At 60.1% G+C, this 56,393-nt stretch carries 54 protein-coding genes (2 of these 54 only partly in view); 35 read left to right on the forward strand and 19 right to left on the reverse strand.

Features of this window, described 5'->3' with window-relative positions; all coding sequences use genetic code 11:
- The 7 genes from lysS to BFW87_RS17820 all read left to right on the forward strand — a co-directional run.
- Positions 1-1,185, forward strand: partial view of a lysine--tRNA ligase gene (lysS, locus tag BFW87_RS17790; RefSeq protein WP_078741057.1) — the 3' portion only. Its footprint begins 318 nt before the window's first position; only the last 1,185 of its 1,503 coding nucleotides appear in the window; its start codon lies beyond the left edge, outside the window; its stop codon occupies positions 1,183-1,185.
- Between the two features lie 151 nt (positions 1,186-1,336).
- Positions 1,337-2,053 carry a TetR/AcrR family transcriptional regulator gene (locus BFW87_RS17795; RefSeq protein ID WP_078741058.1) on the forward strand — a complete coding sequence of 239 codons (717 nt, stop codon included), beginning with the start codon at positions 1,337-1,339 and terminating at the stop codon, positions 2,051-2,053.
- A gap of 65 nt (positions 2,054-2,118) precedes the next feature.
- A complete protein-coding gene (locus BFW87_RS17800; protein ID WP_078741177.1) occupies positions 2,119-2,667 on the forward strand; it encodes a hypothetical protein in 549 nt (182 codons plus the stop codon).
- Between the two features lie 21 nt (positions 2,668-2,688).
- Positions 2,689-3,966 carry a flavohemoglobin expression-modulating QEGLA motif protein gene (locus BFW87_RS17805; RefSeq protein WP_078741059.1) on the forward strand — a complete coding sequence of 426 codons (1,278 nt, stop codon included), beginning with the start codon at positions 2,689-2,691 and terminating at the stop codon, positions 3,964-3,966.
- A gap of 148 nt (positions 3,967-4,114) precedes the next feature.
- Entirely contained in the window at positions 4,115-5,020 is a 906-nt protein-coding gene (locus BFW87_RS17810) for an alpha/beta hydrolase (RefSeq protein WP_078741060.1), read from the forward strand.
- Positions 5,017-5,343, forward strand: a complete 327-nt coding sequence (locus tag BFW87_RS17815; RefSeq protein WP_078741061.1) for a hypothetical protein — start codon at positions 5,017-5,019, stop codon at positions 5,341-5,343. Before BFW87_RS17810 ends, BFW87_RS17815 begins: the two co-directional genes overlap by 4 nt.
- A 106-nt stretch (positions 5,344-5,449) precedes the next feature.
- The gene (locus BFW87_RS17820) at positions 5,450-5,764 is read left to right on the forward strand and encodes a hypothetical protein (protein ID WP_254865905.1); all 315 of its coding nucleotides are present in this window, start codon (positions 5,450-5,452) and stop codon (positions 5,762-5,764) included.
- 60 nt (positions 5,765-5,824) lie between these two features.
- Here the strand turns inward: BFW87_RS17820 and BFW87_RS17825 are convergent, their stop codons facing one another.
- The 3 genes from BFW87_RS17825 to BFW87_RS17835 all read right to left on the reverse strand — a co-directional run bounded on the left by BFW87_RS17825 (position 5,825) and on the right by BFW87_RS17835 (position 7,721).
- On the reverse strand, positions 5,825-6,610 hold the full coding sequence (locus BFW87_RS17825) for an OmpA family protein (RefSeq protein WP_078741062.1): 786 nt from the start codon (positions 6,608-6,610) through the stop codon (positions 5,825-5,827).
- Between the two features lie 55 nt (positions 6,611-6,665).
- Positions 6,666-7,094 (reverse strand): DUF4398 domain-containing protein, encoded by a 429-nt coding sequence (locus BFW87_RS17830; RefSeq protein ID WP_078741063.1) that lies wholly within the window; start codon positions 7,092-7,094, stop codon positions 6,666-6,668.
- Positions 7,095-7,376: 282 nt separating this feature from the next.
- Positions 7,377-7,721: a pilin assembly protein gene (locus tag BFW87_RS17835; protein WP_078741064.1), complete on the reverse strand. Its 345-nt coding sequence runs from the start codon at positions 7,719-7,721 to the stop codon at positions 7,377-7,379.
- Between the two features lie 186 nt (positions 7,722-7,907).
- Between BFW87_RS17835 and ppc the strand changes: the two genes are divergently transcribed.
- The 7 genes from ppc to BFW87_RS17870 all read left to right on the forward strand — a co-directional run bounded on the left by ppc (position 7,908) and on the right by BFW87_RS17870 (position 15,126).
- Positions 7,908-10,553: a phosphoenolpyruvate carboxylase gene (gene ppc / locus BFW87_RS17840; protein WP_078741065.1), complete on the forward strand. Its 2,646-nt coding sequence runs from the start codon at positions 7,908-7,910 to the stop codon at positions 10,551-10,553.
- 280 nt (positions 10,554-10,833) lie between these two features.
- Positions 10,834-11,481 (forward strand): adenylate kinase, encoded by a 648-nt coding sequence (gene adk / locus BFW87_RS17845; RefSeq protein ID WP_078741066.1) that lies wholly within the window; start codon positions 10,834-10,836, stop codon positions 11,479-11,481.
- 90 nt (positions 11,482-11,571) lie between these two features.
- Positions 11,572-12,258, forward strand: a complete 687-nt coding sequence (gene tsaB, locus BFW87_RS17850; protein WP_078741067.1) for a tRNA (adenosine(37)-N6)-threonylcarbamoyltransferase complex dimerization subunit type 1 TsaB — start codon at positions 11,572-11,574, stop codon at positions 12,256-12,258.
- Between the two features lie 160 nt (positions 12,259-12,418).
- Entirely contained in the window at positions 12,419-12,709 is a 291-nt protein-coding gene (locus tag BFW87_RS17855; RefSeq protein WP_078741068.1) for a hypothetical protein, read from the forward strand.
- Positions 12,709-13,569 (forward strand): DUF72 domain-containing protein, encoded by an 861-nt coding sequence (locus BFW87_RS17860; RefSeq protein WP_078741069.1) that lies wholly within the window; start codon positions 12,709-12,711, stop codon positions 13,567-13,569. Before BFW87_RS17855 ends, BFW87_RS17860 begins: the two co-directional genes overlap by 1 nt.
- A 27-nt stretch (positions 13,570-13,596) precedes the next feature.
- Positions 13,597-14,424 carry an isocitrate lyase/PEP mutase family protein gene (locus BFW87_RS17865; protein ID WP_078741070.1) on the forward strand — a complete coding sequence of 276 codons (828 nt, stop codon included), beginning with the start codon at positions 13,597-13,599 and terminating at the stop codon, positions 14,422-14,424.
- 27 nt (positions 14,425-14,451) lie between these two features.
- Complete coding sequence (locus BFW87_RS17870; RefSeq protein ID WP_439848392.1) at positions 14,452-15,126, forward strand: extensin-like domain-containing protein; 675 nt, start codon at positions 14,452-14,454, stop codon at positions 15,124-15,126.
- A 3-nt stretch (positions 15,127-15,129) separates the two neighbouring features.
- Here the strand turns inward: BFW87_RS17870 and BFW87_RS17875 are convergent, their stop codons facing one another.
- Positions 15,130-15,750, reverse strand: a complete 621-nt coding sequence (locus BFW87_RS17875; RefSeq protein WP_078741072.1) for an energy transducer TonB — start codon at positions 15,748-15,750, stop codon at positions 15,130-15,132.
- Between the two features lie 96 nt (positions 15,751-15,846).
- Here BFW87_RS17875 and BFW87_RS17880 point away from each other — a divergent pair, with 96 nt between their 5' ends.
- On the forward strand, positions 15,847-16,629 hold the full coding sequence (locus BFW87_RS17880) for a class I SAM-dependent methyltransferase (RefSeq protein ID WP_078741073.1): 783 nt from the start codon (positions 15,847-15,849) through the stop codon (positions 16,627-16,629).
- 116 nt (positions 16,630-16,745) lie between these two features.
- Here the strand turns inward: BFW87_RS17880 and BFW87_RS17885 are convergent, their stop codons facing one another.
- The gene (locus tag BFW87_RS17885; RefSeq protein ID WP_078741074.1) at positions 16,746-17,381 is read right to left on the reverse strand and encodes a TetR/AcrR family transcriptional regulator; all 636 of its coding nucleotides are present in this window, start codon (positions 17,379-17,381) and stop codon (positions 16,746-16,748) included.
- Between the two features lie 93 nt (positions 17,382-17,474).
- Between BFW87_RS17885 and BFW87_RS17890 the strand changes: the two genes are divergently transcribed.
- From BFW87_RS17890 to BFW87_RS31605, 3 genes are read left to right on the forward strand one after another with little or no spacing between them, the layout of a single operon-like run.
- Complete coding sequence (locus BFW87_RS17890) at positions 17,475-18,578, forward strand: efflux RND transporter periplasmic adaptor subunit (protein ID WP_078741075.1); 1,104 nt, start codon at positions 17,475-17,477, stop codon at positions 18,576-18,578.
- A gap of 5 nt (positions 18,579-18,583) precedes the next feature.
- Positions 18,584-21,649, forward strand: coding sequence for an efflux RND transporter permease subunit (locus tag BFW87_RS17895; RefSeq protein WP_078741076.1), 3,066 nt, complete (start codon positions 18,584-18,586; stop codon positions 21,647-21,649).
- A gap of 47 nt (positions 21,650-21,696) precedes the next feature.
- Positions 21,697-22,107, forward strand: coding sequence for a hypothetical protein (locus BFW87_RS31605; RefSeq protein ID WP_139372453.1), 411 nt, complete (start codon positions 21,697-21,699; stop codon positions 22,105-22,107).
- Positions 22,108-22,173: 66 nt separating this feature from the next.
- On the opposite strand, the gene BFW87_RS17900 is transcribed toward BFW87_RS31605, so the two are convergent.
- From BFW87_RS17900 to plsB, 3 genes are read right to left on the reverse strand one after another with little or no spacing between them, the layout of a single operon-like run.
- A complete protein-coding gene (locus tag BFW87_RS17900; protein WP_078741077.1) occupies positions 22,174-22,863 on the reverse strand; it encodes a DUF4197 domain-containing protein in 690 nt (229 codons plus the stop codon).
- Positions 22,864-22,885: 22 nt separating this feature from the next.
- Positions 22,886-23,287 (reverse strand): YbaY family lipoprotein, encoded by a 402-nt coding sequence (locus tag BFW87_RS17905; protein ID WP_078741078.1) that lies wholly within the window; start codon positions 23,285-23,287, stop codon positions 22,886-22,888.
- A 51-nt stretch (positions 23,288-23,338) separates the two neighbouring features.
- A complete protein-coding gene (gene plsB, locus BFW87_RS17910) occupies positions 23,339-25,852 on the reverse strand; it encodes a glycerol-3-phosphate 1-O-acyltransferase PlsB (RefSeq protein WP_078741079.1) in 2,514 nt (837 codons plus the stop codon).
- Between the two features lie 182 nt (positions 25,853-26,034).
- Between plsB and BFW87_RS17915 the strand changes: the two genes are divergently transcribed.
- The gene (locus BFW87_RS17915) at positions 26,035-26,244 is read left to right on the forward strand and encodes a cold-shock protein (protein ID WP_032891681.1); all 210 of its coding nucleotides are present in this window, start codon (positions 26,035-26,037) and stop codon (positions 26,242-26,244) included.
- Positions 26,245-26,371: 127 nt separating this feature from the next.
- Here BFW87_RS17915 and BFW87_RS17920 read toward each other — a convergent pair whose 3' ends face one another.
- The 4 genes from BFW87_RS17920 to BFW87_RS17935 form a co-directional block, all read right to left on the reverse strand.
- Positions 26,372-26,749 (reverse strand): hypothetical protein, encoded by a 378-nt coding sequence (locus BFW87_RS17920; RefSeq protein WP_078741080.1) that lies wholly within the window; start codon positions 26,747-26,749, stop codon positions 26,372-26,374.
- Positions 26,750-26,803: 54 nt separating this feature from the next.
- Positions 26,804-27,613, reverse strand: a complete 810-nt coding sequence (locus BFW87_RS17925; RefSeq protein ID WP_078741081.1) for a putative RNA methyltransferase — start codon at positions 27,611-27,613, stop codon at positions 26,804-26,806.
- Positions 27,613-28,764: a succinyl-diaminopimelate desuccinylase gene (gene dapE, locus BFW87_RS17930; protein WP_078741082.1), complete on the reverse strand. Its 1,152-nt coding sequence runs from the start codon at positions 28,762-28,764 to the stop codon at positions 27,613-27,615. Before dapE ends, BFW87_RS17925 begins: the two co-directional genes overlap by 1 nt.
- A gap of 254 nt (positions 28,765-29,018) precedes the next feature.
- Positions 29,019-31,610, reverse strand: a complete 2,592-nt coding sequence (locus BFW87_RS17935) for a glycosyltransferase (RefSeq protein ID WP_078741083.1) — start codon at positions 31,608-31,610, stop codon at positions 29,019-29,021.
- A 217-nt stretch (positions 31,611-31,827) separates the two neighbouring features.
- Here BFW87_RS17935 and tcdA point away from each other — a divergent pair, with 217 nt between their 5' ends.
- Positions 31,828-32,637 (forward strand): tRNA cyclic N6-threonylcarbamoyladenosine(37) synthase TcdA, encoded by an 810-nt coding sequence (gene tcdA, locus BFW87_RS17940; protein WP_439848391.1) that lies wholly within the window; start codon positions 31,828-31,830, stop codon positions 32,635-32,637.
- A gap of 134 nt (positions 32,638-32,771) precedes the next feature.
- On the opposite strand, the gene BFW87_RS17945 is transcribed toward tcdA, so the two are convergent.
- The 4 genes from BFW87_RS17945 to BFW87_RS17960 form a co-directional block, all read right to left on the reverse strand.
- Positions 32,772-33,185: a SufE family protein gene (locus BFW87_RS17945; protein ID WP_078741085.1), complete on the reverse strand. Its 414-nt coding sequence runs from the start codon at positions 33,183-33,185 to the stop codon at positions 32,772-32,774.
- Positions 33,182-34,387: an aminotransferase class V-fold PLP-dependent enzyme gene (locus BFW87_RS17950; RefSeq protein ID WP_078741179.1), complete on the reverse strand. Its 1,206-nt coding sequence runs from the start codon at positions 34,385-34,387 to the stop codon at positions 33,182-33,184. The genes BFW87_RS17945 and BFW87_RS17950 overlap by 4 nt, the downstream gene beginning before the upstream one ends.
- Positions 34,388-34,451: 64 nt before the next feature.
- On the reverse strand, positions 34,452-35,486 hold the full coding sequence (gene dapD / locus BFW87_RS17955; RefSeq protein WP_078741086.1) for a 2,3,4,5-tetrahydropyridine-2,6-dicarboxylate N-succinyltransferase: 1,035 nt from the start codon (positions 35,484-35,486) through the stop codon (positions 34,452-34,454).
- Positions 35,487-35,519: 33 nt separating this feature from the next.
- Positions 35,520-35,828, reverse strand: a complete 309-nt coding sequence (locus BFW87_RS17960; RefSeq protein WP_254865907.1) for an arsenate reductase — start codon at positions 35,826-35,828, stop codon at positions 35,520-35,522.
- Positions 35,829-36,119: 291 nt separating this feature from the next.
- Here BFW87_RS17960 and BFW87_RS17965 point away from each other — a divergent pair, with 291 nt between their 5' ends.
- Positions 36,120-37,763, forward strand: coding sequence for a Na+/H+ antiporter (locus BFW87_RS17965; protein WP_078741087.1), 1,644 nt, complete (start codon positions 36,120-36,122; stop codon positions 37,761-37,763).
- A gap of 12 nt (positions 37,764-37,775) precedes the next feature.
- On the opposite strand, the gene dapC is transcribed toward BFW87_RS17965, so the two are convergent.
- The 3 genes from dapC to map all read right to left on the reverse strand — a co-directional run bounded on the left by dapC (position 37,776) and on the right by map (position 42,665).
- On the reverse strand, positions 37,776-38,975 hold the full coding sequence (dapC, locus tag BFW87_RS17970) for a succinyldiaminopimelate transaminase (RefSeq protein WP_078741088.1): 1,200 nt from the start codon (positions 38,973-38,975) through the stop codon (positions 37,776-37,778).
- Positions 38,976-39,117: 142 nt separating this feature from the next.
- Positions 39,118-41,820, reverse strand: a complete 2,703-nt coding sequence (locus tag BFW87_RS17975; RefSeq protein ID WP_078741089.1) for a [protein-PII] uridylyltransferase — start codon at positions 41,818-41,820, stop codon at positions 39,118-39,120.
- Positions 41,821-41,882: 62 nt separating this feature from the next.
- Positions 41,883-42,665, reverse strand: a complete 783-nt coding sequence (gene map, locus BFW87_RS17980) for a type I methionyl aminopeptidase (protein WP_078741090.1) — start codon at positions 42,663-42,665, stop codon at positions 41,883-41,885.
- Between the two features lie 387 nt (positions 42,666-43,052).
- Here map and rpsB point away from each other — a divergent pair, with 387 nt between their 5' ends.
- The 14 genes from rpsB to lpxB form a co-directional block, all read left to right on the forward strand.
- Positions 43,053-43,790, forward strand: coding sequence for a 30S ribosomal protein S2 (gene rpsB / locus BFW87_RS17985; protein WP_003189158.1), 738 nt, complete (start codon positions 43,053-43,055; stop codon positions 43,788-43,790).
- Between the two features lie 203 nt (positions 43,791-43,993).
- Positions 43,994-44,857 carry a translation elongation factor Ts gene (tsf, locus tag BFW87_RS17990; RefSeq protein WP_078741091.1) on the forward strand — a complete coding sequence of 288 codons (864 nt, stop codon included), beginning with the start codon at positions 43,994-43,996 and terminating at the stop codon, positions 44,855-44,857.
- A 210-nt stretch (positions 44,858-45,067) separates the two neighbouring features.
- Positions 45,068-45,811 (forward strand): UMP kinase, encoded by a 744-nt coding sequence (pyrH, locus tag BFW87_RS17995; protein WP_003189161.1) that lies wholly within the window; start codon positions 45,068-45,070, stop codon positions 45,809-45,811.
- Positions 45,808-46,365: a ribosome recycling factor gene (gene frr, locus BFW87_RS18000; RefSeq protein WP_078741092.1), complete on the forward strand. Its 558-nt coding sequence runs from the start codon at positions 45,808-45,810 to the stop codon at positions 46,363-46,365. The genes pyrH and frr overlap by 4 nt, the downstream gene beginning before the upstream one ends.
- A 17-nt stretch (positions 46,366-46,382) precedes the next feature.
- Positions 46,383-47,138, forward strand: coding sequence for a polyprenyl diphosphate synthase (gene uppS / locus BFW87_RS18005; RefSeq protein WP_078741093.1), 756 nt, complete (start codon positions 46,383-46,385; stop codon positions 47,136-47,138).
- Entirely contained in the window at positions 47,139-47,948 is an 810-nt protein-coding gene (locus tag BFW87_RS18010) for a phosphatidate cytidylyltransferase (protein WP_078741094.1), read from the forward strand. It abuts the gene before it with no gap.
- Complete coding sequence (gene ispC / locus BFW87_RS18015; RefSeq protein WP_078741095.1) at positions 47,945-49,135, forward strand: 1-deoxy-D-xylulose-5-phosphate reductoisomerase; 1,191 nt, start codon at positions 47,945-47,947, stop codon at positions 49,133-49,135. Before BFW87_RS18010 ends, ispC begins: the two co-directional genes overlap by 4 nt.
- Before the next feature lie 53 nt (positions 49,136-49,188).
- Positions 49,189-50,541, forward strand: coding sequence for a sigma E protease regulator RseP (gene rseP / locus BFW87_RS18020; RefSeq protein ID WP_078741096.1), 1,353 nt, complete (start codon positions 49,189-49,191; stop codon positions 50,539-50,541).
- Between the two features lie 74 nt (positions 50,542-50,615).
- Positions 50,616-53,003, forward strand: a complete 2,388-nt coding sequence (bamA, locus tag BFW87_RS18025) for an outer membrane protein assembly factor BamA (RefSeq protein ID WP_078741097.1) — start codon at positions 50,616-50,618, stop codon at positions 53,001-53,003.
- 45 nt (positions 53,004-53,048) lie between these two features.
- Entirely contained in the window at positions 53,049-53,552 is a 504-nt protein-coding gene (locus BFW87_RS18030; protein WP_003189173.1) for an OmpH family outer membrane protein, read from the forward strand.
- A 3-nt stretch (positions 53,553-53,555) separates the two neighbouring features.
- Positions 53,556-54,611 carry a UDP-3-O-(3-hydroxymyristoyl)glucosamine N-acyltransferase gene (gene lpxD / locus BFW87_RS18035; protein ID WP_078741098.1) on the forward strand — a complete coding sequence of 352 codons (1,056 nt, stop codon included), beginning with the start codon at positions 53,556-53,558 and terminating at the stop codon, positions 54,609-54,611.
- Between the two features lie 111 nt (positions 54,612-54,722).
- Positions 54,723-55,163, forward strand: coding sequence for a 3-hydroxyacyl-ACP dehydratase FabZ (gene fabZ / locus BFW87_RS18040; RefSeq protein WP_003219309.1), 441 nt, complete (start codon positions 54,723-54,725; stop codon positions 55,161-55,163).
- A complete protein-coding gene (gene lpxA, locus BFW87_RS18045) occupies positions 55,160-55,936 on the forward strand; it encodes an acyl-ACP--UDP-N-acetylglucosamine O-acyltransferase (RefSeq protein WP_078741099.1) in 777 nt (258 codons plus the stop codon). Before fabZ ends, lpxA begins: the two co-directional genes overlap by 4 nt.
- Positions 55,937-55,938: 2 nt before the next feature.
- Positions 55,939-56,393: the 5' end (the start) of a lipid-A-disaccharide synthase gene (gene lpxB / locus BFW87_RS18050; RefSeq protein WP_078741100.1), read on the forward strand. 685 nt of this gene lie beyond the right edge of the window; 455 of the gene's 1,140 nt are visible here — the first part of the coding sequence; its start codon is at positions 55,939-55,941; the stop codon falls past the right edge of the window.

Genomic DNA, 56,393 nt, shown 5'->3' on the forward strand with positions numbered 1-56,393 from the left:
TCGGTGAAAACCTGGGACATGGGCGACATCATCGCAGCTGAAGGCACCCTGGCCCGTTCCGGCAAGGGCGACCTGTACGTTGAAATGACAAACGTGCGCCTGCTGACCAAATCCCTGCGCCCGCTGCCGGACAAGCACCACGGCCTGACCGACACCGAGCAGCGCTACCGCCAGCGCTACGTTGACCTGATCGTCAACGAAGACGTGCGCCAGACCTTCCGCGTGCGTTCGCAAGTCATTGCGCACATCCGCAGCTTCCTGATGGCGCGTGACTTCCTCGAAGTCGAAACCCCGATGCTGCAAACCATCCCCGGTGGTGCCGCAGCCAAGCCGTTCGAAACGCACCACAACGCGCTGGACCTGGAAATGTTCCTGCGTATCGCGCCGGAGCTGTACCTCAAGCGCCTTGTTGTGGGTGGGTTTGAGAAAGTGTTCGAGATCAACCGCAACTTCCGTAACGAAGGCGTCTCGACCCGTCACAACCCTGAATTCACCATGTTGGAGTTCTACCAGGCTTACGCCGACTACGAAGACAACATGGACCTGACCGAAGAACTGTTCCGCGAGCTGGCGCAGTTGGTACTGGGCAGCACCGACGTGCCGTACGGCGACAAGCTGTTCCACTTCGGCGAGCCGTTTGTGCGCCTGTCGGTGTTCGATTCGATCCTCAAGTACAACCCTGAGTTGAATGCTGACGACCTGAACGACATCGACAAGGCCCGCGCCATCGCCAAGAAAGCCGGCGCCAAGGTGCTGGGCTTTGAAGGCCTGGGCAAACTGCAGGTGATGATTTTCGAAGAGCTGGTGGAGCACAAGCTGGAACAGCCGCACTTCATTACCCAGTACCCGTTTGAAGTGTCGCCGCTGGCCCGTCGCAACGATGACAACCCGAACGTCACCGACCGCTTCGAGCTGTTCATCGGCGGCCGTGAAATCGCCAACGCCTACTCCGAGTTGAACGACGCGGAAGACCAGGCCGAGCGCTTCATGGCCCAGGTGGCCGACAAGGACGCCGGCGATGACGAAGCCATGCACTACGACGCTGACTTCGTCCGCGCGCTGGAATACGGCATGCCGCCAACGGCCGGTGAAGGTATCGGCATCGACCGGTTGGTGATGTTGTTGACTAACTCGCCGTCGATTCGGGACGTGATCCTGTTCCCGCACATGCGGCCACAAGCGTAACCGTAGCGAAATCCGAAGCCGCCTTTTATAAGGCGGCTTTTTTGTGTGGCGTATTCAGCCGTCAACAGAACGGCGCCAGGTGCTCGTTCCCACGCTCTGCGCAGGAACGCATCCCGTGACGCTTTGCGTCACCCTTAGAGGAAGAACTGTCGTGAACCGCGTAATGGCTCAAGAAGGCGCCGCCGGCATTGCTGCAGCCGTGGCTGAAAGTGTCCAGTACCAGGGCCGCAAGGCCAGTCGCCGGGGCAGCGAACAGCGCCGGCAAGACATTCTCGATGCGGCCATGCGCATCGTGGTCCGCGAGGGCGTACGTGCCGTGCGCCATCGCGCAGTGGCGGCGGAGGCCGGAGTGCCATTGTCGGCCACCACTTACTATTTCAAGGATATCGATGATTTGCTCACCGATACCTTCGCCCAATACGTCGAACGCAGCGCTGCCTTCATGGGCAAGCTGTGGGTGCGCAACGAAGGCCTGCTGCGCGAGATGGTCGCTTATGGCGACGGTAGCCCGCAGTCGCGTTCGCAATTGGCCGATGACATCGCACGGTTGACCGCCGACTATGTGCAGCGTCAACTGATCAACCGCCGAGAACACCTGATGGCCGAACAGGCTTTTCGCCAGGAGGCGTTGCTGAACCCGCGCCTGGCCGAGCTGGTGCGTTCCCACCAACAGATTCTGCTGCAAGGCACCGGGCAGTTTTTCCAGATGTTGGGTTCGCGCGAGCCACAACAGGATGCCAAAGTGTTGACGGCGATTATCGGTCGGATGGAATATCAGGGCCTGCTTGGCGGCCCAGAGCCTCTGACCGGTGAAGAGATGCTTGAGATCCTCAAGCGTTACATGCATTTGGTGTTGGCCTCGGTCTAGCCATCGATTGAATCTGCTTTATGTGGGAGCAGGCCAGCCAGCTCCCACAGCTGATGGGGTATTGGATGAAAGCCTGGCGTGTGTTTGTAATCACCTTGTCATTCCTGTTGCTCAGCGGTTGCCTGGTGACGTTTAAAGACCCACTGCCCGCCAGCCAAGCTGCGCCCGACGCCTTGATCGGCCACTGGTCGAGCAAGAATGCCTGGGGCGAGCCGCTCAACCTGCAGATCAGCCGCGCGGGTGAGCACCGTTATAAAGCCGTGAGCTACCCTAAAGCCAAGCCGGGTCAGCGCGATGAATACCTGTTTACCGTGTCGCGCCATGGCAACCGTTGGTATTTGTCGGCACCGTTGCCGGCCAAGCTCGGTGGGCATTTCATCCTTGCCGGTTTTGAGTTCGACGAAAAACACGAATTGGTGGTCTACAACCTCGACCTTGAGCAAATCCATCAAGCGATAGGTCAGAAAGCATTGCACGGCAACACCGTGGAAACTGTCGAAGGCGACGGCGTGCTGGTCGACAGCCCGATGGACCAGGTGTTCGCTTACCTGGATGACCCGGCCAATGCCGATGTGTTTGTTGAAGCTGTGCGCTATAGGCGCGTGAGCCAATAACGTTAAAAGAGGAAGCACCGGGTGGACGATTACCAGCAGACGATACGCACCTTGTCCGATCGCATTGTGCTGGCGCAAACACCGATTCGCGTCCTCGACGCCGTGAAGTGGGACGAAAACATTCGCCAGGGATTCCTCAAGGCCAAAGGCAAGGAAATGCCTGCCGTGAGCCGCGATTACTACCTCAACCGGCCTTTGTCATTCGACTCCAGCGCGGTGAAACTGGAGTTCCAGAACATCGAGCGCGACATCACCCGCCGCCTGGGGCAGTTCAGCCCGGTGGGGCAGATCATGCGCCGCATGTGCCGGGAATACCGCATGGTGGTGCGCATGCTGGAAGCGCGCGGCACCGAGGACTTCGGCCTGATCTCCCAGGAGCTTTACGGCGCCGCCTCCGATGCCTTTCACGCCGGCGACCCGACCCTGGCCGACCTCGGCCTGATGCTCTCCGACTACCTGAATAATATCGATGGCCGTGGCGACTTGAAGGATGAGGCCAAAACCCTCACCGCCAAGGACGCCGTCGCCCTGCTGCAAACCCGGCTGAACAAAGTGTTTGGCGAGGCCGAAGAAACCATCCGTGTGTTCGAGTCCGACGGCATTGTTGCCGACGCGGCGGCGGGTGCCGATTACATCAAGATCCGCGCCGACGCGATGTTCAACGACCGCGACGTACGCGCCCTCGAAGTGCATGAAGGCCTGGTGCATGTGGGCACCACTCTTAACGGCCAGAACCAGCCGATCTGCACCTTTTTGTCCAAGGGCCCGCCGTCGTCTACCGTGACCCAGGAAGGCCTGGCGATTCTGATGGAGATCATCACCTTCGCCTCCTACCCGAGCCGCCTGCGCAAACTGACCAACCGCACCCGCGCCATTCATATGGTGGAGGAGGGCGCCGATTTTCTGCAGGTGTTCGAGTTCTTCCGTGAGCAAGGCTTTGAAATGGCCGAAAGCTATGGCAATGCGAGTCGGGTTTTCCGAGGTTCGACGCCGACGGGTCTGCCGTTTACCAAGGATTTGTCCTACCTCAAGGGCTTTATCATGGTCTACAACTACATCCAACTCGCCGTGCGCAAGGGCAAGCTGGAGCAAGTGCCGCTGCTGTTCTGCGGCAAGACCACGCTGGAAGACATGCGCACCCTGCGCCAATTGGTCGACGAAGGCCTGGTGGTGCCGCCCAAGTACTTGCCGGAGCAGTTCCGCGACATGAACGCGTTGGCGGCGTGGATGTGCTTCTCCAACTTCCTCAATCATTTGAGCCTGGACCGGATCGAAGCGGATTACTCCAATATCCTCTGAAGAAACCGGGTTCAGAGTGTGGGAGCTGGCTTGCCTGCGATGGCGGTGTATCCGTCACAGATGTATCAACTGATAGTCAGCTATCGCAGGCAAGCCAGCTCCCACATTTGAATCTCTGTCACTCTGAAAAACAGCGAGGCTTCAACGGATGAGAATCCTCGGCATTCTTTGCCTGCTACTCACACTGAACGGCTGCAGCTCCCTGCTGTTCTACCCCGAGCCCGGCCTGCCGTTCACGCCGGAAAAAGCCCATCTGCAATACCGCGACATCACCCTCACCACCGCCGACGGCGTGAAGCTGCACGCCTGGTGGCTGCCGGCCAAGCCCGGCGTGCCGCTCAAGGGCACGGTGTTGCACCTGCACGGCAATGGCGGCAACCTCGCCTGGCACTTGGGGGGCAGTTGGTGGTTGCCGGAGCAGGGTTACCAGGTACTGTTACTGGACTATCGCGGCTATGGGTTGTCCGAGGGCAAGCCGTCGTTACCGGCGATTTATCAGGACATTGACGCCGCCTTCAACTGGCTCGACAAAGCGCCTGAAGCCCAGCACCAGCCTTTGATAGTGCTCGGCCAAAGCCTCGGTGGCGCATTGGCCGTGCATTACCTCGCAGCCCATCCCGAACGCCAAACCCGGCTCAAAGCGCTGGTGCTGGACGGCGTGCCTGCCAGTTATCGTGACGTAGGACAATTCGCCCTCAGCACCTCCTGGTTAACATGGCCGTTTCAAGTGCCCTTGTCGTGGCTGGTGCCCGATGGTGACAGCGCGATCAATGCCATGCCCCGGCTGACCGGTGTGCCCAAACTGCTGTTCCACAGCCTGGATGACCCGATCGTGCCGCTGGCCAACGGCATTCGCCTGTACCAGGCCGCGCCGCCGCCAAGGGTGTTGCAACTGACCCGTGGCGGGCATGTGCAGACCTTTGCCGACAAGACCTGGCAGACCGTGATGCTGCGCCATCTGGACGACCCGCAGCACTTCAACGGCCTGCGCCGCCTGGGCGAAATTCCGAACTACCCCCTTCCAAAAGTTGATTCATCAGAGAGCCCGCAATGAGCGAAGAACGCAACATGATCCCGCTGATCCTCACCGGCATCGGCACCATTATCGGCACGGTCGGTTGCCTGTGGTTCTACGGTTACCTGCATTTCGCCAAGCCCGAGGATGCGTTGCTGCTCAGCGACTTCACCATGCTCAAGACCGTGCCTGGGGAGGATTACAAGATCTCCCTGACCCCGGCCCCGCAAGTGGCGCAATGCGTTGACGGCGTGCTGGTGATGTTTGATACCGAGCAAAAAGGCTTGAGCGGTGTTCTGGTGAACAACAAGAAACAGGCTGTGCGTTGCATGGGCCAGGAAACACCGCAATTGCAGCAATAACCTTCGCGCCTGAAATATCTGGAACCGTATCCCGTAAGAAGCCACTGACTGGGATGTCAGTGTTGCTGATAGTCAACTTACGTAGTGCGAATTCGGGAGTGGAATCATGAATATTGATGCAATTGGCAAGATGTTGGGTATGGCCAGAGGCCAAAATGGCCTGGATCAGGGCGGTGCTCAAGGCGCCGAGAAACAAGAAAAACAGGAACCCGATCTCATCAAAAAATTGATGGAAATGTTGTCAAGCGCAGGTGCAGGCGGCGCGGGCGGCGCAGGTGCTCAAGGCGGTGGCGGGGCGTCAGGCTCCGACTGCTCCGAATGTCAGAAGAGCCCCGAGGAGCTTGAAAGGCTGGCCGCCGGTAGCAAAGGCATGGAAGCGATGATGCCGGGCAACGACAGCGGTCGCCAAATCAACGTCTGACCGGCATAAAAAAACCCCACCATTAAGGTGGGGTTCTTTTATTCAGCATCAATCAACCAATCAGTTCGCCATCGACGAACGTGGTTTAACCGGCTGGTTGTCGTTGGAGATGGTCACTTCAACGCGACGGTTCATGGCACGGCCCGACACGCTGCCGTTGTCGGCAACCGGGTATTCCTTGCCGTAACCCTGGGTCACGATGCGCGAGATATCCACGCCTTGTTGAGCCAGTGCACGTTGTACGGACGCCGCACGGCGCTCGGACAGGCTCTGGTTGTACGAATCGGAACCGGTGCTGTCGGTGTAGCCTTCGACGATCACTTTACGGTCCGGGTTATCGCGCAGGAACTGAGCCAGCTTGGTGATGTTTACCAGACCGCTGGATTTCAGGTCGGACTTGTTGGTGGCAAACAGTACGTCACCAAACGTGACCAGGGTGCCGCGATCGGTTTGCTTGGCGTTCAAACTGTCTTGCAGTTGCTTGATTTGCGCGTCACGGGCCTGGAGCAGGGCACGAGCACGTTCGTCACCGGCGTTTTTCAGCTTGGCTTCGGATTCGCGCAGGGAGATGGTGTCCTTGGCGACTTCAACGCGCTGGTTGGTCAGGTAAGCCAACTGGTCGACTTTCTTCTCGTCTTCCTTGTCGCGGTAGGCCTTGTCAGCCTTGTCCAGCCACTCGCTGGCATCTTTGGTTTCCAGCGCCGCCAGCTTGGTAGCTTGCGGGTTGGTTTGCAGGGCCGAGAAGTTGGTCCGTGCATTTTCCAGGTTCGCGTTCGGCGGGGTGGAGCAGGCCGCCAGGGCAACGCTCATCGCCAGCAGGGCAGGGATCATCAATTGTTTACGCATAGTCGTGTCGTCCTTTCAATTCGATATCGGGTGCAATGCAATCAGGGGCGGCGGCTTACTGCTGCGGTTTGATAACCGCTGGGCGCATGCCTTCCTGACGCAGCTCCTGAACAGCTTTCTGGGAATCCTTCACCGCCTGATCGGCTTTGGCGGCCTGGGACTTGCGCTCTGCTACGCGAGCATCCCACTCGGCTTGCTCAGACAATTGACGGGCTTTGTCGTAGTTCTTGTCGTGCATGGCGATTTCGGCTTCTTTGAACTTGTCTTGAGCCGACTTCATTTCTACAGGTGCGTATTCGGTGCCACCGGCGCTGACTGCGCTGTTAACGGCAGACTGGGTCACGGCGTACTGCTCGGTTGGCGGGTTGCCGGCGCAACCTGCCAGAACGAAGCTGGTGCCGATTGCCAGCGCGGCCAATTTAAGCCCGCGCAGGTGGTTAAACGAGGATTTGGCAGTGCTGGTCTTCATCGTCTTCAACTCCATTAGGTAACTCCTGAAAAACATCAAAATCCATCTGGACTGGTCGGCTGCGGGCCCGGCGGTAAAGCACATGGCGCCAGTTCAAACGATCGTTCCAATGTGATGGCTTACCTGCTGTGACCGGAGGCTTTTTTCAAAAGTTCAGAGAAGATGGCGAATTGCCTAAAAAAATATTTGACTGATTGGTCAGCGTTTAAAAGTTGGAACTTTTGCCGCGCGCAGCGGTACGCCGAGCCTCTCTGAGGCCCGGAATACAGGGGTTTAGTTAGTTTTTACGGCGGGGTGTCAGTGCTTCTGTTCGTCGCCACTGGCTGACAAATCATGCAGATAGCGCCGCGACAGAGTCAGAAAACGCGGGGTAGGGCCGACGTCTTCGTACAGCGGGTCGCCCTCTTCATCGGTGGCGATCACCTGCTTGCCCTTGATGTACGGAAAGCTCGCTTCGAGCTCCTCCAGGGCGGCGCCGATGAGCTCGCCGAGCAGCTCTTCGGTTTGGCGTTTGGGGTACATCTCGGCAATGGCCGCCAACCGTGCGGCGGACTCCACATCCAGGTGGATCGCGTACTCGGTTTTGGTCAAGCGACCCTTGGCGTTCTCTTCCCAATGCTGGGCCAGTTCTCGAATTTTCATGGCAACCTCAGTTAAGCCCACGGGTTGCGGGCGGTGATGAGTGACCAGCCGCTCGCATGGATAACGCGGCGACTTACTGTTGAGACTAGCTGCAAGCGCCAAGGTTTAAAGTGTCTTGTCAGAAACCGCACCGGACGGCACTCTGGAACACCTGCGCGTCCCGGATTTCTGGCTGGAGATTGGCTGATGAGTGATATCGATGCACGCTTGCGTGAGGATGTTCACCTGCTGGGTGAGCTGTTGGGCAACACCATTCGAGAGCAGTACGGCGATGATTTTCTCGACAAGATCGAGCAGATCCGCAAAGGCGCCAAGGCCGACCGCCGTGGCGCCGATTCGGAGAAAGCCGCTGGCGATGAGCTGAGCGCGAGCCTCAATCAGTTGCAGGAAGACGAGTTGTTGCCGGTGGCGCGAGCCTTCAACCAGTTTCTCAACCTGGCCAATATCGCCGAGCAGTATCAGTTGATTCATCGACGTGATGAGTCGCAACCGGCGCCGTTTGAGTCCCGGGTACTCCCCGAGTTGCTGGCCCGTCTGCAAAGCGAAGGTCACAGCGATGAATCCCTGGCCCGCCAGCTGGCGCGTCTGGACATCGAACTGGTCCTGACCGCGCACCCCACTGAAGTGGCGCGTCGCACCCTGATTCAAAAATACGATGCGATTGCCGCACAACTGGCGTTGCAGGATCACCGCGACCTCACCACGGCTGAGCGCGAGCAAATCCGCGACCGCCTGCAACGGCTGATCGCCGAAGCCTGGCACACCGAAGAAATCCGCCGCATCCGGCCCACCCCGGTGGACGAAGCCAAGTGGGGCTTTGCGGTGATCGAGCATTCGCTGTGGCACGCCATCCCGAATTATTTGCGCAAGGCCGACCAGGCCCTGCATGCCGCCACTGGCCTGCGCTTGCCCCTTGAAGCGGCGCCGATTCGCTTCGCCTCGTGGATGGGCGGCGACCGTGACGGCAACCCGAATGTCACCGCGCCGGTCACCCGTGAAGTGCTGCTGCTGGCGCGCTGGATGGCGGCGGATTTGTACTTGCGCGACGTCGATCACCTGGCCTCCGAGTTGTCGATGCAACGCGCCAGCCCGGCGTTGCAAGCCAAGGTCGGCGACAGCGTCGAGCCGTATCGTGCAGTGCTCAAGCAACTGCGTGAACGCCTGCGCGCCACCCGCCAATGGGCCCACACTTCGCTGACGGCCAGCACCCCGGCGCCGGCGGACGTATTGCAGGACAACCGCGAGCTGCTCGACCCGCTGGAGCTGTGTTTCCAGTCCCTGCATGAGTGCGGCATGGGTGTGATCGCCGATGGTCCGTTGCTCGATTGCCTGCGCCGTGCGGTGACCTTCGGCCTGTTTCTGGTGCGCCTGGATGTGCGTCAGGATTCCAGTCGTCATTCGGCCGCCATGACCGAAATCACCGACTACCTGGGGCTGGGCCGTTATGAGGACTGGGACGAAGAAGCGCGCATCAGCTTCCTGACTAAAGAGTTGGCGAACCGTCGGCCACTGCTGCCGGGCTATTTCAAACCGTCGGCGGACACCGCCGAGGTGTTGAACACCTGCAAGGAAATCGCTGCTGCACCGGCGGCGTCACTGGGCTCGTACGTCATCTCCATGGCGGGCGCCGCCTCCGACGTACTGGCAGTGCAACTGCTGCTTAAAGAGTCGGGCGTGCAACGGCCGATGCGCGTAGTGCCGCTGTTTGAAACCCTGGCCGACCTGGATAACGCAGGCCCGGTGATGGAGCGCCTGCTGCAACTGCCGGGCTACCGCACGCGTTTGCAGGGCCCGCAGGAAGTGATGATCGGCTACTCGGATTCGGCCAAGGACGCCGGCACCACCGCAGCGGCCTGGGCGCAGTACCGCGCGCAGGAACGTCTGGTGGATATCTGCCGCGAGCAACAGGTGGAATTGCTGTTGTTCCACGGCCGTGGCGGCACCGTCGGCCGTGGCGGCGGCCCGGCTCACGCGGCGATCCTGTCGCAGCCGCCGGGCTCGGTGGCGGGGCGTTTCCGCACTACTGAGCAAGGCGAGATGATCCGCTTCAAGTTCGGTTTGCCGGACATCGCCGAGCAGAACCTCAACCTGTATCTGGCGGCCGTACTTGAAGCGACGTTGCTGCCACCGCCGCCGCCCGAGCCGGCCTGGCGCCATTTGATGGATGAATTGGCGGCAGACGGTGTCAGCGCTTATCGCGCGGTGGTGCGGGAAAACCCGCAGTTTGTCGAATATTTCCGTCAGTCCACCCCCGAGCAGGAGTTGGGCCGTTTGCCTCTGGGCAGTCGCCCGGCCAAGCGGCGTGCCGGTGGTATTGAAAGCCTGCGCGCGATTCCGTGGATTTTCGGCTGGACCCAAACCCGCCTGATGCTGCCCGCCTGGCTCGGCTGGGAAGCGGCCTTGAGCAAGGCGCTGGAGCGTGGCGAAGGCGAGCTGTTGGGGCAGATGCGTGAGCAGTGGCCGTTCTTCCGCACGCGCATCGATATGCTCGAAATGGTGCTGGCCAAGGCGGATGCCGATATCGCCCGCCTCTATGACGAGCGCCTGGTGCAGCCTGATTTGCTGCCATTGGGTGCGCACTTACGCGACCTATTGTCGCAGGCGTGCAAGGTGGTGCTTGGCCTGACTGGTCAGTCGCAACTGCTGGCCCACAGCCCGGACACGCTTGAGTTCATCCGCCTGCGCAACACCTACCTCGACCCGTTGCACCTGTTGCAGGCCGAATTGCTGGCGCGTTCGCGCCTGCAGGAGGCCCGGCAGGACAGCCCTCTGGAACAGGCGCTGCTGGTGTCCGTGGCCGGTATTGCCGCTGGTTTGCGCAACACCGGTTAAGGTTTTTCGCGTGTTCTCAAAGGCTTGCAGATGAACCGCAATGGCCGCTCCGAAAAGGGCGGCCATTGTTTTTGTAGCCCGGTTGCGCCTGGAGACACCCTGGCAACGGGCAGGGACAGCGTGGGTTGCTGCGACTTTCGGCGGCTTGTGTGGTTTGGGCCCGCTGTGTATCTTGATCAGCCTTTGGCCGTTTGATCGGCCTGGACCCATATTTTTACGAGATTTGCCCCCATGCGGCGAATCCGAGCGTCATCTCTATAAAAAATTGAGGAGCACATCAATGCGCGTCATTCTGCTGGGAGCTCCCGGGGCCGGTAAAGGTACTCAGGCAAAGTTCATCACTGAAAAATTCGGCATTCCACAAATCTCCACCGGCGACATGCTGCGCGCGGCTGTAAAGGCTGGCACCGAGCTGGGCCTGATCGCCAAGAGCGTGATGGACAGCGGCGGCCTGGTTTCCGATGATCTGATCATCAACCTGGTCAAGGAACGCATCAGCCAGGAAGATTGCAAAAACGGTTTCCTGTTCGACGGCTTCCCGCGCACCATTCCCCAGGCAGAAGCCCTGGTGAAAGCGGGCGTTGAGTTGGACGCCGTGGTCGAAATCGCGGTTGAAGACGAAGAAATCGTGCAACGTATCGCTGGCCGTCGTGTTCACGAAGCCTCGGGCCGCGTGTACCACACCGTCTACAACCCGCCAAAAGTGGCTGGCAAGGACGACATCACCGGCGAAGACCTGGTGCAGCGTAAAGACGACACCGAAGAAACCGTGCGTCATCGCCTGTCGGTCTACCATTCGCAGACCAAGCCACTGGTGGATTTCTACCAGAAGCTGTCCGCTGCCAACGGCAAACCGAAGTACAGCCACATCCCGGGTGTTGGTTCGGTGGAAGCAATCACCGCCAAGGTACTGCAAGCACTCAGCTGATTCAGTATTGCGCTGTGTAGACAACGGCCCGCTTGCGGGCCGTTGTTGTTTATACTGGCACACTTTTTTTCGACTTGGACACCGACACCGATGAGCACCCTGCTGGCCCTGGACACCGCGACTGAAGCTTGCTCCGTTGCCCTGCTGCATGATGGCAAGGTCACGAGCCACTACGAGGTGATTCCGCGCCTGCACGCGCAGAAGCTGTTGCCGATGATCAAGCAATTGCTTGAAGACGCAGGCACCACCCTGGCTGCCGTGGATGCCATCGCTTTCGGCCGTGGCCCCGGCGCGTTTACCGGTGTGCGCATTGCCATCGGTGTGGTGCAGGGCCTGGCCTTTGCACTGGAGCGCCCGGTGTTGCCGGTCTCCAACCTGGCGGTGCTGGCCCAGCGCGCATTGCGTGAACACGGCGCCTCGCAGGTGGCGGCGGCTATCGATGCGCGCATGGATGAAGTCTATTGGGGCTGCTACCGCGAAACTGCCGGCGAAATGCGCCTGGTGGGGGTGGAAGCGGTACAGCCGCCGGAATCTTCCGTGCTGCCCGAGGACGCCAGCGGTGACTGGTTCGGTGCCGGCACTGGTTGGGGTTACGGCGAGCGCATTGGCGTGAAACCGACCGCTCAGGACGCCGCAATGTTGCCTCACGCTAAAGACCTGCTGACGCTGGCACGCTTCGCGTTCGAGCGGGGTGAAGCCATTCCGGCGGATCAGGCTGCACCGGTGTACCTGCGTGACAAAGTGGCGCAAACCAAGGCTGAACGCGGGATTATTTGACGTCAAAAATGATGGCAATTTGGGGTAAAAACCTCCAATCGTCAGAATTTGACCCTGTTTTTAAACCTTTTACAAATTATGTGTTCTAGTTATCACCAGAGCATTTGCGCGCAACGGATCGCGCCACTAAAATGCCATCACTGATACCGAGTTCGCGTCCATGCGTATAGACGGCTTTTCCTCACAGTCCTACCCCATCAAGCGTAAGCCGCGTAAGGCTAACGTCACGGTAGACGATTCGGTCGAGGATTCGCCGGACTTCATCGAAGTCCAGTCTGAGGCTCACGCCAACACGCAAGCGCGCACCGGCGGTCTTCCCGCCCGTCAGCAAGACATGGTCTTCCCCCGCTCCATGAGCAAAAGCGTCGCCACCGCCCTGGCCAGCTACCTGACCACCGCCGGCTTTGTCGAATGGGATATGGAAGTGCTGGGTCTCGACATCCACATCTGATGCGCCTGCCTTACTTTATCGGTTGCCCGTCCTGGAGTGAAAACGCCTGGCGCGAGTACCTGTATCCGGCTGACGCGCGCTCCAGCGATTACCTCTCGCTGTATTCCCAGGTCTTCAACGCCGTTGAAGGCAACACCACGTTTTATGCCCGACCCTCGGCCGCCACCGTGCAGCGCTGGGCCGAAGTCATGCCTGAAGACTTTCGCTTCACCGCCAAATTCCCCGGGGACATCAGCCACGGCGGTGACCTGCGCGAGCAACTGCCGGCCGCCGAAAGTTTTGTCGGCTTGATGAGCCCACTGGGTGAGCGCGTTTCGCCCATGTGGCTGCAACTGTCGGCGAAATTTTCGCCGCAACGCCTCGGCGAGCTGGCCGGTTTTATTGATGGCCTTGAACGCCCGATGGCGGTGGAAGTGCGCCACCCGGAGTTCTTCGCCAAAGGCGATGCCGAGCGCACGCTTAACCGTCTGTTGCGTGACCGTGGCGTCGAACGTATCTGCCTCGACCCGCGCGCGCTGTTCAGTTGCACCTCCACCTCGGCGGCCGTGCTGCATGCGCAATCGAAAAAACCCAAGGTGCCGCCGCGTCCTGCTGCGTTGACTCAGTTTCCTCAAGTGCGATTTATTGGCCATCCCGAACTGGAAGCCAATGACCCGTTCCTGATCCCCTGGGTCGAGAAAATCGCCAGCTGGATCGAAGAGGGGCGCACGCCCTACGTCTTTCTGCACACCTCGGACAACCGCCTCGCAGCGCAACTGGCGCTGCGCTTTCACGCCAAACTGATGGCGCGCCTGCCCGGTTTACCGGCGCTGCCGACCTTGCATCGAGAACCCGAAGCGGAGCAACTGGGGTTACTCTAAGGCTCACTTTCCCGCCAGGAGCCCGTCATGGATGCCCAAACCCTTCGCGCCGAAACCTTCAAGGCCTTGCATGAGCGCGATCGCGCGTTCGTGATGCCCAACCCCTGGGACGCCGGCTCTGCCGTGATGCTCGCCAGCCTGGGTTTTGAGGCGCTGGCCACCACCAGCGCAGGCTTTGCTTTCAGCCTGGCGCGGCCGGATGCGGAAGGGGCGTTGTCGCTGGAAGATACGCTGGGTAACGCATCAGCGATTGTCCGCGCCACCGCATTGCCGGTGGCGGCAGACTTGGAAAACGGCTTCAGCGACACGCCGCACGGTTGCGCCCAGACCCTTCTGCGCGCCGCCGCCACCGGCATCGTTGGCGGCTCAATCGAAGATGCCACGGGCGTTGCTGCCGACCCGATCTATCCCTCCGACCTGTCCGTCGAACGCGTGGAAGCCGCCGTTGCCGCTGCACGCAGCTTGCCGTTCCCTTTCACCCTGACGGCCCGCGCGGAAAACCTCCTGCATGGCCGCCTGGATTTGCCTGACACCATCCGCCGCCTGCAGGCTTACGCCGAAGCGGGCGCCGACGTGCTGTATGCGCCGGGGCTGCGTAACGCTGAAGAAGTGCTGGCGGTGGTCAAGGCGGTCGCGCCCAAGCCCGTGAACGTGTTGATGTCCGGCGGCTTGAACCTCAGCGTGGCGCAACTGAGCGAGATGGGCGTGCGCCGCATCAGCGTCGGCTCGGCCATGGCGCTGGCGGCGTATGGTGAGTTCTATCGGGCGGCGCAGGAGGTCTATGAATTGGGCACGTTCACGTTTACCGAACGCAAGATGCCGTTCAGCCAGGCCAACGCATTTTTCAAGGGCTGAGGCGTGCGCTTTATCAACCTAGTGGGCATGCTGCTGTTGCTGGCCGGAGCATTCGTCGTGGGCGTGTGGCGTGGCTGGGTGCCGCTGCCGACTGCGTGGAACCCTTGGGCACCGCTGGATGTGCGCGCCAGCCCGAACCTGCTGACGCGTTTCAAGCTCAGCCGGCTGCAGGATGATCCGGCGCTGTGCGACCAAGTGCTGAAAACCTCCGGTTTGCGCGTCAGCCATCAAGCGGATACGCCGGTCGACGTGGCGTGCCCGCTGAGCAATATTTTGCGCGTGCAGGGTGCAGACGCGGCCCTGAGCAGCAGCTTTCTTGCCAGTTGCCCACTCGCCGTAGCGTTTGCCCTGTTCGAGCGCCACAGCCTTCAGCCGGCGGCGCAGGCGGTGTTTGGCCAGGCAGTGACGCGGGTTGATCACTTGGGCAGCTTTGCCTGTCGCACTGTCTACAACCGCGCCGACGGGCGACTCAGCGAACATGCGTCGGCCAATGCCCTGGATATCGCCGGCTTTCGGCTCGCGGATGGACGCAGCATCAGCGTGCTCAAGGACTGGCCGGGGGAGGGGGATAACGCACGCTTTTTGCGACAAGTGCGTGATGGCGCCTGCGAGGATTTCAACGTGGTGTTGAGCCCGGATTACAACGCTGCCCATCGCAACCATTTCCATCTGGACATGGGACGTTGGGGGGTGTGTCGCTGAGGCTCAGGCGGCCAGGCGCAGGTTGTTGATGATCAGCGGGCGTGCCCAGTGGTAGTCGAAGTCCAACGCCTTTTGTTGCGCCGCCAGTTCTTCGGTCGGGTAAGGCACCGCGGCGGGTGGCAGCAGGTCCAGTTCGAATTCGGCAATCGGCAGGTGCAGCGGGCGTGGTTCCGGCGCAGGGCCAGGCTCGGGCAACGGTTGGCCGGCCGTCAGCACGAGCGGGCGTACCCAACCGCTTTCGAAATTCTGCTGGCGCTGTTGAGCGACGATTTCGTCCGGCGGGAAAGGTGTGGCGGGTGGTGGCAGTAACTCGGTCTCGAATTCGGCGATCGGCAGGAACAGCGGCTCGGGTGGCGCGATTTCGGTGTCTTTCACGTCGCACTGACGTTGAGTGAGGATTTGCGACAGCAGGTCGGCGCCTTCGCTGGGTTCCACCGCCGGGTCCCTCGGCGCTGGCGCCTTGGCGGCGAGCGCGTCCGGCGTATCGCCGAGTTGCTCGGCCAACGCACGGGCGAAGAAGTCCTGCCACACATGACTCACCCCGGCCAGCGCTTGAGTATTGCGCAGGCCGTAGTGGTTGTGGGTCGGCAGTACACCGATGGTTAGGGGAAGAATGTCTGACATTTTTCTCGGTCGACGCTCAGCTCTGGCAAAATACCTGACTGTTGTTTTTATCGGCCGCTGTTTGCCGATCCTTAATATTTTTGAGCGTAGCGATTGATGAGCGAACAACCAGCGGCCAGCCGCATTCGGGTCGAGGCTTTGGCCGAAGGTTTCCAGGCGCGCGCCGAGCAATGGGCGGCGCAGCTTGAACTGCCTTTGCAACTGGATGAGGCGGACTTTTCCCTGCAAGTCGGGGAGCAAGGCCTACAGCTGCAACAGCTCGGGCCTGACGCGCCAGGGCCGGTGCGCGTGGACTTCGTTGAAGGCGGCGCGGCGCACCGGCGGTTATACGGCGGGGGCAGCGGGCAGATGATCGCCAAGGCGGTCGGCATCGCTCAGGGCGTACGCCCGCGAGTGCTGGATGCCACGGCCGGGTTGGGTAAGGACGCGTTTGTGCTGGCCAGCCTGGGCTGCGAGATGAGCCTGATCGAGCGCCAACCGCTGATCGGCGCCTTGCTCGAAGATGGCCTGGCGCGCGGCGCGGAGGATTTTGAAGTGGCGCCGATCGTGGCGCGGATGAAGCTGCTCAAGGGTAATTCCATCGACGTGATGCTCAATTGGGAAGGCGAGCCGCCCCAGGTGATCTACCTCGATCCGATGTTCCCGCACCGTGAGAAAACGGCGCTGGTGAAGAAGGAAATGCGCCTGTTTCGGCCACTGGTGGGCGATGATCCGGATGCACCGGCGTTGCTGGCGGCGGCGTTGGCGTTGGCCAGTCATCGAGTGGTGGTGAAGAGGCCGCGCAAGGCGCCGTGTATTGAAGGGCCCAAGCCGAGCCATGCGCTGGATGGCAAGTCCAGCCGGTATGACATCTATCCCAAGAAAGCGCTTAAATCTTGAGGGCCCCATCGCGGGCAAGCCCGGCTCCCACATTTGACCGCATTCCAGGCTGAGAACGCGGTCACCCGTGGGAGCTGGCTTGCCTGCGATGGCGCCAGTTCAGGCACAGCAAGGCTTCAGGGCCGATAAGCCCGCATAAACAACCCCACCACCTCTTGCACATGCGCCTCAGCCGCTTCCTCGCTCAACTGCCCGCCGCAGCCATACAGCAAACAGAAATTCGCCGTGCCCTTGAGCAGGCAAAAAAAGTGCTCAGCCGCCGTCAACGGTTTGTCGATGCTCAGCGCGCCACTCTCGTCGATCTTGCAAAGCAGGCGCTCCATGCCTTGCAGCATGCGCATCGGCCCGGCCTCAAAGAAGATCTGTGAGAGTTTCAGGTCCTGATTGCCCGTGGTCATCATCAGGCGATGCAGGTTCACCGACTCTTCGCTGTTGATCAGCCGATGAAAGCCGCGCGCGATGTTCAGCAGTACGGTTTCCACGGGCATGCCCGCAGGCAGCTCGAAATACATCACCGGCAACTGCTCCTCGCACTTGGCGACCACGGCCGCGGTGAACAAGGTCTCTTTGTCGGTGAAGTGGCTGTAGACGGTCAATTTCGACACGCCGGCCTCAAGGGCCACGGCATCCATGCTGGTGCTGGCGTAGCCATTGCTCAAAAACAGGATTTTCGCTGCTTCGAGGATTGCCTGGCGCTTTGCCATGTCCTTGGGGCGCCCGGGGCTATTGGTGTTCACAGGATTGTCGGACATTTTCACCTTTAATACTGGACTGGTGAGTTTGGTATTAATAACATACCCGCCAGTATAATTATTCCTAGCTTCATTTGCGAAAGGTCCTTCAGCATGCGCAGCACTTTCCTGCCTCTTGCGTTGCCTGTCAGCCTGATCTTCCTGTTGGCCGCGTGCGGTCATGAAGAAGCGGCCCAACCCACCATTCGCCCGGCCATGGTGGTGCAACCGCAGCCTTCGGCGCAGGCCATGGACAGTTATCCTGGCGAAGTGCGTGCGCGGTTTGAGCCGGACCTGGCCTTTCGCATCGGCGGCAAAGTCAGCAAGCGTCTGGTGGAGGAGGGCGAGCGGGTCAAGGCCAACCAACCGCTGGCAGAGCTCGACCCTCAGGATGTGCGCCTGCAACTGGAAGCCACCCGCGCACAGGTGGCCGCCGCCGAGGCCAACTTGAGCCTGGTACGCGCCGAACGTGACCGCTACAAGACCCTGATGGACCGTCAGATGGTCAGCCGCTCGCAGTACGACAATTCCGAAAACCTCTACCGATCCGGTGAAGCACGCCTTAAGCAAATCAAGGCTGAGTTCGACGTGTCCAGCAACCAGGCCGGTTACGCCGTGTTACGTGCGCCTCAGGACGGTGTGGTGGCCAAACGGGCTGTGGAAGTCGGCCAAGTGGTAGCGGCGGGTCAAACCGTATTCACCCTGGCCACCGATGGTGAGCGCGAAGTGCTGATCAGCCTGCCCGAGCAAGGCTTTGGCCGGTTCAAGATCGGTCAGCCGGTGTCGGTTGAATTGTGGAGCCAGCCGGACCAACGCTTTACCGGGCGCATTCGTGAGTTGTCCCCGGCAGCCGATCCAAAATCACGCACCTTCGCCGCCCGCGTCGCGTTCACCGGCGGCAAGGTCCCGGCTGAACTGGGCCAGAGTGCCCGCGTTTTCATACAGGCGGATGGCGTGATTCCGCTGTCGGTGCCGCTGTCTGCCCTCACTGCGGAGAATGGTGCGTCCTACGTCTGGCGCGTACAGCCGGATAACACGCTTAAACGCACGCCGGTGCGTATCGGCGCGTTCGGCGAAAAAACCGTTCCGGTATTGGAAGGTTTGAGCCCCGACGATTGGGTGATCGCGGCGGGCGTACACGTACTCCATGAGGGCCAGCAAGTGCGCCCGGTGGATCACTCCAACCGAGTGGTCAATCTGGCGGCGAACAAGGAGTAGTCCCCATGGGTTTCAATCTTTCCGAATGGGCGCTGCGTAATCGCCAGATCGTACTGTTCCTGATGATCCTGCTGGCGGTGGTTGGCACCTTGTCCTACACCAAGCTGGGACAAAGCGAAGACCCGCCGTTCACCTTCAAAGCCATGGTGATCAAGACCAATTGGCCGGGGGCCACGGCTCAGGAAGTCTCGCGCCTGGTGACCGAGCGCATCGAGAAAAAGCTGATGGAGACCGTCGACTATGAGCGCATCGTCTCCTTCTCGCGGCCCGGCGAATCCCAGGTCACCTTTATGGCCCGCGATTCGATGCACTCGGCGCAGATTCCGGACCTGTGGTACCAAGTGCGCAAGAAAATCAGCGACATTCGCCAGACCTTGCCGCCGGATATCCAGGGCCCGTTTTTCAACGATGAATTCGGTACTACGTTCGGCAACATCTACGCCCTGACCGGCGACGGTTTCGATTACGCCGTGCTCAAGGACTACGCCGACCGCATCCAGATTCAGCTGCAACGCGTGGCGGATGTGGGCAAGGTCGAGCTGCTTGGCCTACAGGACGAGAAGATCTGGATCGAGCTGTCCAACCTCAAGCTCGCCACCCTTGGCTTGCCATTGGCCGCCGTGCAACAGGCCTTGCAGGAACAGAACGCGGTCTCCACGGCAGGCTTCTTTGAAACCCCGACCGAACGTGTGCAATTGCGCGTGTCGGGTAATTTCAAAACCGTGGAAGAAATACGTAACTTCCCGATCCGCGTCGGTGACCGTACTTTCCGAATCGGCGACGTGGCTGACATCCACCGTGGCTTCAACGATCCACCGGCACCGCGCATGCGCTACATGGGCGCGGACGCCATTGGCCTGGCCGTGGCCATGCGGGATGGCGGCGACATCCTGGTGCTGGGCAAAGCCCTTGAAGGCGAATTCGCACGCCTGCAGAAGAACCTGCCCGCAGGCATGGAACTGCGCAAGGTGTCAGACCAGCCGGCAGCGGTGAAAACCAGCGTCGGCGAATTTGTGCAGGTATTGGCCGAAGCCTTGGCCATCGTGTTGCTGGTGAGTTTCTTCTCCCTCGGTGTACGCACCGGCATGGTGGTGGCGCTGGCGATTCCGCTGGTATTGGCTATGACCTTTGCCACCATGTATTACCTCGGCATCGGCCTGCACAAGATTTCCCTCGGCGCGTTGGTCCTCGCGTTGGGTTTGCTGGTAGACGATGCAATCATCGCCGTGGAAATGATGGCGATCAAAATGGAACAGGGCTACGACCGGCTTAAAGCCGCTAGTTTTGCCTGGACCAGCACGGCCTTCCCGATGCTGACCGGTACGCTGATTACCGCAGCCGGTTTCCTGCCGATTGCCACCGCCCAATCGAGCACAGGCGAATACACCCGTTCGATTTTCCAGGTGGTGACCATCGCCTTGCTGGCCTCGTGGGTTGCTGCCGTGGTGTTTGTGCCGTACCTGGGGGAAAAACTCCTGCCGGACCTGGCGAAAATTCATGCAGCCAAACACGGTGCTGATGGGCCTGATCCTTACGGCACACCTTTCTACCAGCGCGTAAGACGTTTGGTCGAATGGTGCGTGCGTCGGCGCAAGACCGTGATCGTGCTGACCCTGCTGTTGTTTATCGGCTCGGTGGCGCTGTTTCGTTTTGTGCCGCAACAATTCTTCCCGGCTTCCGGTCGGCTGGAGCTGATGGTCGATCTGAAACTGGCCGAAGGCGCCTCCCTGAGCAACACCGCCGATCAGGTCAAACGCCTCGAAGCCTTGCTCAAGGAACACGCCGGCATCGAGAACTATGTGGCCTATGTCGGCACCGGTTCGCCGCGTTTCTATCTCCCTCTGGATCAACAACTGCCCGCCGCCAGCTTCGCCCAATTCGTTGTATTGGCTAAAACCATTGAAGAGCGTGAAAGCCTGCGCACCTGGCTGATTGAAACCCTCAACGAGCAATTCCCCGAGTTGCGCTCGCGGGTCACGCGCCTGGAAAACGGCCCGCCTGTGGGTTACCCGGTGCAATTCCGTGTGACGGGCGAGCACATCGAAGAAGTCCGCGCGCTGGCGCGGAAAGTGGCGGCCAAGGTTCGCGAAAATACCCACGTGGTCAACGTGCACCTGGACTGGGAAGAACCGAGCAAAATCGTCTACCTGAATATCGACCAGGACCGCGCCCGCGCCCTCGGCGTGAGCACCGCCAATCTGTCGAAATTCCTGCAAAGCTCCCTCACCGGCTCCAGCGTGAGCCAGTACCGGGAGGACAACGAGTTGATCGAGATCCTGCTGCGCGGCACGGTGCACGAGCGCACTGAGTTGTCGTTGCTGCCAAGCCTGGCGGTACCGACCGACAATGGCAAAAGCGTCGCGCTGTCGCAGATTGCGACCCTCGAATACGGCTTTGAAGAGGGCATCATCTGGCACCGCAACCGCCTGCCGACGGTGACCATCCGCGCCGACATCTATGGCAAGGAGCAACCGGCGACCCTGGTGCAGCAGATTTTGCCGACCCTTGAAGGCGTGCGGGCCGAATTGCCGGATGGCTACCTGCTCGAAGTGGGTGGCACCGTTGAAGATTCCGCCCGAGGCCAGAACTCGGTGAATGCCGGTGTGCCGCTGTTCATCGTGGTGGTGCTCACGTTGTTGATGCTGCAACTGCGCAGTTTCTCACGCACCGCGATGGTGTTTCTGACGGCGCCGCTGGGCTTGATCGGGGTGAGCCTGTTCCTGCTGGTATTCCGCCAGCCCTTCGGCTTTGTGGCCATGCTGGGGACTATCGCGCTGTCGGGGATGATCATGCGTAACTCGGTGATTCTGGTGGACCAGATCGAGCAGGACATCAAGGCCGGCCTCACGCCGTGGCAAGCGATTATCGAAGCCACCGTGCGACGTTTCAGGCCGATTGTGCTGACAGCACTGGCGGCGGTGCTGGCGATGATTCCGTTGTCGCGCAGTGTGTTCTTCGGGCCCATGGCCGTGGCGATCATGGGCGGATTGATTGTGGCGACGGCATTGACGCTGTTGTTTCTGCCGGCCCTGTATGCGGCGTGGTTTCGGGTGAAGAAGGACGCCGCCTGATCACGCTGGCCCCCGGTCCTGCACCTGTCCGGACCGGGCGGTTTTACATGCCGAAGCAAACCCCGTTAAAACCGAGGGAACGTTCCTCTTTCTCACTCCACTCAGAAAAGCCTGATGGACAGGCGCAGGGTTCGGCTTGGTCAGTAGCCTGTCGAACCTTTCTCAATGAGTTTATGGAGTGCCAGATGTCTTTTTTTAATGCCATTGCCAATTTCAAAATCGCGCTTCTAGAAGCGTTGACCGGCAATAATTTGCCTTATAAAGGTAGTGAGTGGGAGAAGCCGCAAAAGCCGGGGTATGGCAATTCTGCCCATCATCACCGTCCTCATAGCAGTCAGCCAAGTTGCAACTGGTCGCAACCCGCCAAGCCGGTTCACGGCAAGCCACACGCGCACCCGGCTCCTGAGTATCAAGTGCCGATCAGGCCTTCGTATCCAATCTGTTCGTTGAACCGCTAGGAGGCTAGCGAGAGACAGCTGCGCCCAAGCCCGTGATAAATGGCCTGGGCGCAGTGAGGGGAGGGGTTACAGCGCGCCAAACACCTTTTTCGCCAAACTGGTGGCCGCAGCCGCCGGGTTCTTGCGAATGGTTTCTTCCTGTTGGGCGATCATCTTGAACAGGCCGTCCAGCGCTTGCTCGGTCACGTAGTTTTCCACGTTGGCGCTCTTGGCATCCACTGCGCCAAAGGCCGCGGCCTTGCCGGCCAGCGCGTTGTATTGCTGGGCAACGCCCACCTTGTCGGTCGCCGCCTTGACGATCGGCAGGAACTTGGCGCGGATCTGATCACGACTGCTTTTGTTCAGGTATTGAGTAGCCGAATCCTGGCCCCCGGTGAGGATGCCCTTGGCATCGGTCACGCTCATGTTTTTAACCGCGTTGACCAGAATCGGCTGAGCCTGGGTCACGGCGGATTCCGCCGCCTTGTTCATGCTGGTTTCCAGCTGTGTGACCTGATCACCCATGCCAAACATTTTCAGCTTGTCAGCCACTTTGCCCAGCTTGCCGGGCAAGCCGATTTTCACTTCAGGGTTATTGCTGAAACCACCGGGCACACCCAGTTGTTTCACGGCGATTTGCGCGCCTTGGGTCAGCGCGTCCTTGAGGCCGCCGGAGGCGTCGCCTTGGGACAGGCTGGAAAGGTCCAGCGCCATGGCGTTGGCACCGAGCAACAGGCCGGCGCACAGGGCAGTGAGGCGAAGGGAATTACGGAGCATGGTCGCTTCCTTATGTTCGAATTCAGTGGGCTACTGCATCAACGCGCAGGCGCAGAGGTTGTGGATCCTGACCGTTGAGCTGCACAGCGTGCCGTTCGGTGGTAATAAACAGTAGCTTGCCGTCCAGCTCGATGCGAGCGGTCACCGAGTAAGTGTGGCCAGGTTTGACCTGGGCCGGGTCGTAGCTCAAATGAAACGGCAGCGGCACCTGGCCTTTGACCGGGCCTTTCTGTTCGGCGAGGGTCACGGCTGGTGCGTCCATCAGGGACACGTCCTGCAGGCTGACGCTTAAGGTGGCAGCGGGCGGCAATGCGATGCGCTGCAGGTAGAACACTTCGCCGTCGAGGCTGGCCTTCGGGGCAGGGTTCATCGATTGGCAGGCTCCGAGCAGGGCGGTCAGGCCCAGGAGGATGATCTTTTTCATGGTACAGCTCCTTGTCAACGGCGCCGGCATCCAACCGGCGCCTGTTTAAATCTAGCGGCTTTCTTCAGGGTTGACCGGTTCAGCCGTTGCTTCAGCGGCGCCATCGACGCGGTGCAGCGCCACCTGGCGGATCGACAGGCGAATGTCGGCGGGCAACACGCGCTTCGCCGCACCCTCAGCCAATTCGCCGAGCAGGTCGTGGTAGCTCAACTTGCCGGCCTCATCGCGGCGCAGCACATCTTGCTCCAGCAACGTCTGAATAAAATGTCGGAAAAGGCTTTTGTCGAAGAACTCCGGGGCATTGAGGCCATGCAGGATCGACAGGCGCTGAGCCATGATCGTGCACAGGTCTTCCAGCTCCTCGGCGCTGATGCTGTTCTGGCCGCTGTTGAGCAGCAGCGAGATCGCCATGTAGAAGCGCTGCAGGGTCTGGGCGATGCTCTTGGACAGCAGCGTCAGCAGCACAAAGTGCCGCGAACTTGGCGCCGGGCGCAGGTACACGTTGTTTTCGAAGCGCAGCAGGCCCTGTTCGACAAACGCCTCCAGCCACTGATCGACCACGGCGTCCAGTTCGTCCAGTGACCAGCGGATAAACAGCTCCGACTGCAAGTACGGGTAGAGCGCGCGGGTGTAGCGCAGGATCTGTTCGCGGCTCATGCGCGAGCTGCTCTGGAAGAAGCTCGCCAGCAACGCGGGCAGGGCGAAGATATGCAGCACGTTGTTGCGGTAGTAGGTCATCAGGACGGCGTTTTGCTCGTCCAGGTACACAATCTTGCCCAGCGCGTCGCTCTGTTCGGCCAGCAGGTTCATGTCCTTGACGTGCTTGATCAACGCCAGGCCATCGCCTTCCGGCAAGGTGGTATGCGGCGAGTACGGCACACGGCGCAGCAGTGCCAGGTACAGGTCCAGCTGGCGCGCCATGGCTTGTTCATCCAGGGCCAGGCGTGTAGTGGACAGCAATGCCAACGCCACCAGGTTCACCGGGTTTACAGCAGCGGCTTCGTTCAAGTGGCGCGCCACCTGCTCGCCAAGGCGGTTGGTGGTTTCGTTGAGCCAGGCCGGTTTGTAGTTCGGGCCCAGGTCCTGGGTGCGCCAGTCCGGCTGCTCGGCGTCGAGGAACTGCGCCAGTTTGATCGGCTCGCCGAAGTTGACCGCGACCTGGCCGAAGCGCTGCTTGAGTGCGCCGACCACTTTGAAAATATCGAAGATCGACTCTTTCTTCTTGGTCGCACCGCGCAACTCACCCAGGTAGGTGCGGCCTTCGAGTACACGCTCGTAGCCGATGTACACCGGCACAAACACAATCGGCATGCGCGAGGAGCGCAAGAAGCTGCGCAGGGTAATCGCCAGCATGCCGGTTTTCGGTTGCAGCATGCGCCCGGTGCGCGAGCGTCCGCCTTCGACGAAGTACTCCACCGGAAACCCCTTGGTAAACAGGGTGTGCAGGTATTCGTTGAACACCGAGGTGTACAGCGGGTTGCCCTTGAAGGTGCGGCGCATGAAAAACGCACCGCCACGGCGCAGCAGGCTGCCGATGACCGGCATGTTCAGGTTGATCCCGGCGGCGATGTGCGGCGGGGTCAGGCCGTTTTTAAAAAGCAGATAAGACAGCAACAGGTAGTCGATGTGGCTGCGGTGGCAAGGCACGTAGATCACCTCGTAACCCTGGGCAACCTTTTGCACACCTTCGATGTTGTTGACCTTGATGCCGTCGTAGATTTTGTTCCAGAACCAGCTCAGCACCACTTCGAGAAAGCGGATCGCGGTGTAGGTGTAGTCCGAGGCGATCTCGTTGCCATAGCGCAGGGCCTGGGCCTTGGCTTTTTCCGGGGAGATTTTTTCCCGTTCGGCCTCGTCCGCGATGGCCTGGCGCACCAGTGGCATGTTGACCAGGCCTTTGACCAGGTTGCGCCGGTGCGACAAGTCGGGGCCGATGACGGCGGTTTTGAGGTTACGAAAGTGCACGCGCAGGATGCGTTGGGCCATGCGCACGGTGCGTTCGTGACCTTTATTGTGTTCGATCAATTCACGCAGGTTGATGGGCGCGGAGAATTGCACACGGGTCTTGCGCCCCAGGATCAGGATGCTCAACAACCGGCGCAGGCGCCCGGTAACGGCCCAGCTGTCGGCAAACAGCAGTTTCCATGGGCTGGACTCGCTTTCCGGCGACTGACCCCAGAACACGCTGACCGGAATGATTTGTGCATTCTCTTCGGCGTGCTCGGTCAGGGTATTGACCAAGCGGGTCAAGGTTGGCGGTGCGCCGCGTTTGTCCTGACGGCCGAGCCAATCGGGTTCTGGCGTGAGGTAGAAGAACGCTGCGGGTTCCATCAACGGGCCTACCGACACGGGCAGCACCGGGCGCGGCAGGCCGGCCTTGGTGCATTCCTTGTCAACCACTGCCAATTCGCTGAGGGAGGGTGATTGCAGGACGTAGAACACCGGCCGGCTGCGGTCCAGGTTAAGGGTTAGGGACGACTGGTTGATCGTCTCCGAGCGAACCCAGAGGTACAACAGTCGGCGCAAGGTGCCAAACACCAGACGGCGGAACGGGGAGCGGGTCATAGGCGTGCTGCTTCAAGTGGAAAAAACCGAGCAGGCGCTCGGGCGGGTAGTGTGCCGTATTCGCCGAAAATCGGCAAAAAAGCAGCTATGTAAACTTGAGTTGATCGTTTTTGAGCCTGTCTTATACTCGGCAGTTCAATGCGACCGGCTCAACAATAAAAATGCATGTGGGAGTAAGACAAATGGCAACGCGCGAAACCGGCAATGTGAAGTGGTTTAACGATGCAAAGGGCTATGGCTTTATTCAACGCGAAGACGGCAAGGATGTGTTTGTGCACTACCGCGCCATTCGCGGTGATGGCCACCGTTCTTTGGCTGAAGGTCAGCAGGTGGAATACGCCGTGGTGACCGGCGAGAAGGGGTTGCAGGCGGAGGATGTGGTGGGGCTTTAAGCATCACCACAATCAACTGTGGGAGCTGGCTTGCCTGCGATAGCATCACTGTGGTCTAGCTGATAGACCGAGGTGTCTGCATCGCAGGCAAGCCAGCTCCCACATTGATTGGGTTTGCAGTTGTAAATCAGGCGGTCTTCCAGGTGATCTGCTCTTCACCGTCTGCGCTGATGCGGATCCAGGTGTCGGCGCTTTCCTCGCCTTCTTCCTCAACCCACGTCCCCGGTGCGCAGCGCACTTCAACGTTCAGTGCGGCAAACGCGGCGCGGGCGCAGGCGATGTCGTCGTCCCACGGGGTCTGGTCGCTTTCCAGGTACAGGCTATTCCATTTGCCTACAGCCTTGGGTAACCAGGTCACCGGCACGCTGCCGGCTTTGCACTTGTAGGTCTGGCCTTTCTGGACCCAGTCGGTGCACGGGCCCAACGCGGCGCCCAGCCAGGCGGAAATGGCCTTGTGGTCGACGTCGGCGTCCTTCAGGTAAATCTCGATATCAGGTTGGCGCATGGATGTTCCTCGTTGCGGGATTCGAAAATCCATTCGCGGATGCTTGAAAGTCGGTTATTGAAGCACGAAATAATCGTAGCGCATCGACACAGTCACGATCAGCGGCTCGGCCGCCTCGATCACCTGCGCGCGGCGCTCGGCACTGGCACGCCAGCCGTGGGGTGTCATCGCCAGCAGGTTGGCGCGGTCCTTGGGCTCGGCCAGGCTCAGTGTGAATTCCAGAACTTCGCTGTGGGCCAGGCTCATGCCGTCCGGCACCAGGGCCAGATGCTTGTCGTCGGTGTACTCGCGCACTTCGTCGTACAGACGCTCGCGCAGTTCCATCAGGTGGCCGCTGGTTGGTCCTACCTTCATCAAACCGCCGCCCGGGCTGAGCAGGCGCTTGGCCTCTTCCCAGTCCAACGGGCTGAACACGCTGGCGAGGAACTGGCAGCTGGCATCGGCCAACGGCACGCGGGCCATGCTGGCGATCAACCAGGTCAGCGCCGGGTTGCGCTTGCACGCTCGCTTGACCGCTTCCTTGGAAATATCCAGCGCGTAGCCGTCAGCGTGGGGCAGGGCGTCGGCGATTTGCGCGGTGTAGTAACCCTCGCCACAACCGATATCCACCCAGCGCGCCGGGGCACGTTCAGCGGCCAGTTCAGCCAGGCGCCTGGCGACCGGGGCGTAATGCCCGGCGTTGAGAAAGTCGCGACGCGCCTCGACCATGGCCAGGTTATCGCCCGGATCGCGGCTGTTTTTGTGCTGCACCGGCAACAGGTTCAGGTAGCCCTGGCGCGCGCGGTCGAAACGGTGCCCGGCGGGGCAGGCCACGCCATTGTCCACCGCGTTGAGCGGTGCGCTGCAAAGGGGGCAAGCAAGCATCAGGCGAGCAACTTGATCAGGGTCTGGTAGTAGATTTCGGTCAGTACGTCGAGGTCGCTGGCCAGAATGCGCTCGTTGACCTGATGGATCGTCGCGTTGACCGGGCCGAGTTCGACCACCTGCGTGCCGAGGGTGGCGATGAAACGCCCGTCGGAGGTGCCGCCACTGGTGGACGCCTTGGTCTCACGGCCGGTAATCGCCTTGATGCTGGCCGAAACCGCATCCAGCAGAGCGCCCGGTTCGGTGAGGAACGGCAAGCCCGACAGCGCCCACTCTACGTGCCAGTCCAGGCCGTGCTTGTCGAGGATTTGCGCGACGCGCTGTTGCAAGCCTTCAACGGTGGATTCGGTGGAGAAACGGAAGTTGAACACCGCCGTCAGGTCACCTGGAATCACGTTGGTGGCGCCGGTACCGGAGTTGAGGTTGGAGATTTGAAAGCTGGTCGGCGGGAAGAAGGTGTTGCCATCATCCCAATGCTCGGCAGCCAGTTCCGCCAGGGCAGGGGCGGCCAGGTGGATCGGGTTCTTTGCCAGGTGCGGGTAGGCCACGTGGCCCTGTACACCGCGCACGGTCAGGGTGGCACCAAGGGAGCCGCGACGGCCATTTTTGACCACGTCGCCCACCAACGTGGTGCTCGACGGCTCGCCGACGATGCACCAGTCCAGACGTTCTTTACGCGCTGCCAGACGCTCGATCACGGCTTTGGTGCCGTGGTGCGCCGGGCCTTCTTCATCGCTGGTGATCAGAAAGGCGACCGAGCCCTTGTGGTCCGGGTAATCGGCGACAAAACGCTCGGAGGCCACCAGCATCGCGGCGAGGCTGCCTTTCATGTCTGCCGCGCCACGGCCGCAGAGCATGCCGTTTTCATCGATCAGCGCGTCGAACGGGTCGTTCTGCCAGGCCGTCACCGGGCCGGTCGGCACCACGTCGGTGTGACCGGCGAAGCACAGCACCGGGCCTTCGTGCTTGCCGTGGGTCGCCCAGAAATTGTCGACGTCTTCGATACGCATGGGCTCAAGCGCAAAACCGGCGTCGCCCAGGCGCTGCATCATCAGCTTCTGGCAGTCGGCGTCGATCGGGGTGACCGAGGGGCGACGGATCAGGTCGATAGCGAGTTGAAGGGTCGGCGAAAGGTCGGCGTGGGCCGTCATGGGGTGAACTCCGGAAAGCGTGTGATGGGCGCAGGACGAAATTGGAATACGGAGCCTATGTGGGAGCTGGCTTGCCTGCGATGCAGACGCCGCGGTCCGGCAGGTACACCGCGGCGATGCTATCGCAGGCAAGCCAGCTCCCACACAGACCTGCTCCACATGAAGCATGGGCGCAGGCCAAGTCTTGCAAAACGGCCGTTATCTTATAGCAAAACGGCGGCCAGAGGCCGCCGTTTAGTGCATTGCGCAAGTTTTTACACGACCGGCGCAGGCTCCGGAGCCGGCGCCGGTTTGGGCAGCGACGACAGGAACGCCATGATCAGCGCCGCCACGTACGGCAGCGACTGGACAAGCAGCATCACTACCCAGAAACGCATGTCATTGCTCGGCAGGCCCTGCACCAGGTAAATCCCCAGCGCCGCGCCCCACAACAGCAGCATGATGAACATTTCTTCGCGGGCTTCGGAAATCGCGACCCAGAAGCCGTGGTTATCCGCGTTTTTCGGTGTACGAAAGAACGGAATACTGGTGGTGAAGAAGCCGTACAGCACCGCCTTGGCGATGGTGTGCGACAACGCCAAACCGGCCAGGGCCGCGCAGAACGCGTCTTTCAGGTTCACGCCCACTGCACGGCGGTACAGGAAGATGATCTTGCCCACCTTGAACACGAACAACGCCAACGGCGGGATCGCGAAAATCAGCAGTGGCGGGTCAACCCGCGTCGGTACGATGATCATCGCCGCCGACCACAACAGCGCGCCGACAGTGAAGAAGATGTTCATGCCATCGGCCACCCACGGCAACCAGCCCGCGAGGAAGTGGTAGCGCTGGCCACGGGTCAGCTCGGTGTCCTTGCCGCGCAACAGGCTTGCGGTGTGACGCTTGATGATCTGAATCGCGCCATAGGCCCAGCGGAAACGCTGTTTCTTGAAGTCGATAAAGGTATCCGGCATCAAGCCCTTACCGTAGCTGTCGTGGTAATACGCCGCCGACAGGCCTTTCTCGAACACGCGCAGGCCCAGTTCGGCGTCTTCGCAAATGCACCAGTCGGCCCAACCCAGTTCTTCGAGCACCGAGCGACGGGTCATGGTCATGGTGCCGTGCTGGATGATCGCGTCACGGTCGTTACGGGTGACCATGCCGATATGGAAGAAGCCCTTGTATTCCGCGTAGCAGAGCTTTTTGAAGGTGCTTTCGTTCTGGTCGCGGTAGTCCTGTGGCGACTGCACCACAGCGATTTTCGGGTCGGCGAAGTGCGGCACCATGTGCTTGAGCCAGTTTGGCGACACGCAGTAATCCGAGTCGATCACCGCGATCACTTCGGCGTCCTTGGCGGTGTGCGGCAGCAAGTAGTTCAGCGCGCCGCCCTTGAAACCGGCCAGGGGCGAGACGTGGAAGAACTTGAAGCGCGGGCCGAGGGTTTCGCAGTAGTCGCGCACCGGTTCCCATACCGCCGGGTCTTTGGTGTTGTTGTCGATGATCAGGACTTCAAAGTCCGGGTAATCAAGAGCGGCCAGGGCGTCGAGGGTCTGTTTGACCATCTCCGGTGGTTCGTTGTAGCACGGCACATGGATCGACACTTTCGGGCGGTAGTCCGAATCCCCCTCGACCGGCAGGAATTCGCGCCGACGCTTGTGGGTCCACACCGCCTCGGCCAGTTCGTGGGCCTCGGTCAGCAATACGATAAACACGCCGAGTGCGCCGAGTGCGAGCAAGATGCCGACGGTCACGCTGAACCAGGTGCTGTATTGCTGGCTGTAGTCGTAGCCGATCCACACCAGCACCGAACCGCAGAGGAACGCGATAAAGGTCAGGAAGGTGCGGCCACGCTGGCGCAGGGCCGAGCCGTCGATCATCAGCAGCGTCAGCGACAGCAGCGCCAGCACCACCGAGCCGATGGCCAGCACGCGCCATTGCGGGATCGCGACCACCGGGCCTTCAAAGTTGAATTTCTGCTGACGCGCGGCGTTGTACACGCCCCAATAGGCGCCCGCCGAGCCTTCGTCGCTGACTTTCCACGGCTGATCGAAGGCCTCGATCACGAAGTAGTTGTAGCCCTGGCGGTTCAGCTTGTTCACCAGCGTACGCAGGTAAATGGCTTGGTCGGCCGGTGAGGTTTCGTTGCCACCGCGCATGCGTCCGTTACTCGGCCAGCCGACTTCCGACAGCAGCAGCGGTTTTTTCGGGAACAGCTTCTTCAGGTCCCGGGCGCGGTCGAGTACGTACTGGCCGGCCTTGTCCATCGGAATAAATTCCCAGAACGGCAGGATGTGCGCGGCGATCAGGTCGACGTGCTTGGCCAGCTGCGGGTTCTTTTCCCAGATGTGCCACTGCTCGGACGTGGTCACCGGCACTTTCACGGCGGCGCGCACACGGTCCAGCAGCACAATCAGCGCTTCAGGGGTGATTTCTTCACGGAACAACGCCTCGTTGCCCACCACTACCCGCACCACACTGCGCGAGCTGTTGGCGATTTCGATGGCGCGCTGGATTTCCCGCTCGTTGCGTTCCAGGTCCGGGCTGATCCAGATACCGAGGGTCACGCGCAGGCCGAACTCTTCCGCCAGCTTGGGAATGTCGCCCAGGGTGCCGTCGACCGAGTAAGTACGGATGTTGTCCGTCAGCTTGCTCATGATCGCCAGGTCCTGACGCATCTGGTCGTCGGTGGGGTACTGGTCTTTCTGCGGAAACTGGCCTTGCTGGAACGGCGAGTAGGAGAACCCGGAGATCTGTTCAGGCCAGTTGGGGGTGGTGACCGGGCGGTTGATCAGCGCCCAGAAGCCGGTGAACAGCGCGGCGATTGCCAGCACGATCACCAGGTTGAGTCCAAATTTACGCGATGCCATGGCTATTTCGGGTTCCAAAGGGTGTGGAACGAAAAGAGGTGTCGGCCTGCGCCGAACGGCGCGCATCCTACACCGGCCTTTCCCTGAGCGTACAGCGGACAAAGAAAAGCCGGACGTTAGTCCGCGAATGTTCACCTAAGTTCTTTACTTGTAGCTTGAAGCTTCGAACTTGTCGCTGCGTAGTCCATAATGCGCGCCGGTTTTTGGGGTAATGGTCATGAGCACAGAAGATCCACGGTTTGCAGGCGTCGCCCGCTTGTATGGCATTGAAGGCCTGGAACGCTTGAAAGCGGCCCATGTGGCGATCGTCGGCGTCGGCGGCGTGGGCTCGTGGGCGGCGGAAGCCATGGCCCGCTGCGGCGTGGGCGAGATTTCGCTGTTTGACCTGGATGATATTTGCGTCAGCAACAGCAACCGCCAGTTGCATGCGCTGGACAGCACGGTTGGCAAGCCCAAGGTCGAAGTGATGGCCGAGCGCCTGCGCGGCATCAACCCGGATTGCACGGTGCACGCGGTGGCAGACTTCGTGACCCGCGACACCATGGCCGAATACATCACGCCGAATATTGACTGCGTGATCGACTGCATCGATGCGGTCAACGCCAAGGCGGCGCTGATTGCCTGGTGCAAGCGCCGCAAGATCCAGATCATCACCACCGGCGGGGCCGGCGGGCAGATTGACCCGACTCTGATCCAGGTGTGCGACCTGAACCGCACCTTCAACGACCCGCTGGCTTCGAAAGTGCGCTCCACCTTGCGCCGCGACTATGGTTTTTCCCGCACGGTGACCCGTCACTACAGCGTGCCGTGTGTGTTTTCTACCGAGCAACTGCGCTATCCGAAGCCGGATGGCAGCATCTGTTTGCAGAAGAGTTTTGTCGGCGATGGCGTGAAGCTGGACTGCGCCGGTGGATTTGGCGCGGTGATGATGGTGACCGCGACCTTCGGCATGGTTGCGGCGACCAAGGCGGTGGACAAGATTGTTGCCGGGGTGCGCAGGCCTTCGGAGCGGGTCAAGCCTGCCTGAATCTCAGTTCAAAATGTGACGGCTGGCTTGTGTGGGAGCTGGCTTGCCTGCGATGCAGGCACTTCGGTCTGTCAGTAAGACTGCGGTGATGCTATCGCAGGCAAGCCAGCTCCCACACAAGCCAGCTCCCACATTTACTTTTGCGTACGGGTCAGGTCTTGCATGCGCTGCAGTACAGCATTAAGCCCATTGCTGCGCGACGGCGACAGTTGGCGCGAAAGCCCCAGTTGAGCAAACCAGTCCGGCAGGTCAACCGCTTGCAACTCACTTGCCGACAACCCATTGACCCGCGCCAGCAGCAACGCCACCAGCCCGCGAATCATTCGCGCATCGCTGCTCGCGGCAAACTGCCAATGGCCGCCCTGTAAACGGCCGACCAACCACACCAGGCTCTCACAGCCCTGCACGAGGTTAGCCTCGACCTTCTCGTCATCCGCCAACGCTGGCAGCCGCTCGCCCCATTGCATCAGCATGCGGGCGCGCTGCTCCCAACTGCCCACGGCCTGGAAGGCCTCAAGCGCAGCCACTGCCTCCACGGGCACACTCATCGCAACATATCCAGCGCCTGGTCCAGCGCTTCAAAAAAACGCTCCAGGTCATCCGAATCGTTATACAGCGCCAGCGACACACGAATCGCCCCCGACAATTGCATCGCCTTGAGCAGCGGCATCGCACAGTGGTGCCCGGCACGCACGGCAATCCCTTGTTCGGTCAGCAAGTGCGCCAGGTCAGCGTTATGCACGCCTTCAACCACAAAACTGACCAACGCTACGTGCGGCGAGCCCAGCACTTGCACGCCATTGCGCGCTTTCAGCCCGCGTAGCAGGTAGTCATGCAACGCCGCTTCATGGGCGACCACCGCCTGCTGATCCAGCGAGCTCAGGTAATCCAGGCTGGCACCCAGGCCGATCACACTCGCAATTGGCGGCGTGCCCGCTTCGAAACCCAATGGGGCAGGGCGAAAGCTCGCGCTGTGGTAGTCGGCCTGTTGCACCATTTCGCCACCAAACTGCCAGTGGCGCAGGTGATGCAGGGCTTCGTTGCGGCCATACAGCACGCCGACGCCGTCCGGGCCGTAGAGTTTGTGGCTGGAAAATACATAAAAATCGCAGCCCAACGCCTGCACGTCGTGGCGGCCATGGACGATGCCTTGGGCGCCATCGACCACCGTCAAGGCGCCGTGGGCCTTGGCCATTGTGATCAGCGCCTCCAGCGGTTGCCAGGCGCCGAGCACGTTGGACAACTGGCTCACCGCCAGCAGGCGCGTGCGCGGGCCGATCAGCTCGGCGGCGGCTTGCAAATCAATCACGCCGTCATCGCCAAGGGGCAGTATCACCAGCGTCAGCGCGCGGCGTTTGGCCAGTTGCTGCCACGGCAGCAGGTTGGCGTGGTGTTCCAGGGCGCTGATGACAATCTCATCGCCCGCATTGAATAAGTGTTCCAGGCCGTAAGCCAGGAGGTTCAGCGCAGACGTCGCGCCGTGGGTAAAGACGATTTGCCCGCTGTCACCTGCGTTCAACCACTGCGCGACCTTGCTGCGACTGTCTTCAAACGCCTGGGTCGCATGAGCCCCCGGCAAATGCTGGGCACGGTGCACATTGGCTGCGCCATTGGCGTAGTAATGGCTGATGGCATCCAACAGGGCCTGAGGTTTTTGTGTGGTGGCGGCGCTGTCCAGATAGGTCTGGTCTTGGCGTTGCAGGGTGGCGATGGCCGGAAAGTCGGCGCGCCAGGGGGAGGGCACAAGCATGGTCATCAAGACTCGTATAAGCGAGCCCCGGAGTGGGGGCCCGCTAGTGGCATCGAGTGGCTGCTTAGTTGTGAGCGTGCAGCGCTTCGTTCAGTTCGATGGCCGATTTGTGGGTTTTGCACTCCACGGCACCGGTCTCGGAATTGCGGCGGAACAGCAGGTCCGGCTGGCCAGCCAGCTCACGTGCCTTGACCACTTTGACCAGTTGGTTCTTCTCGTCCAGCAGTGCAACCTTGGTCCCGGCCGTTACGTACAGGCCCGATTCCACGGTGTTGCGGTCGCCCAACGGGATACCGATACCGGCGTTGGCGCCGATCAGGCAGCCTTCGCCCACCTTGATCACGATGTTGCCGCCGCCCGACAGCGTGCCCATGGTGGAGCAACCGCCGCCCAGGTCCGAGCCCTTGCCGACGAACACGCCAGCCGACACACGGCCTTCGATCATGCCCGGGCCTTCGGTGCCGCCGTTGAAGTTGATGAAACCTTCGTGCATCACGGTGGTGCCTTCGCCCACGTAGGCGCCCAGGCGGATGCGTGCGGCGTCAGCGATACGTACACCGGTCGGAACCACGTAGTCGGTCATTTTCGGGAACTTGTCCACCGAGAAGACTTCCAGCAGCTCGCCGCGCAGGCGGGCTTCCAGTTGGCGCTCGGCCAGTTCATTGATGTCGATGGCGCCCTGGCTGGTCCAGGCCACGTTCGGCAACTGCGGGAATACGCCAGCCAGGCTCAGGCCGTGCGGCTTGACCAGGCGGTGGGACAGCAGGTGCAGCTTGAGGTAGGCCTCAGGCGTGGAGGTCAGCGCGGCGTCTTCGGCCAGCAGGGTGGCGACCAGCGGGGTGTGGCTTTCAGCCAGGCGGCTCAGCAGCGCGGCTTGAGCGGTGTCGACGCCTTTGAGCGCGTCCGCCAGTTGCAGGGCCTGGGAGACGGTAAACGTGATGGCCTGGTTGCCTTCGGTGTAACCCAGGATCGGCGCGATGGCTGCAACGATTTCGGCCGACGGGTTGAGCAACGGTTGTGCGTAAAACACTTCCAGCCAAGCACCTTGGCGGTTCTGAGTGCCGACGCCGAAGCCCAGGCTGAACAGGGAATTGGACATGCTGTTACCTCTACAAAAATGGTAAGGGCTGGCCTACTTGAGGGCCGCCGAATAACTATCTGGCTTGAAGCCAATCAGGGTTCTGTCACCGAGATCAAGCACTGGGCGCTTGATCATCGAGGGTTGTGCGAGCATCAATTCAATGGCTTTCGACTGATCGAGATCGGCTTTGCGTTCGTCTTCGAGTTTGCGAAAGGTGGTGCCCGCACGGTTCAAAACCACCTGCCAACCGTGCTCTTCGCACCATTGGGTCAAGTGTTCGCGGTCGATACCGGCCGTTTTGTAGTCGTGAAACTCATAGCTGACGCCGTGCTCATCGAGCCAGGTGCGAGCCTTTTTCATGGTGTCGCAGGCTTTTATGCCAAAAAGGTGCAACGTTTTGCTTGAAGCGGTCAAGGAATTGCCCCCTTTGAGCGTGTGAAAACGGAAGGTCACGGATTATGCCACGACCAGCGGCTTTGGGTGCCGCTCGTCATGCTTGTCGATGGCCGGGTGCGACTTTTGTGCAAAGGCCAGCGCGCAGCATAGGTGGGTAACATAGCTGGGTAACATAGCCGGGTAATATGGCACTTCAACGGCGAGATGTTGCCTGATGTGTGTCGCTGCAAGTCGATTGTCCGGGAATTCCGCTTTATGCAAACCGCCTACACCGTCCTTATCCTGCTGATGCTGGTCAGCGTTTCGCGTCTTGTCGGGCGTGTTGTTCCTCTGCCGTTGCCTCTGGTGCAGATTGCCGCAGGCGCCTTGCTGGCCTGGCCCACATTGGGGCTGCATGTGGCACTGGATCCGGAGCTGTTCCTGTTTCTGTTCCTGCCGCCGCTGTTGTTCTCTGACGGATGGCGCATGCCCAAACGTGAGTTATGGCGCCTGCGCGGGCCGATCCTGACGCTTGCGGTGGGGCTGGTGCTGTTCACGGTAGTCGGCGCCGGTTACTTCATTCACTGGCTATTGCCTACGATTCCGTTGCCGGTGGCCTTCGCCCTGGCGGCCGTGTTGTCTCCGACGGATGCCGTTGCCGTGTCGGCCATTGCCCAGAATCGTCTGCCCAAGCCGTTGATGCATATGTTGCAGGGTGAGGCGTTGATGAATGACGCCTCGGGCCTGGTGACCTTCAAGTTTGCTTTGGCAGCGGCGTTGACCGGGGTGTTTTCCCTCGCGGATGCCAGCCTGACCTTTGTGTTGGTGGCCGTCGGCGGCCTGGCAGTTGGCGTGGCGCTGAGCTGGGTGGTGGGCCGCCTGCGCGCGTGGATGATTGCGCGCGGCTGGGACGACCCGGCGACCCACGTCGTATTTATGTTGCTACTGCCGTTTGCCGCTTACGTGTTGGCCGAGCGCTTGGGCGCATCCGGCATCCTGTCGGCAGTGGCGGCGGGCATGATGCAAAGCTGGCTCGACTTGTTGCCGCGCCAGACCAGCACACGGTTGCTCAACCGCAGCGTCTGGTCATTGCTGGAGTTCGCGTTCAACGGCCTGATTTTCCTGCTGCTGGGACTGCAACTGCCGGACATCATCAAGGCGGTGGTGAGCCACGAGCCGACGCTGTGGCCAACCTTGCTGTATCGCTGCCTGGACGTGATCGCGATTTTCCTGGTGCTGGTGGTGCTGCGTTTTATCTGGGTGCAGAGCATCTGGCGTCTGTCAGGCCTGCTCCGAAGATTGCGTGGGAGAAGCGAGCTGACGCGAGTGCCGACTGCGCGGTCTTGCTGGCTGTTGACCGTGGGCGGTGTGCGCGGTGCCGTGACCCTGGCCGGTGTGATGTCGGTGCCGCTGCTATTGGCGCCGGGTCAGGATTTCCCCGAGCGTGACCTGCTGATCTTCATTGCTGCCGGGGTGATCCTGCTTTCACTGGTCGCCGCCTGCATTGCCTTGCCGCTGCTGTTGCGCGGTATCGAACAAAGCCCGGATGAAAAACGCCATAACGAAGTGCGCGAGGCGTGGAAGAGGACTGCCGTGGCTGCGATTCGCGCCCTTGAAGCTGAAGAGCCTGCCGAAACCGAAACCCAGGACGCCGCGCAATCCGCACTCGCCACCGAACTCAAGGCGCGGTTGATGTCGGAATATCGCCACCAGTTGGAAGTGTTCAACGACTCGGCCGAAGCCCAGGCGCTGGCGCAACAGATGGACCAGCTTGAGCGCAAGCTGCGCCTCAAGGCCCTGCGCGCCCAGCGGTTGGAGTTGTATAGCTTGAGCCGTCATCACCAGATTGGTGATGACGTGTTGCGGGAAGTGTTAGCGGATCTGGATATGAGTGAGGCGAATTTGGGTCACGTAAAGTGACCCGTACAGCCCTTAGCGGCGACGCTGGATAAAGTCGCGAATCCGCTCGGCTGCTTCAACGCACTCCGCCAGCGGCGCAACCAGTGCCAAACGCACGCGCCCGGCGCCCGGGTTGAAACCGTCCACTTCCCGCGACAGGTACGAGCCTGGCACAACCGTCACGTGTTCCTCTTCGAACAAGTCGCGGCAAAATGCGGCATCGTCACCTTCGACATTCGGCCACAGGTAGAACCCGCCATCCGGCGCTTGCACATCCAGCACCGGCTTGAGGATGGCCAGCACCGCGTCGAATTTTTCCCGGTACAGATCACGGTTGGCCAGTACGTGGGCTTCGTCTTTCCAGGCGGCAATGCTGGCGAGTTGGGTTTGCACCGGCATCGCGCAGCCGTGGTAGGTGCGGTACAGCAGGAAGGCCTTGAGGATGTCGGCGTCGCCGGCCACAAACCCGGAGCGCAGGCCCGGCAGGTTGGAGCGCTTGGACAGGCTGTGAAACACCACGCAACGTTTGAAGTCCTGGCGGCCCAGTTCGACGCAGGCGCTCAGCAGGCCCGGCGGTGGGGTGTGTTCGTCGAAGTACAGTTCGCTGTAGCACTCGTCGGCGGCGATGACGAAGTCGTATTCGTCGGCCAGGGCGATGAGTTTTTTCAGGGTGTCGACCGGAATCAATGCGCCGGTCGGGTTGCCGGGCGAGCACAGGAACAGGATCTGGCAGCGCTTCCAGATGTCCGGCATCACGGCGTCGAAATCCGGGTTGAAACCGTTGGCGTCCAGGCACGGCAGGTAGTGCGGCTTGGCCCCGGCCAGGAACGCGGCGCCTTCGTAGATCTGGTAGAACGGGTTCGGGCTGACGACCAGCGCGTCGTCGCCACGGTTAACCACGGTCTGGGTGAAGGCAAACAGTGCTTCGCGGGTGCCGTTGACCGGCAAGATGTTGCGCGCCGGGTCCAGCCAGCCGTTGGGCACGTTGAAGCGACGTTCGCACCAGGCGCCAATGGCCTCGCGCAGGGCCGGAATGCCGAGAGTGGTCGGGTAAACGGCCATTTGGTCGAGGTTGTCTGCCAGGGCTTTGGCGACGAACTCAGGAGATTTGTGCTTCGGCTCGCCGATGGACAGGGCGATCGGGCGTTTGTCCGGGTTCGGCGTGACGCTACCGAGCAGGGCGCGCAGTTTTTCGAACGGGTAGGGCTGGAGCTGGTTCAGGGCGTTGTTCATGTAAGCCTCTATCACGATGAAAGCAGGCCCTGTGGGAGCTGGCTTGCCTGCGATGCGGGCACCGCGGTGTATCGGCTACACCGAGGCGATGCCATCGCAGGCAAGCCAGCTCCCACATGAGCCACGTTCACAACATTAAAATTTATATCGTCAGGCGTGTGAGCTCGACGCCGGGTTCCTGGGTCACGCTCAACTGCTGCACGATGGCTTCCTGCAAGCGCAGGCACAGTTCCGGGTCGGACAGCGGCTGGTTGTCGGCGTCGGTAATGAAGAACACGTCTTCCACGCGCTCGCCGAGGGTCGCAATCTTGGCGTTCTGCAACGACAGGTCGAACTCCAGGAAAATCCCGCCGATGCGTGCCAGCAGGCCCGGGCGGTCCGGTGCACTGAGTTCCAGCACGGTCACCGGGCGCTGGGCGTCGTTGGAAATGGTCACCTGGGGCGCAAACGCAAAGTGTTTGAGTTGGCGCGGTACCCGGCGCTGGATGATGGTCGGGTAGTCGTCAGGGTTGCGCAGGGCCTCGGTAAGGCCCTCGCGGATTTTTTTCACGCGCGCCGGGTTATCGCCGATCGAGTCGCCTTCGGTGTCGAGCACGATGTAGGTGTCGAGGGTGAACTGGCTGCTGGAGGTGATAACCCGCGCGTCGTGAATGTTCAGGTTGAGCTGGTCCATCGCCGCCACGGTCACGGCGAAGAAGTCGTGCTGGTCGGGCGCGTAGATGAAGATCTGCGTACCGCCTTCGAATTCGCGCTGGGTGGTTTCCTTGATCAGCACCAGCGGACCGCCATCGGCCGGCTGTTGCAGGATCGCGTCACTGTGCCAGGCCACGTCGCCGGCGGTGTGGCGCAGGAAGTAATCGTCGCCCAGTTGCGACCACAGTTGCTCGACGTCGTCCGGGTCGTTGCCGCCGCGCACCAGAATGTCCAGGGCCGCGCTTTGGGTGCGGCGGATCTGCTCTTCGCGGTCCACGGGGTTTTCCAGGCCACGGCGCAGCGCGCGCTTGGTCTCGGTGTACAGCTGGCGCAACAGGCTGGCGCGCCACGAGTTCCACAGCGTCGGGTTGGTGGCGTTGATGTCGGAGACGGTCAGCACATACAGGTAGTCGAGATGGGTCTCATCGCCCACGATCCCGGCGAAGTCGTGGATCACCTGCGGGTCGGACAAATCCTTGCGCTGGGCGGTGGTCGACATCACCAGGTGGTTTTGCACAAGCCAGACGATCAGGCGGCTGTCCCACACGGGCAATTGATGGCGCTGGCAAAAGGCTTCGGCGTCGACTGCGCCGACTTCCGAATGGTCACCATGCCGGCCTTTGCCGATGTCGTGGTACAGGCCGGCCAGGTAGATCAATTCAGGCTTGGGCAGCTTGGCCATGAGCTTGCTGGCCAACGGGAATTTTTCTGACACCTGGGTGTACTGCAACTTACGCAGGTGTTTGATCAGGTTCAGGGTGTGGGCGTCCACGGTGTAGATGTGGAACAGATCATGCTGCATCTGCCCGACGATAAAACCGAACTCCGGCAGGTAGCGCCCGAGAATGCCGTAACGGTTCATGCGGCGCAGGTTGCGATGAATGCCGATCCTGCACTTGAACAGCTCGATAAACAGGCTGGTGTTGCGGATGTCGTTACGGAAGTCATCGTCGATCAGGTGACGGTTTTCCCGCAGCAGGCGAATGGTGTCGGCGCGCACGCCCTTGATGTCCGGCTGCTGGGCCATCAGTACGAAGATTTCCAGCATGGCAAACGGCGTGCGCTTGAACACATTGTCGTTGCGCGCCTCGATGTAGCCGTCGTGCAGCTGGAAGCGCGAATTGATCGGCTGCGGTGGCGCTTCGTCTTCGGGGGCCAGGATCACTTCTTCGAAATGCTGGATGATCAGGTCGCTGAGCTGGGCAATGCTCATGACCACCCGGTAGTACTGCTGCATGAAGCTTTCGATGCTGGTCTTCGCGTCTTCACCTTCAAACCCCAGCAGCGTGGCGATGGAGCGCTGGTGGTCGAACAGCAAGCGGTCTTCGGAGCGCCCGGCGAGCATGTGCAAGGCATAGCGCACTTTCCACAGGAACTCCTGGGACGAGGCCAGCAGGGCGTTTTCGCTTTCTACCAGAAAGGCTTCACCGGCGAGGGCGCGCAAGTTGAGGGTGCCGTACTGGCGGCGCGCTACCCACAGAATCGTCTGGATATCCCGCAGCCCGCCCGGCGAGCCTTTGACGTTGGGTTCCAGGTTGTATTCGGTGTCGTTGTACTTGTGGTGCCGGGCCTTTTGCTCGGCGCGCTTGGCCAGGAAAAACTCCTTGCTCGGCCACATGTGCGCGGTGCTGGTGACTTCCAGCATGCGCTGGCGCAGGCGCTCGGGGCCGGCGATGGTGCGGCTTTCCATCAGGTTGGTGATCACGGTGAGGTCGGCGCGGGCCTCTTCGGCGCACTCGTCCACCGAGCGCACGCTCTGACCGACTTCCAGGCCGATGTCCCACAACAAAGTGAGAAAGCGCTCGATGGAATCACGAAAGATCTCATGATCGGCGCTGTCCAGCAGGATCAGCAGGTCGATGTCGGAGTAGGGGTGCAGCTCGCCGCGCCCGTAGCCGCCGACCGCTACGAGGGCGATATCGGCGTCTTCACTCCAACTGAACTGTTCCCAGGCCTTTTGCAGGATGTTATCGACGAACCAGGCGCGGTCCTCGATCAGTCGGCGGATGTCCCGGCCGCTGCGAAAGCGCTCATCGAGCACTTCGCGGGCCTGGCGGATCGCCTTCTTGAAGGCGGCGATGGGGCTTGCCTTCAGTGCCAGCTCGGCCTGGAACTGGCCACGGTCGAAGAGTTCGGGATCCACCTGGGGCATCGATCGGCTTTCCTTTCTATCTATCAGTCAGTCACAGGGTTACGGGAAAACCGACGCAATCATCACGCCGAAACGCGTGGAATCGTGTCGTCAGCGCGCAGGGTGAATATTTCGTAGCCGGTTTCGGTGACCAGCAGGGTGTGTTCCCACTGTGCCGAGAGCTTGCGGTCCTTGGTGATGGCGGTCCAGCCGTCGCCGAGTACTTTGGTGTCGGCCTTGCCCTGGTTGATCATCGGCTCGATGGTGAAGGTCATGCCCGCTTTCAGCTCCATGCCGGTGCCGGCGCGGCCGTAGTGCAGAATTTGCGGCTCTTCATGGAACACGGTGCCGATACCGTGGCCGCAGAATTCGCGCACCACCGAGAAACCGTTCTTTTCGGCGTGCTTCTGGATCACTTCACCGATGTCGCCCAGGCGGCAGCCGGGTTTGACGATTTCGATGGCCTTGTACATGCATTCCTGAGTCACCTGGGATAGGCGCTCGGCCCAGACCGGCACGGTGCCGACGTGGAACATGCGGCTGGTGTCGCCGAAATAGCGGTCCTTGATGACGGTAACGTCGATGTTCAGCGTGTCGCCGTCCTTCAACGGTTTGTCGCCCGGAATCCCGTGGCAGACCACGTGGTTGACCGAAGTGCAGATCGACTTGGGGAAGCCTTTGTAGTTCAGCGGTGCAGGGATGGCTTTTTGCACGTCGACTATATAGTCGTGGCAGATCTGGTTCAGTGTGTCGGTGGTGACGCCTGGCTTGACATGCTCGGCAATCATTTCCAGCACGTCGGCAGCCAGTTTGCCGGCAATGCGCATGCCGGCGATGTCTTCGGCGGTTTTCAAACTAACGGTCATACAGGCTCTCTCTAGCGCGACGCGCTGAAATCAATACGGTTTGCGGGCGTGCGACAAAAGGTTACAGAATTCGCACAAGCCTCAAAAAACGCGATTCTATCAGACGATGGCCTCAAATCATGAGCCCCTGATGATCGCTTCTCTCTATAGAGTAGGGGTATGTTGGCTCTATTCAAGGGGTTACACGAAAGCGGTCGTCGGCAAATGTGATTGCGGGTTTCGTTTTCGCCGTTCGTGTGGTATAAAATGCGCCGCTTTCCGGGGATACCCCGCAGAGCTTAAATCCACACACGTGTCGACACGATGACCTGGGTGCCGGAGGCCTTGATGCCGCTGGTTGGTCATTGGGATACGTGGAGGCCAAACCCGACTTATTAAGGAACTATCATGTCCCAAGTCAACATGCGCGATATGCTGAAGGCCGGTGTGCACTTCGGTCACCAGACCCGTTACTGGAACCCGAAAATGGGTAAATACATTTTCGGCGCGCGTAACAAGATCCACATTATCAACCTTGAAAAAACCCTGCCAATGTTCAACGAAGCTCTGACTTTCGTAGAGCGTCTGGCCCAGGGCAAAAACAAGATTCTGTTCGTCGGCACCAAGCGTTCCGCTGGCAAGATCGTTGCTGAAGAAGCAGCACGTTGCGGTTCGCCGTACGTCGATCACCGCTGGTTGGGCGGCATGCTGACCAACTTCAAAACCATCCGTGCTTCCATCAAGCGTCTGCGTGACCTTGAAGTGCAAGCCGAAGACGGTACTTTCGCCAAGCTGACCAAGAAAGAAGCGCTGATGCGCTCCCGTGACCTGGAAAAGCTCGATCGTTCCCTGGGTGGTATCAAGGACATGGGCGGTCTGCCTGACGCACTGTTCGTTATCGACGTTGATCACGAGCGCATCGCGATCACCGAAGCCAACAAGCTGGGCATCCCTGTTATCGGCGTAGTCGATACCAACAGCAGCCCGGAAGGCGTTGACTACATCATCCCAGGCAACGATGACGCAATCCGCGCTATCCAGCTGTACATGGGTTCGATGGCTGACGCTGTAATCCGTGGTCGCAACCACGTTGCTGGTGGTACCGAGCAGTTCGTTGAAGAAGCTCCGGTAGCTGCCGCTGAGTAATTAGCGCCCTGGCGTTGACTCAGTAAGCAAAAAGGGGGCTTGGCCCCCTTTTTGCCACCTCGAAAACCGTTTGTCGGCACCTGCTTGCGGTAGCGCAACACAGCGACTGTAACGTGCGGCGGCCTACAACGGAGGTTCGGGAAGAATTGATCGCCCGTTTGATCGGGTGGAATGGTTGAAAACCTATCCAAGAGGATTTTGAAATGGCAGAGATTACTGCAGCGTTGGTTAAAGAACTGCGTGAGCGTACCGGCGAAGGCATGATGGATTGCAAAAAGGCCTTGACCAAGGCCGGCGGCGACATCGAAAAAGCCATCGACGACATGCGTGCCTCGGGCGCCATCAAGGCCGCCAAGAAAGCCGGCAACGTCGCTGCTGAAGGTGCTATCGCGCTGAAAGAAGACGGTAAAACCGCAGTTCTGCTGGAAGTGAACTCGCAGACCGACTTCCTGGCCCTGCAAGATGACTTCAAGGCATTCGTTGCTGCCAGCGTTGAAAAAGCGTTCGCTGACAAGCTGACCACTGTTGAGCCTCTGATCGAAGCTCAAGAAGCAGCTCGCCTGGTACTGGTCGGCAAGGTTGGCGAAAACGTCAACATCCGTCGCCTGACCCGCGTTGAAGGTGATGTTGTTGGTGGTTACCTGCACGGCAACAAAATCGGCGTTGTGGTTGCCCTGAAAGGCGGCGACGTTGAACTGGCCAAAGACATCGCTATGCACGTAGCGGCCAGCAACCCTGAATTCCTGCTGCCATCGGAAGTGTCCGCTGACGCCATCGAACGCGAGAAAGCCGTGTTCCTGAGCCTCAACGCTGACAAGATCGCCGGCAAGCCGGAAAACATCGTTGAAAACATGATCAAAGGCCGTATCAGCAAGTTCCTGGCTGAGGCTTCCCTGGTTGAGCAGGCGTTCGTCAAGAACCCTGAAATCAAGGTTGGCGAACTGGCCAAGAAAGCCGGTGCTGAAATCGTTTCCTTCACCTACTACAAAGTAGGCGACGGCATCGAGAAGCCGGTCGACAACTTCGCTGAAGAAGTTGCTGCCCAGCTGGCTGCCGCCAAGCAATAAGACAGTTTTCAACTGTCGCCCGAAAGAGGCTGCCCGCTCACGCGCGCAGCCTCTTTTCAAATGGAAGTCCGAATTTATTTGGATTCCAGCCGGAACTGGCTTACAAAGCCGTGTTCCGATGGCGCTGTGATAGCGTCCAGCTAGAGTGAACGCAAGCCGTAAACGGCTCGCCAAGAATTTTTAAAAAATACGCCGCAGGAGAGATTCGCAATGGCTCAGCAGGGCAGTGGTTATCAGGCTCGCTATAAACGCATTCTACTCAAGCTTAGCGGCGAGGCCCTGATGGGCTCGGAAGAGTTCGGGATCGATCCCAAAGTGCTCGACCGCATGGCGCTGGAAGTCGGCCAGTTGGTCGGTATCGGCGTTCAGGTCGGCCTGGTGATTGGTGGCGGCAACCTGTTCCGTGGCGCGGCACTGAGTGCGGCCGGCATGGATCGGGTCACCGGCGACCACATGGGCATGCTGGCCACTGTGATGAATGCCTTGGCCATGCGCGACGCCCTGGAGCGTGCCAATATCTCGGCCATCGTGATGTCGGCTATTTCCATGGTAGGCGTGACCGATCACTATGATCGCCGCAAAGCCATGCGTCACTTGAACTCCAAAGAGGTGGTGATCTTTGCTGCCGGTACCGGCAACCCGTTCTTCACCACCGATTCGGCGGCTTGCCTGCGTGCTATCGAAATCGATGCCGACGTGGTGCTCAAAGCCACTAAGGTAGACGGTGTCTACACCGCAGACCCATTCAAAGACCCGCATGCCGAGAAGTTCGATCATCTGACCTACGATGAAGTACTGGATCGCAAGCTGGGTGTGATGGATCTGACGGCTATTTGCCTGTGCCGCGACCACAAGATGCCGCTGCGCGTATTTAACATGAACAAGCCCGGCGCCCTGCTGAATATCGTACACGGCGGCGCGGAAGGGACTCTGATCGAGGAAGGCCAACAATGATCAACGAAATCAAGAAAGACGCTCAAGAGCGTATGCAGAAATCCCTGGACTCTCTGAATCATGCATTTGGTCAGATCCGTACCGGCAAGGCCCACCCAAGCATTCTGGGCAGCGTGATGGTGCCGTATTACGGCGCAGATACTTCCATCACTCAGGTGGCCAACATCACCGTTAAAGACTCGCGCACCCTGCAAGTCGTGGCCTTCGAGCGCAACATGCTCGGTGCTGTCGACAAAGCGATCCAGAGCGCCGGCCTGAACCTCAACCCGACCAACCTGGGCGAGTTGCTGCTGATCTCCATGCCTGCCCTGACTGAGGAAACCCGCAAGGGCTTCACCAAGCAGGCGCGCAGCGCAGCTGAAGATGCCCGTGTTGCCGTGCGCAACATTCGTCGTGATGCCTTGGGTGACCTGAAAAAACTGGTCAAGGACAAGGAAATCAGCGAAGACGAAGAGCGTCGTGCCACCGCCGATATCGACAAGCTGACCAAAGACGCCGAGGCTCAGATCACCAAGGCTACCGAAGAAAAAGAAAAGGACCTGATGGCCGTATAAGGGGTCAGGACGCCTTCATGGAAAAGACCAAGCAGACTGTGCCCTCCGCGGTGCCGCGCCATGTCGCGATCATCATGGATGGGAATAATCGCTGGGCGAAGAAACGCTTTATGCCGGGTGTTGCCGGGCATAAAGCGGGTGTCGATGCGGTGCGCGCCGTCATTGAGGTGTGTGCCGAAGCCAAGGTCGAAGTGTTGACGCTGTTTGCCTTCTCCAGTGAAAACTGGCAGCGCCCAGCCGAAGAAGTCAGTGCCTTGATGGACCTGTTCTTCAAGGCCTTGCGTCGTGAGGCCAAGCGCCTCAATGACAACAACATCAGCCTGCGCATCATTGGCGATCGCTCGCGGTTCCATCCGGAGCTGCAGGCCGCCATGCGTGAAGCCGAGGTCATCACCGCCGGCGCCAACCGTTTTGTGCTGCAGATTGCAGCCAACTACGGTGGCCAGTGGGATATTGCCCAGGCTGCGCAGCGGCTCGCTCGCGAAGTGCAGGCCGGTCATTTGCGCCCTGACGACATCACGCCTGAACTCTTGCAAACCTGTCTGGTGACTGGCGATCTGCCGCTGCCCGACCTGTGCATCCGTACCGGTGGAGAGCACCGCATCAGCAACTTCCTGCTGTGGCAGTTGGCCTATACCGAGTTGTACTTCTCCGACCTGTTCTGGCCGGACTTCAAACACGATGCCATGCGCAATGCGCTGGCTGATTTCGCTTCCCGTCAGCGTCGCTTCGGTAAAACGAGCGAGCAGATCGAAGCTGGAGCCCGGGTTTAAATGCTTAAACAACGAATCATCACCGCCCTGATCCTGCTGCCGATTGCCTTGTGTGGCTTTTTCCTGCTCGACGGCGCAGGTTTTGCGCTGTTTATCGGCCTGGTCGTGACCCTTGGCGCCTGGGAGTGGGCACGCTTGGCGGGCTTCGAGGCCCAGTTGCCGCGCGTGGTGTATGCCGCTGTCGTCGCACTGTTGTTATTCCTCATGCATACCCTGTCCAGCATTGTCGTACCGTGGGTGCTGGGGGCAGCGGTGCTGTGGTGGGCGCTTGCGACCTTCCTGGTGCTGACCTTTCCGCGCTCCAGCGGCCATTGGTCCAGTGTCGCCAGCAAGCTGGTGATCGGCTTGCTGGTCTTGCTGCCGGCCTGGCAAGGGTTGGTGGAAATCAAAAATGCGCCGATGGGTAACTGGCTTATCCTGGCGGTGATGATTCTGGTCTGGGGCGCGGATATTGGCGCCTACTTCTCCGGTCGGGCCTTCGGCAAGCGCAAGCTAGCGCCTGCCGTCAGCCCGGGCAAGAGCTGGGAAGGTGTTTACGGCGGCCTGGCGTTGACGCTGGTGATCACGCTGGTGGTCGGGCTTGTACGTGATTGGTCGGTGAAGGAGATTCTTCTCGCCCTGTTGGGCACGGCCATTGTTGTGTTCATCTCGGTTGTGGGCGACCTCACCGAAAGCATGTTCAAGCGTCAAGCTGGCATCAAAGACAGCAGCAACCTGTTGCCGGGTCATGGTGGTGTGCTCGATCGCATTGACAGCCTTACCGCGGCCATCCCGATCTTTGCTGTGCTGTTGTGGATGACTGCTTCGTGAGCCGCCTGCAACAAGTCACCGTATTGGGTGCGACCGGCTCGGTCGGGTTGAGCACCCTGGATGTGATTGCGCGTCATCCTGATCGTTATCAAGTCTTTGCGCTGACCGGTTACTCTCGTCTGAGTGAGTTACTGGCCTTGTGCGTGCGCCATGCGCCGCGATTCGCGGTAGTGCCTGAAGCGGCGGCGGCGCGTGGTCTGCAGGACGATTTGCGGGCTGCGGGCCTGGCTACGCAGGTGCTGGTGGGCGAGGAGGGCTTGTGTCAGGTCTCGGCCGATGCCGAAGTGGACACCGTCGTGGCGGCCATCGTCGGCGCGGCAGGTTTGCGTCCGACCCTGGCCGCTGTTGATGCCGGCAAGAAAATTCTGCTGGCCAATAAAGAAGCGCTGGTGATGTCCGGCACGCTGTTTATGCAGGCCGTGCGCAAGAGTGGCGCCGTTTTGTTGCCCCTCGACAGTGAGCACAACGCAATCTTCCAGTGCATGCCTGGCGATTTCGCCCGTGGCCTGAGCCAGGTGGGTGTACGCCGGATTCTTCTGACGGCCTCCGGTGGCCCTTTCCGGCAAACTCCGTTGGCTGAGCTGGAGCATGTGTCGCCTGATCAGGCCTGCGCGCATCCGAACTGGTCCATGGGGCGCAAAATCTCCGTGGATTCAGCCAGCATGATGAACAAAGGCCTGGAGTTGATCGAGGCGTGCTGGTTGTTCGACGCGCGGCCTGATCAGGTCGAGGTGGTGATTCACCCGCAAAGTGTGATCCATTCCCTGGTCGACTATGTGGATGGCTCGGTGCTGGCCCAGTTGGGCAACCCGGACATGCGCACGCCGATCGCCAATGCCCTGGCCTGGCCGGAGCGTATTGATTCGGGTGTAGCGCCCCTGGACCTGTTTGCCATTGCCCGCCTGGATTTCGAAGCGCCGGACGAGCAGCGCTTTCCGTGCCTGCGCCTGGCTCGACAAGCGGCAGAGGCGGGCAACAGCGCGCCGGCGATACTCAATGCGGCGAATGAAGTGGCGGTGGCGGCGTTTCTCGAACGGCGCATCCGCTTTCCGCAGATCGCGAGTATCATCGAGGATGTTCTGAGCCTTGAGCCGGTCGTGGCTGTGGATGATTTGGGGGCAGTGTTCGAGGCCGATACAAAAGCCCGGGCGCTGGCCGAGCAATGGTTGAACCGCAACGCGCGTTAGTCTGTGGGCAGGTTTGCGTCTTCAGGCACTGGATTGAAATGCGGAGAAATTAGATGAGTGCGCTCTACATGATTGTCGGCACCCTGGTTGCTCTGGGTGTGCTGGTTACCTTCCACGAATTCGGCCACTTCTGGGTGGCGCGTCGTTGTGGCGTCAAGGTACTGCGCTTTTCCGTCGGTTTTGGCATGCCGTTGCTGCGCTGGCATGATCGCCGTGGCACCGAATTTGTGATCGCAGCCATTCCGCTGGGCGGCTACGTCAAGATGCTTGATGAGCGCGAAGGCGAAGTGCCGGCAGATCAACTGGACCAGTCTTTCAATCGCAAGACCGTTGGTCAGCGTATTGCCATCGTGGCCGCTGGCCCCATCGCCAACTTTTTGCTGGCGATGGTGTTCTTCTGGGTCTTGGCCATGTTGGGCAGCCAGCAGATGCGTCCTGTCATCGGTGCCGTCGAGTCGGACAGCATGGCGGCGAAGGCCGGCCTGGTTGCGGGGCAGGAAATTGTTTCCATTGATGGCGAGCCGACCATCGGGTGGGGCGCCGTCAATTTGCAGCTGGTACGCCGCATGGGTGAAAGCGGCACCATCAATGTCGTGGTGCGCGAGCTCGATTCGACCGCCGAAACGCCGCGCGAGCTGACCCTGGATCACTGGCTTAAAGGTGCGGACGAGCCTGATCCGATCAAGTCCCTGGGTATTCGCCCATGGCGTCCGGCGTTGCCGCCGGTGCTTGCCGAGCTGGATCCGAAGGGGCCGGCCCAGGCCGCAGGTCTGAAAACCGGCGATCGCCTGCTGGCGCTTGATGGTCAGGCGTTGGGCGATTGGCAGCAAGTCGTCGATCTGGTGCGTGTACGCCCTGATACCAAAATTGTGCTGAAAGTTGAGCGCGATGGTGCTCAAATCGACGTCCCCGTGACCTTGTCGGTTCGTGGGGAAGCCAAGGCGGCCGGGGGTTATCTAGGGGCTGGCGTCAAGAGTCCCGAGTGGCCACCCTCGATGCTGCGCGAGGTCAGTTACGGGCCGGTGGCCGCCATTGGCGAGGGTGCAAAACGCACTTGGACCATGAGTGTGCTGACCCTCGAATCGCTCAAGAAAATGTTGTTCGGCGAGCTCTCGGTAAAAAACTTGAGTGGACCGATAACCATTGCTAAAGTGGCGGGCGCTTCTGCCCAGTCGGGTGTCGCGGATTTCCTGAATTTCCTGGCTTATCTGAGTATTAGCCTTGGAGTTCTGAATTTGCTGCCCATTCCAGTATTGGATGGGGGGCATCTGTTGTTTTATCTGGTCGAGTGGGTGCGTGGTCGCCCCTTGTCGGATCGGGTGCAGGGTTGGGGGATACAGATCGGTATCAGTTTGGTGGTCGGAGTGATGTTGTTAGCTCTGGTCAACGATCTGGGACGACTGTAACGCTTCGCTGAATTGCGAATCTGCCGCATTTTGCGGCAGTTTGTTTATTGCCAGTTGGAATAAGAAAGGACTTCATGAAACGTCTGCTGCTAACTGCGGTTCTCACCGTATTGATGATCGCCGAAGTTCACGCCGAGTCCTTCACTATCTCCGATATTCGCGTCAACGGCCTCCAGCGGGTTTCCGCCGGTAGTGTCTTTGGTGCCTTGCCGTTGAACGTCGGGGAACAGGCTGATGACCGTCGCCTGGTGGAATCCACTCGTGCGCTGTTCAAAACCGGGTTCTTTCAAGATATCCAACTGGGTCGCGAAGGTAACGTCCTGGTCATCACCGTCGTTGAGCGACCTTCCGTCGCCAGTATCGAAATCGAAGGCAACAAGGCGATTTCGACTGAAGACCTGATGAAGGGCCTCAAACAATCCGGTCTGGCCGAGGGCGAGATCTTCCAGCGCGCTACCCTTGAGGGTGTGCGTAACGAACTGCAACGCCAGTACGTTGCCCAGGGCCGCTACTCCGCGACCGTGGAAACCGAAGTGATCCCGCAGCCTCGTAACCGTGTTGGCCTTAAGGTCAATATCAACGAAGGCACCGTGGCGGCCATTCAGCACATCAACGTGGTGGGCAACACCAAGTTCGCTGATGACGACCTGATCGACCTGTTCGAACTCAAAACCACCAACTGGTTGTCGTTCTTCAAGAACGACGACAAGTACGCCCGTGAAAAACTGTCCGGTGACCTGGAGCGTCTGCGTTCCTACTACCTCGACCGTGGCTATATCAACATGGATATCGCTTCGACCCAGGTGTCCATCACGCCAGACAAAAAACACGTCTACATCACCGTTAACGTCAACGAAGGCGAGAAGTACACCGTTCGTGACGTGAAGCTCAGCGGCGACTTGAAAGTGCCTGAAGATCAGGTCAAGTCACTGTTGCTGGTGCAGAAAGACCAGGTGTTCTCGCGCAAGCTGATGACCACCACGTCCGAACTGATCACCCGCCGCCTGGGTAACGAAGGCTATACCTTCGCCAACGTCAACGGCGTGCCGACTCCGCACGATGATGACCACACTGTGGACATCACTTTCGTTGTCGACCCAGGCAAGCGTGCCTACGTAAACCGCATCAACTTCCGTGGCAACACCAAGTCTGCGGACGAAGTGCTGCGCCGTGAAATGCGTCAGATGGAAGGTGGCTGGGCTTCGACCTACCTGATCGACCAGTCCAAGACCCGCCTTGAGCGTCTGGGCTTCTTCAAGGAAGTCAACGTCGAAACCCCGGCCGTACCGGGTGTGGATGACCAGGTTGACGTGAACTACGCCGTAGAAGAGCAAGCATCGGGCTCCATCACCGCCAGCGTCGGTTTCGCACAAAGTGCCGGCCTGATCCTCGGTGGTTCGATCACCCAGAACAACTTCCTTGGTACCGGTAACCGTGTGTCCATCGGCCTGACCCGAAGCGAATACCAGAGCCGCTATAACTTCGGTTATACCGACCCCTACTGGACTGCTGACGGTGTGAGCCTTGGTTACAACGCTTTCTATCGCACCACTGACTACAAAGACCTTGATGTTGACGTAGCCAGCTATGCCATCGACAGCTTTGGCGTTGGCGCCAACATCGGTTACCCGATCAGTGAGACTTCGCGTCTGACCTTCGGCCTGACTGCGCAACAGGACAAGATCAAGACCGGCGTGTACACCGTCGACGAAATCTTCGACTTCGTACGCAAAGAGGGTGATCAGTTCCTGAACTTCAAGGCCTCGGCCGGTTGGTCGGAATCGACGCTGAACAAAGGTGTACTGGCGACACGCGGCCATTCCCAGAGCTTGACTCTGGAAGCGACCACACCGGGCAGCGACCTGTCGTTCTTCAAGCTCGACTACCGTGGTCAGTTGTTCCAGCCATTGAGCGATAACTACACCGTGCGTCTGCACACCGAGCTGGGTTATGGCGACGGTTATGGTTCGACCAGTGGTCTGCCGTTCTATGAGAACTACTATGCGGGTGGTTTCAACTCGGTACGTGGCTTCAAGGACAGCACTCTGGGCCCACGTGGTACCCCGAGCCGTGGTGTTGGTGTAACCGGTAACCAGGGCACCATCGCCGACACCGACAACGACCCGCTGCCATTCGGTGGTAACGTGTTGATTCAAGGTGGTGCGGAGCTGCTGTTCCCGCTGCCGTTCGTCAAGGATCAGCGTTCCCTGCGTACTTCGGTCTTCTGGGATGTGGGTAACGTGTTCGACTCCAAGTGCGAACAAGTCAGCAACCCGAATGGTTCGAAGTCCAACACGCAGTGCAACGACGTGAGCCTTAGCAACCTCGCCAGCTCCGTGGGTGTTGGTGTGACGTGGGTGACTGCGCTGGGCCCATTGAGCTTTGCTCTGGCCATGCCGATCAAGAAACCGGATAACGCTGAAACCCAGATTTTCCAATTCTCCCTCGGCCAGACGTTCTAAGCGTCTGACCCAAGATAACGACAACGGATTCTGTAGGAGTACATCGTGCGTAAGTTGACTCAATTGGTTCTGCTGGCCACTGTGCTGGTAACCACCCCGGCCTTCGCCGAAATGAAAATCGCCGTTCTGAACTATCAGATGGCTCTGCTGGAATCCGACGCGGCCAAACGTTACGCGGTGGATGCCGAGAAAAAATTCGGTCCGCAACTGACCAAGCTGAAAACGCTGGAAAGCAGCGCCAAGGGCATCCAGGATCGTCTGGTAGCCGGTGGCGACAAAATGCAGCAAGGCGAGCGCGAACGTCTGGAGCTTGAATTCAAGCAAAAGGCCCGTGACTATCAGTTCCAGTCCAAGGAACTGAACGAAGCCAAGGCTGTTGCCGACCGTGAAATGCTGAAGCAGCTCAAGCCTAAACTCGACAGCGCTGTGGAAGAAGTCATCAAGAAAGGTGCCTTTGACCTGGTGTTCGAGCGTGGCGCGGTGATCGACGTCAAGCCTCAATACGACATCACCCGCCAGGTGATCGAGCGCATGAACCAGCTGAAGTAAGCCATGACCGCGACTATCAAGCTCGGCGAGTTGGCCGAGTTCCTGGGGGCCACATTACGTGGGTCCTCGGAGAAAGAAATCACTGGGCTAGCCACCTTGCAGGAGGCTGGCCCAGCTCAGTTGAGCTTCCTCGCAAACCCCCAATACCGTAAATACCTGGTCGACAGCAAAGCGGCAGCCGTGTTGCTGAAAGCTGCTGACGCCGAAGGGTTTACCGGGGATGCGCTGGTGGTAGCTGACCCGTACCTGGCTTATGCCAAGGCGTCGCACCTGTTCGATCCCAAACCCAAGGCTGCGGGCGGTATTCATCCGTCGGCGGTGATCGCCGATGATGCTCAGGTTGACCCTGCGGCCAGCATTGGCGCATTTGCCGTGATCGAAAGTGGCGCGCGCATTGGCGCCGGCGTCACCGTGGGTGCCCACTGCTTTGTTGGCGCGCGCTGTGAAATCGGTGCCGATGGCTGGCTGGCGCCTCGCGTTACCCTGTACCACGATGTGCGTATTGGTGAGCGCGTCGTCATTCAGTCGGGTGCTGTCATTGGTGGAGAAGGTTTTGGTTTCGCCAACTCCAAAGGCATTTGGCACAAGATTGCCCAGGTCGGCGGTGTATTGATCGGCGATGACGTGGAAATCGGCGTTAACACGGCGGTGGATCGTGGTGCGCTGGCCGATACCGTGATCGGTAACGGGGTGAAGCTCGACAACCAGATTCAGATTGCCCACAACGTGCAGATTGGCGATCACACCGCCATGGCGGCCTGCGTGGGTATTTCCGGCAGCACCAAAATCGGCAAGCATTGCATGCTCGCCGGTGGCGTAGGGCTGGTGGGGCATATTGAGATTTGCGACAACGTCTTCATCACCGGCATGACCATGGTGACCCACTCGATTACCGAGCCAGGTGCCTATTCTTCCGGTACGGCCATGCAGCCGGCGGCTGAATGGCGCAAAAGTGCGGCACGTTTGCGCAAGATCGACGACATGGCCCGACGCCTCAAGCAGGTCGAAAAGCGTGTCGAGGACGTGACCCCTGGCGATAATGCTTCATCAGAAGGCTGATACCATTTCCATATCAAGTGTGTACAGCCGCTAGACTGCCTCCTTGATTTGCTAGCGGGGCGTGCTTTTAGTCCGCCCGCCCCCAATCTTTATTACAGGCTTCCCCCCGAAATGATGGACATCAACGAGATTCGCGAATACCTGCCTCACCGTTACCCGTTCCTGCTGGTGGACCGTGTGACGGACCTCAATGTTGAGGAAAAGCGCATTCGTGCCTACAAGAATGTCAGCATCAACGAACCGTTCTTCAACGGTCACTTCCCCGCGCATCCAATCATGCCGGGCGTATTGATCATTGAAGCGATGGCCCAGGCTGCCGGTATCCTTGGTTTCAAAATGCTCGACCTCAAGCCTGCCGACGGCACGCTGTATTATTTCGTGGGCTCCGACAAGCTGCGTTTCCGCAACCCGGTCACGCCGGGTGACCAGTTGATCCTGGAAGCCAAGTTCATCAGCTGCAAGCGCCAGATCTGGAAGTTTGAGTGCCAGGCCTCGGTAGATGGCAAGCCGGTGTGCTCCGCCGAGATCATCTGTGCGGAACGCAAACTATGAGTTTGATTGACCCTCGCGCAATCATCGATCCGTCGGCCTTTCTGGCCGCCGACGTTGAGGTCGGCCCTTGGTCGATCATCGGCGCAGGTGTGGAAATCGGCGAGGGGACTGTCATCGGGCCACACGTGATCCTCAAAGGTCCGACCCGCATTGGCAAATACAATCGTATCTACCAGTTTTCTTCGGTAGGCGAAGACACCCCGGACATGAAGTACAAGGGTGAAGAAACGCGCCTGGTAATCGGTGATCACAACATCATCCGTGAAGGCGTGACCATTCACCGTGGCACTGTGCAGGATCGCGCTGAAACGACGCTGGGTGACCACAACCTGGTCATGGCTTACGCACACATCGGCCACGACAGTGTGATCGGCAACCATTGCATCCTGGTCAATAACACCGCGTTGGCTGGCCATGTGCACGTTGATGACTGGGCGATTCTCTCCGGTTTTACCTTGGTGCATCAGTACTGCCATATCGGCGCCCACAGCTTTTCCGGCATGGGTACTGCGATCGGTAAGGATGTACCGGCATTTGTCACCGTATTCGGCAACCCCGCCGAAGCGCGCAGCATGAACTTCGAGGGCATGCGCCGTCGTGGTTTCAGCGAAGACGCCATTCACGCCCTGCGCCGCGCTTACAAGGTGGTTTACCGCCAGGGGCTGACGGTTGAGCAGGCGCTGACCGAACTGGCTGAGCCTTCAGCGTTGTTCCCGGAAGTCGCGGTATTCCGTGACTCTATCCAGGCATCGACACGCGGCATCACGCGCTGATCATGGCCAATCTGCGTATAGCGCTAGTGGCCGGTGAAGCTTCCGGCGATATTTTGGGCGCAGGCCTGATGCGGGCCCTCAAGGTGCAGCATCCTGCCGTGGAGTTTATCGGCGTGGGTGGCCCACTGATGCAGGCCGAAGGTCTTACCTCCTACTTTCCCATGGAGCGCCTGTCCGTCATGGGGCTGGTGGAAGTGCTGGGCCGCCTGCGTGAGCTGCTGGCTCGCCGCAAACTGCTGATTCAGACTCTGATCGAAGAAAAGCCTGACGTCTTTATTGGTATCGACGCACCCGACTTCACCCTCAATATCGAACTCAAGTTGCGTCAGGCCGGGATCAAAACCGTGCACTACGTCAGCCCATCCGTGTGGGCGTGGCGCCAGAAGCGCGTGCTGAAGATCCGTGAAGGCTGCGACTTGATGCTGACCCTGCTGCCGTTTGAGGCCAGGTTCTATGA

It is taken from the genome of Pseudomonas fluorescens, assembly GCF_002022275.1.
GTDB lineage: Bacteria > Pseudomonadota > Gammaproteobacteria > Pseudomonadales > Pseudomonadaceae > Aquipseudomonas > Aquipseudomonas fluorescens_AJ.

Bases quoted from the DNA above. Each gene is read 5' to 3' on its own strand.
- BFW87_RS17800 (WP_078741177.1), top strand. From the start codon at position 2,119: ATGAAAGCCTGGCGTGTGTTTGTAATCACCTTGTCATTCCTGTTGCTC.
- BFW87_RS17810 (WP_078741060.1), top strand. From the start codon at position 4,115: ATGAGAATCCTCGGCATTCTTTGCCTGCTACTCACACTGAACGGCTGC.
- BFW87_RS17815 (WP_078741061.1), top strand. From the start codon at position 5,017: ATGAGCGAAGAACGCAACATGATCCCGCTGATCCTCACCGGCATCGGC.
- BFW87_RS17820 (WP_254865905.1), top strand. From the start codon at position 5,450: ATGAATATTGATGCAATTGGCAAGATGTTGGGTATGGCCAGAGGCCAA.
- BFW87_RS17825 (WP_078741062.1), bottom strand. From the start codon at position 6,610: ATGCGTAAACAATTGATGATCCCTGCCCTGCTGGCGATGAGCGTTGCC.
- BFW87_RS17830 (WP_078741063.1), bottom strand. From the start codon at position 7,094: ATGGAGTTGAAGACGATGAAGACCAGCACTGCCAAATCCTCGTTTAAC.
- BFW87_RS17835 (WP_078741064.1), bottom strand. From the start codon at position 7,721: ATGAAAATTCGAGAACTGGCCCAGCATTGGGAAGAGAACGCCAAGGGT.
- ppc (WP_078741065.1), top strand. From the start codon at position 7,908: ATGAGTGATATCGATGCACGCTTGCGTGAGGATGTTCACCTGCTGGGT.
- adk (WP_078741066.1), top strand. From the start codon at position 10,834: ATGCGCGTCATTCTGCTGGGAGCTCCCGGGGCCGGTAAAGGTACTCAG.
- tsaB (WP_078741067.1), top strand. From the start codon at position 11,572: ATGAGCACCCTGCTGGCCCTGGACACCGCGACTGAAGCTTGCTCCGTT.
- BFW87_RS17855 (WP_078741068.1), top strand. From the start codon at position 12,419: ATGCGTATAGACGGCTTTTCCTCACAGTCCTACCCCATCAAGCGTAAG.
- BFW87_RS17860 (WP_078741069.1), top strand. From the start codon at position 12,709: ATGCGCCTGCCTTACTTTATCGGTTGCCCGTCCTGGAGTGAAAACGCC.
- BFW87_RS17865 (WP_078741070.1), top strand. From the start codon at position 13,597: ATGGATGCCCAAACCCTTCGCGCCGAAACCTTCAAGGCCTTGCATGAG.
- BFW87_RS17870 (WP_439848392.1), top strand. From the start codon at position 14,452: ATGCTGCTGTTGCTGGCCGGAGCATTCGTCGTGGGCGTGTGGCGTGGC.
- BFW87_RS17875 (WP_078741072.1), bottom strand. From the start codon at position 15,750: ATGTCAGACATTCTTCCCCTAACCATCGGTGTACTGCCGACCCACAAC.
- BFW87_RS17880 (WP_078741073.1), top strand. From the start codon at position 15,847: ATGAGCGAACAACCAGCGGCCAGCCGCATTCGGGTCGAGGCTTTGGCC.
- BFW87_RS17885 (WP_078741074.1), bottom strand. From the start codon at position 17,381: ATGTCCGACAATCCTGTGAACACCAATAGCCCCGGGCGCCCCAAGGAC.
- BFW87_RS17890 (WP_078741075.1), top strand. From the start codon at position 17,475: ATGCGCAGCACTTTCCTGCCTCTTGCGTTGCCTGTCAGCCTGATCTTC.
- BFW87_RS17895 (WP_078741076.1), top strand. From the start codon at position 18,584: ATGGGTTTCAATCTTTCCGAATGGGCGCTGCGTAATCGCCAGATCGTA.
- BFW87_RS31605 (WP_139372453.1), top strand. From the start codon at position 21,697: ATGCCGAAGCAAACCCCGTTAAAACCGAGGGAACGTTCCTCTTTCTCA.
- BFW87_RS17900 (WP_078741077.1), bottom strand. From the start codon at position 22,863: ATGCTCCGTAATTCCCTTCGCCTCACTGCCCTGTGCGCCGGCCTGTTG.
- BFW87_RS17905 (WP_078741078.1), bottom strand. From the start codon at position 23,287: ATGAAAAAGATCATCCTCCTGGGCCTGACCGCCCTGCTCGGAGCCTGC.
- plsB (WP_078741079.1), bottom strand. From the start codon at position 25,852: ATGACCCGCTCCCCGTTCCGCCGTCTGGTGTTTGGCACCTTGCGCCGA.
- BFW87_RS17915 (WP_032891681.1), top strand. From the start codon at position 26,035: ATGGCAACGCGCGAAACCGGCAATGTGAAGTGGTTTAACGATGCAAAG.
- BFW87_RS17920 (WP_078741080.1), bottom strand. From the start codon at position 26,749: ATGCGCCAACCTGATATCGAGATTTACCTGAAGGACGCCGACGTCGAC.
- BFW87_RS17925 (WP_078741081.1), bottom strand. From the start codon at position 27,613: ATGCTTGCTTGCCCCCTTTGCAGCGCACCGCTCAACGCGGTGGACAAT.
- dapE (WP_078741082.1), bottom strand. From the start codon at position 28,764: ATGACGGCCCACGCCGACCTTTCGCCGACCCTTCAACTCGCTATCGAC.
- BFW87_RS17935 (WP_078741083.1), bottom strand. From the start codon at position 31,610: ATGGCATCGCGTAAATTTGGACTCAACCTGGTGATCGTGCTGGCAATC.
- tcdA (WP_439848391.1), top strand. From the start codon at position 31,828: ATGAGCACAGAAGATCCACGGTTTGCAGGCGTCGCCCGCTTGTATGGC.
- BFW87_RS17945 (WP_078741085.1), bottom strand. From the start codon at position 33,185: ATGAGTGTGCCCGTGGAGGCAGTGGCTGCGCTTGAGGCCTTCCAGGCC.
- BFW87_RS17950 (WP_078741179.1), bottom strand. From the start codon at position 34,387: ATGCTTGTGCCCTCCCCCTGGCGCGCCGACTTTCCGGCCATCGCCACC.
- dapD (WP_078741086.1), bottom strand. From the start codon at position 35,486: ATGTCCAATTCCCTGTTCAGCCTGGGCTTCGGCGTCGGCACTCAGAAC.
- BFW87_RS17960 (WP_254865907.1), bottom strand. From the start codon at position 35,828: ATGAAAAAGGCTCGCACCTGGCTCGATGAGCACGGCGTCAGCTATGAG.
- BFW87_RS17965 (WP_078741087.1), top strand. From the start codon at position 36,120: ATGCAAACCGCCTACACCGTCCTTATCCTGCTGATGCTGGTCAGCGTT.
- dapC (WP_078741088.1), bottom strand. From the start codon at position 38,975: ATGAACAACGCCCTGAACCAGCTCCAGCCCTACCCGTTCGAAAAACTG.
- BFW87_RS17975 (WP_078741089.1), bottom strand. From the start codon at position 41,820: ATGCCCCAGGTGGATCCCGAACTCTTCGACCGTGGCCAGTTCCAGGCC.
- map (WP_078741090.1), bottom strand. From the start codon at position 42,665: ATGACCGTTAGTTTGAAAACCGCCGAAGACATCGCCGGCATGCGCATT.
- rpsB (WP_003189158.1), top strand. From the start codon at position 43,053: ATGTCCCAAGTCAACATGCGCGATATGCTGAAGGCCGGTGTGCACTTC.
- tsf (WP_078741091.1), top strand. From the start codon at position 43,994: ATGGCAGAGATTACTGCAGCGTTGGTTAAAGAACTGCGTGAGCGTACC.
- pyrH (WP_003189161.1), top strand. From the start codon at position 45,068: ATGGCTCAGCAGGGCAGTGGTTATCAGGCTCGCTATAAACGCATTCTA.
- frr (WP_078741092.1), top strand. From the start codon at position 45,808: ATGATCAACGAAATCAAGAAAGACGCTCAAGAGCGTATGCAGAAATCC.
- uppS (WP_078741093.1), top strand. From the start codon at position 46,383: ATGGAAAAGACCAAGCAGACTGTGCCCTCCGCGGTGCCGCGCCATGTC.
- BFW87_RS18010 (WP_078741094.1), top strand. From the start codon at position 47,139: ATGCTTAAACAACGAATCATCACCGCCCTGATCCTGCTGCCGATTGCC.
- rseP (WP_078741096.1), top strand. From the start codon at position 49,189: ATGAGTGCGCTCTACATGATTGTCGGCACCCTGGTTGCTCTGGGTGTG.
- bamA (WP_078741097.1), top strand. From the start codon at position 50,616: ATGAAACGTCTGCTGCTAACTGCGGTTCTCACCGTATTGATGATCGCC.
- lpxD (WP_078741098.1), top strand. From the start codon at position 53,556: ATGACCGCGACTATCAAGCTCGGCGAGTTGGCCGAGTTCCTGGGGGCC.
- fabZ (WP_003219309.1), top strand. From the start codon at position 54,723: ATGATGGACATCAACGAGATTCGCGAATACCTGCCTCACCGTTACCCG.
- lpxA (WP_078741099.1), top strand. From the start codon at position 55,160: ATGAGTTTGATTGACCCTCGCGCAATCATCGATCCGTCGGCCTTTCTG.